Source organism: uncultured Brevundimonas sp., from assembly GCF_963974615.1.
GTDB lineage: Bacteria > Pseudomonadota > Alphaproteobacteria > Caulobacterales > Caulobacteraceae > Brevundimonas.
On the sequence record NZ_CAXBDH010000001.1, the window covers coordinates 170,411 to 225,519 of the forward strand.

The following is a 55,109-nucleotide window of genomic DNA, read 5'->3' on the forward strand; positions in this document are numbered from 1 at the left end:
GTGATCCTGAGGCCGTTGACGCCGCGATCGTGGCCATGATCCGCGCCCGGGTGCAGGCCGACCAGACGGGCTGCGGCGGGCGGGTGGTAACGACCATGGTGATGTGGCCCGCCGCCGGCACGGGCGTCGATGTGCGCTGCTACACGCCCGAGGAGCCTGAAATCGAGGACGCCGGATCGCTCGACAGTGATCCGGCGGACCGGGCGTCGGCTCCGCCGGTCTATGTCGCTCCGGAGGCGCCGGCGCCCGAGCCTGACACCGACGGCGTCAACCACGCCCTGCATGGCGTACGCACCGAGGTGGCCACGCGCGGACTGATCCGGGCCCTGGCCGACGATCCGGGCGCGGCGCTGACGGCCCTGATCGCGCGCCTGTTCACCGTCCTGGTTCTGCGCACCCATGTGGCGCGGTCGGAGTCAGCCCTGGCCATTCTCGCCACCGGGTTCGATCCGGTGGACGGACGGGTGATCGAGACCCTGGACGGCGAGGTGCGCCAGCGGCTCGACGACCGTCGGGCTGCCTGGCAGGCGTCGGGTGAGACGGTCATCGCCTGGGTCCATGCCCTGCCGCACGGGGAGAAGATGGGGCTGCTGGCGGAACTGACCGCGATCAGTCTCGATGTCCGTGAAACCCGCACCACCCTGATCCGGCGCAGCGCCCGAACGGAGGCGGCCGAGCTGGCCGCCCTGTGCGGGGCGGACATCACCCTCCACTGGACGCCGGACGCGCCCTTCCTGCAGGCCCATTCCAAGGGACTGCTGCTGGGAATGCTGGAGAGCATGGGCGCGGAAGACGAGCGGGCGCGATCCTTGAAGAAGACTGAACTGGTCGACTGGGTCGCCGAACAGGCGGCGTCCCGGAGCTGGGCGCCGGCCGGCCTCTCCTGGGCGGGTCCGCTGCCGGCCGAGGAACCGGTGACGACCGAAGAGGACGTTGGTGCTGACGTGTCCACCCACGACGACGACGGGATCGGGGCATTCACCGTCACCCCGGCGGGCGAGGCCGCCCTGGGGCCCGCCGCCGCCTGACGACGATCCGCCTCGAGCACGCCGCCCCGGTTCGTGCCGGGGCGGCGTTGTCGTGTCCGGATGCTGGTCCGGGGAAAGGCGAGGGAAGGGCGGGCGAGGACGAGCCTGCAGGACCGAGAGGGAGGCGCCCTCCGCTTCAGGCCACCGGAGCTGATCCCATGTCCTCGACCCTGTCGCTGTTCGCCGACCCCAGCGGAGATACGTCCGCCAACATCCTTGCCGCCGCCCGGGCGCTGGCGGCCCATCTGGCGCGATCCCGACCGCTCGACCGTCGGCTTGTGGCCGCCGTCATGACCACCGCATTCGGCGCGTCCGACGCCGAGGGGGCCTGGGCCTGGCGCGACGCCTATGACGCGATCGAGGCGGCGACGGTCCTGCAGATCCGGCGTCTGGCACCCCAGGTCAGTCGTCTGGAAGATGCACCGGCGGAGATCGCCGCCCTGCTGGCGGCTGTCTCGGCGTTGGGACTGACCCACACCCGGCGCAGTGAGGCGCAGGTCGTGCTGGATCAGTTCTCCACCCCGCCCCACCTGGCCGCGCTCGCGGTCCTGGCCGCCCGGGTGCGCCCCGGAGACCGCGTCCTGGAGCCATCGGCCGGCACGGGTCTGCTCGCCGCGGTCGCCGGGGCCTGCGGCGGAACGCTGAGCCTGAACGAAGTCGCGCCGGGGCGCGCCGCTCTGCTCGACGGTCTGTTCCCCGACGCCGATCGGACCCGTCATGACGGACGCCATATCCATGACCTGTGCGCGGACGCGGGCGGGTTCGACGTGGTGGTGTGCAATCCGCCGTTCTCGGAGCTCGGCGACCACCTCTCGGCGGCCTTCAAGGCGCTGGCTGACCATGGGCGGTTGGCCGCGATCGTCCCGCTGACCGCCTTGACGGACCCAAGCCTGCTTCGCCGTTTCTGTGAGGTGGCGCGTGTTGTGGCGCGCATGGCCTTTCCACCCCACGCCTTCGCCAAACATGGGACCTCGGTAGAGACGGGTCTGCTGGTGATCGACCGAGCCGAAGGCGCCGCGGAGGCCGCGCCTGTCCAGACCTCCGACGATCTGCCGGACGCGGCGTGGAGGATCGCGGCGCTTTCGCCACGGGTCGGCGCCAGGCCGCGGATGCGCCTGCCCGTGGCAACCAACGCCCTCTTGAGACCGCGCGAGCGGAGCCTGGCCCTCCCCTCGGGCCGACTGGCCTTCCTCGCGGGGGCGGTGCCCCAGACCTATGAAGTGCGTACCTGGGCCGGGGAGGGGCGCGATGTCGGGCTCTACCAGGCCTACGTCCTGGGGCGGATCGTCCTGCCCGATCCTCGTCCGCATCCGTCGCCCCTGGTCGAGTCCGGCCCTATGGCCTCGGTGGCTCCGCCGGTGCCGACCTATCGACCGGTCCTGCCGCCGGCCATTCGCGATGAGGGGCGGATCTCGGACGCCCAGACCGAGATGGTGATCTACGCCGGGGAGGCGCACGCCGCGCACCTGCCCGGATGGTGGCGGCCGGATCAGGCGCCGCACCAGATGGTGCTTGTCTCCGAGGACCAGGAAGGTGCCGTCCGGCTGCGACGCGGCTTTTTTCTCGGCGACGGCACAGGATGCGGCAAGGGTCGCCAGATCGCGGCGGTCATCGCCGACAATATGTGCCAGGGACGGATCCGGGCGCTGTGGCTGTCGCGAAACGACGCCTTGCTCGAGGACGCGCGGCGCGACTGGGCCGCGATCGGCGGAAGCGCCCATGACATCGTGCCGCTGTCGAGCTGGAAACAGGCGGACGCCATCCGGCTCGACCGGGGCATCCTGTTCGCGACCTATGCCACCTTGCGCCAGCCGGCCCGGGGCGACCGCCAATCCCGGCTCGACCAGATCATCGCCTGGCTTGGCGAGGAATTCGACGGCGTCATCGCCTTCGACGAGGCCCATGCGATGGCCAACGCCGCCGGCGGGGGCAAGGGCGCGCGGGGAGCGAAAAAGGCCTCGCTTCAGGGCATGGCCGGCCTGGCCCTGCAGAACCGGGCGCCGGACGCGCGGGTTCTCTATGTCTCGGCGACCGGAGCCACCACGGCCGAGAACCTGGCCTATGCCGCGCGCCTCGGCCTTTGGGGCGGTCCGGAGGCGCCCTTCATGTCGCGGGCGGGTTTTCTGGAGGCCATGGACCGGGGCGGGGTGGCGGCGATGGAGCTGGTGGCGCGCGAACTCAAGGCGCTGGGGCTCTATGTGGCGCGCAGTCTGTCGTTCGAAGGGGTCGAATATGAGCCGCTCGTCCATCCCCTGACTCCGGACGACATCGCCATCTGGGACGCCTGGGCCGACGCCTTCCAGCTGATCCACGCCAATCTCGCCGAGGCCCTGAAGGCCACGGGCCTGAACGACGAGGACGGCAAGCCGAAGAGCGGCCAGGCGGCGTCCGCCGTATATTCGGCCTTTGAGAGCGCCAAACTGCGCTTCTTCGCTCATCTTCTCGCCGGCCTGAAGGCACCGAGCCTGATCGGATCGATCCGGGAGGATCTGGTCCAGGATCGCTCGGCCGTGGTCCAGATCGTCTCGACCAATGAGGCGGTCATGGAGAGAAGACTCTCTTCCATCCCGCCGGAGGAGTGGAACAACCTCTCCATCGACCTCACCCCGCGCGAATACGTCCTCGACTATCTGCGGGAGGCCTTCCCCGTCCATCTGATGGAGGCGATCGAGGACAAGGACGGCAACGTCACAATGGTCCCCGTCATGGATGGCGGTCGGCCTGCGGTCAGTCAGGAGGCCCTCGGTCGTCGCCAGGTCCTGATCGAGCGGATGGCCTGTCTGCCCGCCGTGCCGGGTGTGCTCGACGCCGTGCTGGAAGCCTTCGGCACGGACGCCGTCGCCGAGATCACGGGTCGGTCGCGGCGGGTGGTCGTGCGCGACGGTCGCAGACTGGTGGAACGGCGGGGAGCGTCGGCGGCGCGGGCCGAAACGGACGCCTTCATGAGCGGCCGCAAGCGGGTGCTGATCTTCTCCGACGCCGGAGGCACCGGACGCAGCTATCACTCGGACCTGTCGGCGGCGAACCGGCAACGCCGGGTTCATTATCTGGTCGAGCCGGGCTGGCGCGCCGACGCCGCCATCCAGGGTCTGGGCCGCAGCCACCGCACCCACCAGGCCTCGGCCCCGCTGTTCCGGCCGGTCACGACCGACATCCAGGGCGAGAAGCGCTTCACCTCGACCATAGCGCGTCGGCTGGACACGCTCGGCGCCTTGACACGCGGCGAGCGGCGGACGGCCGGCGCGGGTCTGTTCCGGGCCGAGGACAATCTGGAGAGCCCGTGGGCGCGCAGGGCCCTTCTCGTCTTCTACGGTGCCCTGGCCTTCGGTGAGCTCGCCTCGATGACGCTCGAGACCTTTACGATCAAGACAGGTCTCAAATTGCTCGACGCCGACGGCGGCCTCAAACCCTCCGACGACCTGCCGCCGATCCACACCTTCCTGAACCGGTTGCTGGCGCTGAGGATCGCCGACCAGAACACTTTGTTCGAGGACTTCGACCGCATCCTCTCCGGCATCCTCGAGCGCGCGGCCGCGTCGGGTGAGCTGGACCGGGGTCTTGAGGATATCGAGGCCGGGGAACTGGAGGTTCTGGACCAGGAAACCATCCGGACCGACGTCTCGACGGGGGCTGAGACCGCCCTGGTGACCTTCTCGCTGAGAGTCCGTCGAGACATCCTCAACCCGGACGACGCGCTGGCCCGGGTCGCCGACATCGCCCATCAGCTGGTCGTCAACGCCAAATCCGGTCGAGCGGCGATCGCCGAACTCGGCCTGACCACCGCCACAGACGAGGACCGCCTCATCGCGGCCGTCCGTCTGATCCGGCCGGATGGACGCCAGACCCTGCCGGAGAAGACGTTCGGGGAATCCGCCTGGAAGCCGGCGGCGATCGACGACTGGCGTCGCGTCTGGGATGAGGAGGTCGCGGGAACCGACCCTTGGCTGAGGCGCGAGCTCACGTTGGCGACCGGCCTGCTGCTGCCGATCTGGGGCCGGTTGCCGGCGCGCGGGTGTTCGGTCCGTCGGGTCCGGGCACCCGACGGCCGACGCTGGCTGGGGCGGGTCCTGGACGAGACCCAGGCCCGGGCGCTCAAGGCGAGCCTCGGCCTGGGCGACATCGGCGATGCCTGGGCGGACGGCGCCAGGACCGCCGCCAGCCTCCTCGACCGCAGCGTCCAACTCTGCCTGGACGGCGGCCTGTGGCTGAAACGGGCGCGGGTGATGGATCGCTGGCGGATCGAGGTGGTCGGGGGCCGTATCGATCGCGACGCCCTGGTCGCGCTCGGCTGCTTCGTCGAGATCATCGCCTTCACGCCCAGGGTCTTCATCCCGGTCGACCGGCCCCGCGTCCTGGAAGCCGTGTTGCGTCGCCATCCGGTGCAGTCGGTCCTTGACGGCGCGGCGGCCTGAGATCGGCCGGACGAGGCGAAGGCCCCGCCCGGTCAGGAGGGAGACGGGAGGAAGGGAGGATGAGGGTGAAGCGGGATCGGGGAGATCGGCTCCCCGGCGCTTCGGATCAACAGGAGACTGACATGCAGACCATGGTGTTCACCGGCCGACTGGCGGCCGACCCCCAGATCAGCCCGGACTTCGCCAAGGCGGTGTTCCGGTTACTCGAGAAACGCGGCGTCGATGCCGCCGGCAAGGACCGGCTCGTCGGCGTCAATTGCGTCAGCTGGTCCAGGGGCCTCAACGAGAAGGTCATCGCCTGCGGCCTCGCCCAGGGCTGCGAAGCCGTCGTCGTCGGCGCCTTCATCGACACGGCCTATGCGGCCAAGGACGGGACCGAACGAACCGCCAAGGAACTGGTGGTGAACCGGCTGACCGTCCTCGACTGGGCCGAGGACCGCGACGCCGCGGGGCTCGGGGCGTCCGAAGACGGCCGCGCCGCCGCCTGACCCCGTAACCCTTCATTTCCCGCAACCTTTATTTCCAAGGAGACTGTTCATGCAGACCCTCACTCTCGAAGGCTATCTGGCCGCCGACCCGTCCATCCTGTCGGCCCAGGGCTCTGGCAAGAAGCGCGCGAGTTTTCGCGTGCTGGAGACCACCCGCTTCCGCAAGGCCGACGGCACGCCCGGCGAGCGCACCACCGGCTTCAACTGCATCTGCTTCAACGAGGCGACGACAGAGAAATACATCGAGGCCTACGCCCGCAAGGGCAGCCGCGTCGTCATCCAGGGTCATGTCGAGAATGACACCTGGACCGGCAAGAACGGGGTCGAACACTACGACCTGCGCCTGATCGTCGGCGACATCCGGCTGAAGAACCGGCGCACCCGACCCCCGGTGGACGACAGTCCCGCCGAAGGGCAGGTGCAGGAGCCGGCGAGCGGCTATGATCTGAATGACGACATCCCGTTCTGACTGGACGGCGAGAGAGACGGAACGGCCCGGCGCACGTGCGCCGGGCCGTTTTCCTGTGCGAAGCCGGAGGAGAAGGCGAAGGGCGAACGGGGGCGAGCCGATGGGGCTCGTTGGCACCGGAGTTCCGCCATGACCGCCTCCGCCTGGACTGAAGACCGTATCGACCGCCTCAGAACCCTTTGGATCGCAGGCCGGAGCGCGGCCCGGATCGCGCGCGAACTGGACCACGGCATCACCCGTAGCGCCGTCCTCGGCAAGATCTACAGGCTGGGCCTGTCTGCGGGCCGCCCGCCTCCGCCGAAAGCCGTCGTCCCGCGCGTCGCACGGCGCAGGGACCGTCGCCCGTTAGCCACGGCCGTTTTGCGGGCGGCATCGACGTCGCTCCCTGACCATGGATTGGCTACGATCCTCTCGGTGCGGCGCTGCGAATGCCGCTGGCCCTATGGCGATCCCGGGGCGGAGGGCTTCAGTCTGTGTGGACGCCCGATCGCGCGGGGTGCCTTCTGCGGGCCGCACGCGGCTGTCGCCTATCGCCCTTTGCGGCAGACGCTAGAGAGTCTGGAGGCGCTCGCGGGGCTGCATTGAGACGCGGGTCTCCGGCCGGTTTCGCGGGGCTGACTTCTGTGACTGTTTCGACGGCGGCCTCGATGAGGTCGCCGTTTTGTCTTCGGCCGGGGTCGAAGGCTCCAGGACGGGCGGTCGAGGGGGCGAGGGGTCGAGGTCCGATCGGTGTCGGCGTCGATGGACGCCCAGGCGTGCGGCGCCGGCGGCTCGCCGCCGACGAGGCCGGCGAAGATCGATGTCCTGTCGTCCGTATCGGCGCGACGGCGCCGAGTTGTGTCCTCGCCCGAAGACGGGCGAGGACCTGCCCCCACACAACGCCCTCCGATTTTGTCACACCACCCCGGAAGTCAACGGCTGCGCCGTTCCCCTTCTCGGCCCGCAAGGGCGGTCCGCTCCGGTGACTGCCGGGGACCCCGGTGTGGCCAAAACCGGGGTCGTTGCGCATGGGGCGCTTCGACATCTCTTACAGGATGTTCCCGATGCAAGCCTTTCCCTCACCTTTCTTCGCCAAATCAGACTCCGCCTTCGACGACCTGACCGCCTCGCTCGGCGATCCACGTCCGCATCCCACAGAGGAGGCCCTGATCCAGCTCGGGCGCGCGCTCATGACCGAGCTTGTGGACCTGATCTCCGACACAGCCCTGGAGGACTTCCAGACGATCCTGGGAGAAGCCCTGATCGGTGCCTTCCATTCGGCGGCCGGACGGATCGAGCGCAACGCGGACCGGGCGCGCGACGCGATGCGCAGCCTCGACCGCGACTTCGACGGATCGGAGGCGGTCGACACCGAGCTTCAGGAAGCGACGGCCAAAGCTCGGGCCGGGGATACGGCCACCCGGGCGACGGAGTTGATCCGGGACGCGGCCGCGGAAACCTGGACCATCGCGACCGGCGAGGTCTGGACGGCCTGGCGTGGCAGCCGACGGGGCACGCATCTGACGGCAGCCCAGCTGGAAGCCAAACAGGCCATCCGCGCGATCAGGAACCGCAGGGCAGGGGACGCCGATCCGGGCGGACCGGTGGTCGCCTTCCGGGGCGCGCCGACGGCTGACACCCCGGACGACGCCGGACGGATCTTCGACGCCCTGAACTGGGCTTTGAAGGAGTGGCCCGACATGGCGCTCGCGACGACCGGGGCGAAGGGATCGGAGAAGCTGGCGATCAAATGGTCCCGCCAGAAGGGGGTGAAGCTGATACTCGCCCGGGCCGACTTCGACACCCATGGCAAGGCCGCGCCTTTCCGGGCCAACGACGAGCTGATCGCGCTCGAGCCGACCTGCTGCCTGACCCTGGTCCATTCCCTGGATCGGGCCCGTTCGGAGGATAGCCGGCCGTTTGGACCCGCGCTCAACCTCGGACAGAAGGCGATGGAGTCCGGGCTGCGGCACGTCTCCATCAAGGCGCGCGCGGCGTGATCGCCTGGAACTGACCTCAACGACCCGCTCGGCTTCGGCCGGGCGGGTTTTTGTTTGTCGTCCGGGGCGTTTGCGCGATCGAAGACGGCGCCTCGGGGACGACCAGGCGATGGACCGGGGACGCGATGATGAGGTTTGGTCCGATGTGCGAACCTATGACGGCGGTGTTCGGAAATCTGCGAAAAGGGGCTTAGGGCAAGATAAAAGAGGGTGTTTGGTGGTCCGGGTTTTTCGTATCCTGTCCATAGGTTAGCGGCGCATCCGAGGGTGTTGGACGACTTGCGGTGAGTTGTCGTCTTCGGACGATGCCGGCGGCCTGATCGGAGGCGTCGAATGCTGATCCGTGAAGCCATCCAGTCCCGTCTTTCGGCGGGCAGCGGTCAGGAGCCGGAGGCGGTCCAGGTCCGTCTGCCGCTGTCCCTCAAACCCGACCGGGTCAACGTCCGAACCGGCCTGATGCGACGGCTGGCGAGCTCGCGCGCCTTCGCCCTGGGTGACCGGTCAGGCGTTCTCAGGGCGGCGCAGGGACGCTCGGGCAGGGCCTTCCGGCTGGACGTTCGCCAGCGGGTGATCGTCAAGGCGCTGGTGTCCCGCCACATCGGCAAGGGCGCCGAACGGGCGGCGGCCCTGGCGGCGCATGTGAGCTATCTCGGACGCTCGGGAGCCGGGGTCGAAGGCGCGCGGCCGGAGTTCTTCGACCGGGCGGCGGACGGCATCCAGCCGGCGGTCGAGACCGGGGGCTGGAGCGAGGACCGGCACCATTTCCGCTTCATCATCTCGCCGGAGCACGGCGACCGGATCGACGACTTGAAGGGCTATGTGCGGGAGGTCATGGGGCGGGTCTCGGCGGACCTGGGGGAGCCTGATCTGAACTGGGTGGCGACCTGCCATTACGATACTGATCAGCCGCACGCCCATGTGCTCGTGCGGGGGCGGCGAGGTGACGGGCGGGACCTTGTCATCCCGCGCGACTACATCGGCTACGGCTTCCGGGCGCGGGCGCAGGAGGCGGCGCAGGAGCGGCTCGGGGACCTGTCGCGGGTGGAGGCGGAACGGCGCATCTGGAAGGAGACCGGGGCGAACCGGTTCACCGGTTTCGACCGGCGGCTGCTGGCGGCGGCGGATGCGAACGGGACGGTCGAGGATGGCGTGGGCGTCAACGACGCCTGGGCGGCGCTGACCCGGGGGCGGCTGCGCCATCTGGAGGGGCTAGGTCTCGCCGTTCGGGCGGGACGGCGCTACAAGCTCGACGGGGAGATGGAGACGAAGCTGCGGACGCTGCAGGCGCGACGGGACATCATCCGGACGCTGAACCAGCGACGGCTGGAGGGGGCGAGGGAGGTGCGGCCGCTCGGGACGGATCGAGTGCGCGGGGTGGTGGTGAAGAGCGGGTTTCACGACGAGGCGGGTGCGGCGCCGTTCGTGGTGGTGAAGGATGCGGGCGGGGTCGAACACTATGCGCGGGTGAGGGCGGGAGACGCCGCGAGGATGGGGAGCAGGATCGCGCTGGAGCCGATGGCAAACGGGTTGGCGCAGGTCGTGGCGGGACGGGGAGCGGACCTGGGTCGTTAGGGCGCTTTTTGACTCAAGGCGGACCTTGGGAGAGTCCGCTTTTCGGCATGAAGGGGGCGGGCTCACCTGGTGGCCCGAAAGCAGACACTTCTGGAGTCCGCTATGGGGGGCAAGCGGACTCTGTTCTGCAGGCCTCTGGCGGCCCGCTAAGTGCCCGGAAGAGAACTTCAGCCCGAGCCGCAAAGGTGACATTCGGCGGGCCGCACCAGATGCTGGCGTAGTTTCGACAATGTGCCGCTGCCGCTCCCTCCGTCCAACCTGGCGAAGGGAGCGTGGAGGGCTAGCGGGACTGACGGAGGCGTTCGGCGGCGGCGCGATAGCGTTCGTAGTGGTCACCTTCGTCGGACGCGATCTGGCGGAACATCGCGGCTGCGCGGAGGTCGCCTACGGCTTCGGCTTGGTCCGCAAAGCCGATATACATTGTGACGTTCTCGTATTGCTCGCCTGCCATCGCATCCACAAGGTTGGCGTCATTGGTGCCGTCCAGCTTGAGGGCGTCGGCCTCGCGGGCGAAATGTTCGTTGGCCTCTACGTTGGCGGAGCTTTCGAACAACTGGGCCAGTTCGTCGTTGCCGCTCTCGCGCGCGACCTCGGCGAAGCGGAGATACTTCAGGTTGGCAAAGGCCTCGCCATGCATGGCGGCTTCCAGATTGGCCCGCGTCTGCGGATTCAAATCCTCGGCGGATGCTGCCCCGGCCGCTAGGGCCATCGCGGCTACGGCGGTGGTCAGAAGAATCTTGAGGGTCATGATAAGTCTCCGGTGGCTGTGGTGCGCCCGATGCGCCGTTGCTGTCTCGGCCTAAAGCCTGACCGGAGCCTGACGAGAGAAAATCGCCCGACACTCGAAGACTGATCCGGAATTCTGCCGGGCCGTCAGGTGGCGGTCAGCTTCGGAACCCAGTTTGGCGTCACCGGGCGATGTCGTCCGGCGACCCAACCATCCTCTCGAGGCTCCCCGTGAAAAAGTTCCTGATCCCTTCGGCCTTCGCCCTAACCCTCGCTGCAGCCGCAGGCGTGGCCATGACCGGCTTTGCGACCTCGGCTTCAGCCGGTCCGGTCTGCACCACCGCGCCCCGTGCCCAGTGGCTGACCGAGGCACAGATGCGAGCTCGTATCACCCAGCTGGGCTATACCAATATCCGCGTCTTTCAGGTCAGCGGCAGCTGCTATGAGATCTATGCCCGCGCCGCCAATGGCCATCGCGCCGAGGTCTATTTCAACCCGGTGACCGGCGCCGTGGTCCAGAACAACGAGGACTGAGCGCGGTGACCAAGGCAACCGTGGCTTTCGGGGGTGGAACAGTCGTCCCCCCTGCGGGGACACCCGGGCGCACCAAGGTTTGGGATCCGGTCGTTCGACTGTTTCACTGGACCCTTGTTCTGGGCATCGTCGCAAATCTGACCGTTTTCCGTGAGCTAAAGGCGGTTCACCGATACGTCGGCTATGTGATCGTCGCGGCGATCGCCATCCGGCTGGTATGGGGCTTCATTGGACCGCAGCATGCGCGCTTCTCGGACTTCGTCGCCGGACCCCGTCGTCTCTCCGGCTACCTTAAAGCGATGATCCAGCGAAGGGAGCCGCGCTACATCGGCCATAATCCGGCGGGCGGCCTGATGATGATCGCGCTGATCCTGCTGTCTCTCTTCTGCGGCGTGACCGGCTGGATGATGGGCCTTGATGCCTTCTGGGGTGCACCCTGGCTTGAGGCCACCCACGAGACCGGGGCCAACGCAATCATGGCTCTTGCGATCATCCATGTTCTCGCGGCGTTGGTGGAAAGCTGGCGTCACCGCGAAAATCTGGTCATGTCCATGGTGACCGGCTGGAAACGCGTCGCCAGCGGAACGGATGTCGATCATGCGTCTCCTCCTCGTTGAAGACACGGTCAGGCTGGGAGAACTCCTCAGCGAAGGGCTCGCCCGCGACGGCTTCGTCGTCGACTGGCGTCAGAACATCGAGGGTGCGGCGGAGGCGGTCGCCAGCGCGACCTACGATCTGATCCTCCTCGACCTCGGTCTTCCGGATGGCGACGGGCTCGACTGGGTTCGGACCCTGCGACGCGCGACCGACCTGACGCCCATTCTGGTGCTGACTGCGCGCGGCGGGCTGGACGATCGGGTTACCGGGCTGGACGCCGGCGCAGACGACTACCTGGTCAAGCCGTTCGAGGCTTCGGAGCTTTCGGCGCGGTGTCGCGCGATTCTGCGGCGGCCCGGAGAGCGGATGACGCCGGTGCTTCACATCGGTGCCCTCGCCTTCAACGTCGCGTCGCGCCAGGCCGCGCACGGTGACCTGCCGATCGAACTGTCCCGCCGTGAAGGCGACCTTCTGGAGACCCTGATGCGCCGCGCGGGTTCGGTGGTGACGCGAGGGTCACTGGAAGAGTCGCTCTATGCGTTCAATGAGCCGGTCACGCCCAACGCGGTCGAGGTGGCCGTTTCCAGACTGCGTCGCAAGCTCGACGATGCGGGCTGCACGGGGATGCTCCACACGGTTCGAGGCCTCGGCTATCTGATGCGGGACGCCGTCGTTTGACCCGCACGCCGTCCATCTTTCAGCGCCTGATGCTCGGGTTCGCCTTGATGAGCGTCGTCGGCGGCTTCGTCCTGCTTCTGTTCGTCGGGGTCGAATACGGTCTGTCGTCCCGCGCGAGACGCGACGAGATCCAGTTCGCGGGGATCGCCAACGAGGTCGCCGACCATGTCGTGGTGCCCCTGCTGGTGCTGATCGTGCCGATGACCCTGGCCGCGCTCTGGGTCATCCGCTCGTCCCTGCGGCCGTTGAGCGTTGCCGGTGCGCGGATCGAGGCCGCCCAGGCCGCCGACAAGGGGTTTCGCGTCGACGTCCATGACTTCCCGGCCGAGGCGACGGGCTTCGCGGATGCCGTCAACGGGATGCTCGCGCGTCTCGACGAGGCCGCAACACGGCAGGAGGCCTTCGCCGCCGACGTCGCCCATGAACTGCGAACGCCGCTGGCCGTCCTCGCGCTGGAGTTGGACCGGCTGGATTCGCCCGAAGGCCAGAGGCTGAAGCGGGATGTCTCGGCGATGTCGCGGCTGGTCGATCAGCTCCTGGTGCTCGCGCAGCTGGACGCGCAGGCGGCGGCTCCCGCGTCCGCGACGCCCGTGGATCTGGCGGACATCGCCACCGAAATCGTCTCGCAATATGCCCCCCTCGCTGTCGCGGAAGATAAGTCTGTGGCGCTGGAGCTTTATAATGGCGGCCCGGTGGACGGCCGCCGCGAAGCCATCGCTGCCGCGCTGAGAAATCTGGTCGAGAATGGCCTGCGGGTTACGCCATCAGGCGGAACGGTGACGGTGACGGCCGGACCCGGCACCCGTCTTTCGGTGGTCGACGGCGGTGGCGGACTGACATCGGAACGCCTTGCTGACCTCAGCCAACGGTATCGCCGAGGGAACCATGCCAGCGCGCGCGGAGCGGGTCTGGGATTGGCCATCGTCTCGCGGATTATGGCGGCGCATGGTGGGCGGATCGAGACCCGGCCGGACCGATCCGAACTGATCCTCACCTTCGCCCCTTCCACCGGGACCCTATTATGAGCCGGCTTGAACGACACCCCGAACGCCATCTGGTCGCCCGGATCGGCTGGCTGCGCGCCGCCGTGCTGGGAGCCAACGATGGGCTGGTGTCGACCGCCAGTCTGATCGTCGGTGTGGCCGCAGCCCAGACCAGCAAGACCGGGATTCTCGTCGCGGGCGTCGCGGGCCTGGTCGCCGGCGCCATGTCGATGGCGGCGGGCGAATACGTCTCGGTCAGCTCACAGGCCGATACCGAAGCCGCCGATTTGTCGCGCGAGCGTGCCGAGCTTGAGGCTGACCCCGAGGCCGAAACGCGCGAGCTGGCCGCCATCTACCGCAACCGGGGCGTCGATGCGGCGGTGTCGCTGGAAGTCGCGCGCCAGTTGATGGTCCACGATGCCTTGGGCGCGCATGCGCGGGATGAACTTGGACTGTCAGAGCATACTGCCGCGCGCCCGATCCAGGCGGCGCTGACCTCGGCCGCGACCTTCTCGGTAGGAGCCGTCCTGCCTCTAGCTGTGGTGGTCGTCGCGCCCGGATCGCTGCTCGTGCCGCTGGTGTCGGGGTCCGCCTTGGTGGGCCTGGCGCTGCTAGGCGGCATCGGCGCCAGGGTCGGCGGTGCCGGCATCGTCAAGGCCGTCCTGCGCGTCACCTTCTGGGGGGCATTCGCCATGGGGCTGACCGCCGGGATAGGCCACCTGTTCGGCACCGTGATCTAACCCTGGAGCGCTCAGGCGGCAGGGTTAGTCCTCGTCGGCTTCCCCGGCCTCGTCGACTTCGCCGGCCTCCCCGTGCGCGCCGGGGACGAAGGCCAGCGGATCGATGCGGGTCGCGGCATAGGCGGATCCCGCCACGACGAGGACAGCGAGGGGAACGGCAAGGCGCGCTGGCGGAGCGGCGTCCTGGGCATTGCGAAAGTGGGTTGTCTTCTTGCGGCCGGTGATCATGGCGCCGATCAGATTGTCCCGTGTCAGGAACGACATCGCCACGACCGCGACCACGTGCAGGGCGATCATCGTCAGAAGGATGTAGGCGATTACTTCATGCCCGCCCTCTCCGCCGGTTATCCCGGTGAAGGTCGTCGCGGCGACCAGAGCCAGAAGCATAATCACGGCGATCCCGCCCAGCGGGTTGTGGCCCAGCGAAGCATGGACCCGCCCCGCGAACAGTCCTTTCACATGGCCCACCATCCGCGACGGACGGATCAGGTTGACGAACCGGGCATGTTCGCCGCCCACAAAGCCCCAGACCAGCCGGAAAGCGATCAGGATCGCCGCCACCCACCCCGCCGGAACATGCCAGGGCGACAGGGCGCTGCCCTCTTCCGACGACAGGAAGGCTGCCGCGATCGAGGCCACCAGAAGCCAGTGGAAGAGGCGGACGCCCCAGTCCCAGGTCTTGACGGTTCTGATCGCCTGAGGAGCCGTGCTGGTCATGGAAACCTCCGTTTGATGGGAGAGTGATCCGGGAACCTGACAACAGCCTGACATCGAACGGCTCGCCCGGTGGTTCAGGTCAAGACCTGCTTGCTGGCAGTGGGGACCGGGAGTGAGATATTCTGGAAGCGCCCGAGTGCGTCTTCGACGACTCTATCGCGGACGAAATGCCGAAAGCGGGCGTTCAAAACAGCCGTTTTGACTCAGAAATCACCGTTCGGATGTAGCGACGCTACTGTCCGCTTCGGGTCAGGAGCGGTCAGAGGCATCGGACCGAAAAGCGGACGTTCCCAGGCTCAGACGGCATGGCTGAAGGTCGTGTCTCCGGCACTCAGTGAATGACCAGTTCTGGCGCATATGAGCCGCGAGCCGAGCCCGGCATGCCATAGGTGCCTAGGGAGCGAGGAGTTTCAGAGGATCCACACCTAACGCAATCGCGATGCGTTCCACCACTTTGAGGGTTGGGTTACGGCGACCGCGTTCCAGTTCCCCAACGTAGCTGTACGACAGCCCAACATCGTGAGCGAAAGCTTCCAGGGTGATCCCGGCGGCCTGCCGTCGCTCACGCACATTCCGTCCGAAATCTGCCGCTAGACCCATCCCGGCTAACACAGCCAGATCGGCAATTTGGGCCAGTTACTATAGTAACTTCGCTCGCGAACGTGGTGTGGGAAGGGAAGACACCGCACATGTGCGATGTGCCCGATAGCCTTATTGGGCCTCCAATGGCCGCAGAAGCAGATGCGGCTCCACCGCCAAGCTAACCGCGAGTCTTTCGATGACTGCCAAGGTTGGGTTTCTCAGCCCTCGCTCGATCTCGCCGAGGTAACTGTAAGACAGGCCAGCGTCCTCGGCCAATGCTTCGATCGTGATCTCTCGCCCGAGCCGAGCTCGCCGAACGTTCTGACCAAATTGAGCCCGCAACTCCATCGCCATAGGCGCACGGATTTGAGCGCATCGGGCCAGTCACTATAGTAACCATTCTGGCTGTCCGCTAGATTCTCGAACGGCCAGTTGAAGTGACTCGCCGATACGCTGTTAGGCGGAGACATCCGTGTCCCACGGCTCTGATCGACTAGGTGATCCCGGACGGGGGGGCATATCGGCCTTATACGATCGTTACGCCGCTTGGCTGAAGGCTCGGCTGGTAAGGCGATACGGCGTTCAGGATGCGGAGGATTTGTTTCAGGAAACTTGGTTGCGGGTCGGCCCGTATCAAGCCGCTCAGGCCGTTCGGCATCCCAAAGCGCTCTTGCTGCGCATCGCTTCAAATCTGGCGGCGGACCTTTATGCCGGACGAGATCGTCGGGCTCGTTGCGCCCGAGAAGTTGGTCAACTGGACGGGTGGGGCTTTGAAATGCCTGCTCAGACCGATGACGTGCTGGCGAAGCAGCTTGTTCTCAGCTTGCCTGTGCCCCTACGCGATGTCTTTGTGCTATCCCGGTTCGGCGGTCTGACGAACACTCAGATCGGAGAGCAGCTCGGGATTTCTCCCAAAACCGTTGAGTGGCGCATGACCAAGGCCCTGGCTCACTGCGCAGCCCAGCTTCGGCGCTAGAGATGGGGCGCATCATGACCAGCCCGACGGTCCGGGTTGAAACCACGGAGACGGAGGCGGCCGCCTGGCACGCCCGTCTGGGCGCGCGTAACGTAAGCACTGGCACGATCGAGGAATTCTTCGCCTGGCGCGCGGTGCCGGCGAACGCTGAGGCGTATCGACGTGTCGAGAAGGTCTGGGCCGATACGGGCAAACTGGCGGACGATCCTGCCATCATGGAAGCCCTCGAGGCTGCGATGTCGCGCAAGGCCGGCACGGGTCGGTCCCGCGCTGTCCCGCGCGGCCTTTTGGGACTGGCTGCGGTCGGCGCGGCGGCGGCGCTGGCGATCGGCGGATGGTCCTGGATGCAGAGCAGGACCGTTTTCGTCACGGCCGTGGGCGAACAGCGCGTGGTGCAGTTGGCGGACGGTTCGTCGATCCGGCTGGATACGGCCTCGCGGGTCAGGGTTCGGTTCGCGGGTGATCAACGCCTTGTGGATCTGGAGCATGGACAGGCGCTATTTACCGTGGCGCACGACCGGACGAGGCCGTTCGTCGTCCAGGCGGGCGGGACGCAAGTAACGGCGGTCGGTACGGTCTTCGATGTTCGCCGCGACGGTGCCGCCGTCAGCGTGACCCTGGTGTCCGGCGTGGTCGATGTGGCGCCGGCGGGGGAGGGCAGGGCAGTGCAGCGGTTGGCGGCCGGCCAGCATGCCCGCGTAAGCGCTGGAGAGGTCGCCCTCCGTTCTGTCGATGTGCGGGCCGAGACCAGCTGGACGGACGGGCGGATCGTCTTCCGCGATACGCCGCTGCGTCTGGCCGTGGCCGAAGTGAACCGGTATCTGACGGCAAAGATCGAACTGGACGCCACTTCGCTGGACGCGGTCCCGGTCAACGGGGTGTTCAAAGCGGGGGACCGGGACGCCTTCGTCTCCACGGCCTCGCAGGTGTTCGAACTTGAAGTCTCTCCGGGGCCGGATGGAGCCGTCCGCCTCTCGGAGCGAAAAAATAATTGAGAAACCTCTCCGGGGTTACCCGGGGTCTGAACCGTCTCTTCTCTGACGCCATGTGGCGGGGAGGGGAGCCAAGAATATGAGTCGCTCGAGTCTTTTGTCCTGCAGTGCGCTGGTCGCCTGCGTTCTCGCCGTCGGGACGACGGCCTGCGCCCAGGAGGCGCGCGAGTTCAACATCCCGGCCGGGTCGCTGGGAGACGCGTTGAACCTGTTCGCGACCCAGTCGGACCAGCAGATATTTTTCACCGGGGATCTGGTCGCCGGCCTGCGGACGCCGGGGTTGAGGGGGCGGTATGCGCCGCAGGAGGCGTTGAACACCCTGCTACGAGGATCGGGACTGTCGTGGTCCCAGACGCGTCCGGGGGTCATTTTTCTGCGGCGAGGGGAGGGCGGTGCCCAGGCCGCGGAAGGCGCGGTCTTGCTCGACGAGGTGGTAGTCACAGGGACGCTGTTGAAATCCTCGGGCGATCTTGCCTCGCCGGTCGTGATGCTGGACCGCGACGCGTTGGATCGGCGGGGTTTCGGAACCGTCGCTGAGGCTCTGACGGACCTGCCCCAAAACTACGCCGGGTCGGCGACGCCTGTGGTTCAGCTGGCCGGATCTGATCGGGGAGGCTCGAATTCCGTCTATGCGACGGGGGTTAATCTCCGGGGGCTCGGACCTGCGTCGACCCTGGTGCTCGTCAACGGCCGCCGGTTGGCCGGAACGGGGTTCCGAGGCGAATTCGGGGATGTGTCCGCCCTGCCGTCGGCGGCGGTCGAGCGGGTTGACGTGCTGCTGGATGGAGCCTCGGCGCTCTATGGAGCCGACGCCGTCGCCGGGGTGGTCAATGTGATCATGCGCCCGTCGTTCGAGGGACAGGAAAGCCGGGTGCGGGTCGCCGCGGCGGAAGGCGGTGCCGAGGACGTCATGGCCTCGCATGTGGCGGGCCGGGCCTGGTCGTCGGGCTCCGCCTATATCTCCTACGAGTACCAGACGACCAATGCCCTGAACTCGCGCGATCGACCCTACACCGCCGACGGCGACCTGCGCCCGTTCGGCGGAACCGATCGCCGGGGGCTGTCCAGTTCACCAGGCAATATTCTCTCTTTTGACGCTGCGGCCGGAGCCTTTGTGTCGCGCTTCGCCATCCGTCCGAATGCAAGCGGCACCGCGCAGACGCCTGCGGATTTCATCGCGGGAAGCGCCAACCTTCAGTCTTCCATGCTGGGCGCGGACCTCGTCCCGGCCCTGGAACGACACAGCGTCTACGGCCGCGTGCGGCAATCCTTCGGCGAACGGTTCGAGACCACGGCCGACCTGCGCTACAGCCGACGGGCGTATGAGGTTGCGGGCGTGGCAAACGCGGGCGTTTTCACCGTGACCCAAGCCAATCCGTTCTTCGTCTCGCCCACGGGCGCAGCGTCGCACACCATCGGCTATTCCTTCCTCGGCGACCTCGGTCCGACACGCCAAGAAGGGACCTCGGAAAGCGTCGGCGCGACCCTGGGCGCGCGCTATGCGTTCGACGCCGACTGGTCCCTCGACGGTTATCTGGCGTTTGCACAGGAACGCGGTTTGGCCGGGGTCTACAATCGGGTGAACAGCCGCCTGTTGAACGAAGCGCTGGGCACGATCGCCGATGACCCGACGACATCGTTTCGCGCAAGCGTCGATGGCTACGCCAATCTTTTCGGAAGCGGGTCCGCGAACTCGCGCGCCGTTCTTGATTTCATCAGCGCCGGGTTCTCCGAGGCTCGCGACCGAAGTCGCGCGTCATCGGCCAATTTTCTAATCCAGGGCCCTTTGCTGACCTTGCCCGGCGGCTCGTTGCGGTTTGCTCTCGGTGCCCAGTTCCGCAAGGAGACGTTCGACACCGAGGTGACGTCGTTCCTTTCGACCGCCGCGCCCAGGTTCAGCCCCAGCCCCCAACGTGAAAGGTCCATCAGCGCCGTCTTCGCCGAAGCGCGTATCCCTTTGATCGGGCCGGATAACGCCAGACCCGGGGTACGCAGTCTGGAAGTCTCCCTGGCCGGCCGCTACGAGGAGTACGATGACTTCGGTTCGACGACCAATCCGAAGGTCGGGGTGGTCTGGTCACCGATCCAGAATCTGGGCCTTCGCGCCTCGTGGGGAACCTCCTTTCGAGCGGCGTCCCTGCCGCAGATCTATGATGCCGCCGGCGCATTCGGAACCTTCCTGACCCGCGCCGATGGCAGCTCCGCGCTGGCCCTCTTCCTGGTCGGCGGCAATGCTGACCTGGAGCCGGAGACCGCCGAGACGCTCACGCTTGGTTTCGACTATCGACCCCGAGGACGGCTCAATCTGAGCGCCAACTATTTCGACACAAGGTTTACAGACCGGATCGCCCAGCCCGTCGCCGAGAATCTCTTCGGCGTGCTCAGCGACGCGGCCTTGGCGCCGTTCGTGACCCTCGTGAACCCGGGGACGAACGCCGCCGACCTGGCGCTGGTCCAGAGCTATTCAAGCCTGCCGGGCTTTTCTCCTCTCTTTCCGGTCGCGTCTTATGCCGCCATCGTTGACGCGCGCTGGGTCAACACCGGCGACGTCAGGGTGAAAGGCTTTGACCTGTCCGGGGCTTACCCACTCCAGGTCGGCGACAGTCTGGTCACGTTCGATGCCTCCGCCTCCTATATTCTCGACTATGAGACCCGGCCCACGCCTGCAGCGGCGGTCCGACAGGTCGCGGGCCTGATTGGCTATCCGGTTCGCCTTCGAGCCCGCGTCGGTGCCGTGTGGTCGCGCGGTGACTTCAGCCTCGGCCTCCACGCAAACCACGTTGACGACTACGAGGATCGCGTCGGCACCACGATCGAACGCTGGAACACAGTCGACGCCCAGGCGAACTGGATTCCGTCGTCGAGCCGGCTTGAGGGTCTGCGTCTGACCCTCAGCGTTCAGAATCTGTTTGACGAGGATCCGCCCTTCCACGACGCGCCGTCCGGATACGGATTCGATCCGGGACAGGGCGGACTTCTCGGACGTGTCGTCTCGCTTCAACTCACCCGGCGCTGGTGAGGGCGAGCCATGTTCAGTTCCCTTCACCGCCTTGTCTGGGCGGTCATGGCGCTCGCGTGTCTGGCGTCGTCATCCTTCGCCCAGTCACGGCCCCTTGGGGTCGATGATGTTGTGACGCTCGAAGGATTCGGCCGAGCCTCCATCGCGCCGGACGGCGCATGGGCTGTCTACGAGAAGCGCGGTGCCTATGACACCACCCCGCGGTTCGACTTTGGAGGCCGCTCCACCTGGGCGATCACAGACCTCTGGCTTGCTGACCTGACGAGGCCCGCGGCTCCATCGGAGCGTCTGCTGCCGAACGAACCTGCAGGGCTGTTGCGCGGGGCCTGGTCGCCGTCCGGGACCCGAATGCTGGTCTACAGTTTTCGGGACGCCCGTCTGCAGATCGGGATCGTCACGCTCGCAGACAGGTCGGTTGAATGGACAGGTCTAACGCCGGAAATCCCGCTGGCCGGCGCGGCGGCGGAATGGATATCCGACGATGAGATCGCGCTGACTGTCCGGCCCGATGGGAGCCTTCCTGCCATCCTGCGGTACTACGGCGGGAGCCAGGCTCGGGCGACCCAAGCCTGGGAGCGCACCGCGCTCGGCCGAGAGGCATCCCGCACGGTCGTCGAGACCCAAGGCGGCGTGGCGACGGCGGAAACCCCGGACGCCGTCCAGGCTCTGATTGTTCTCGATCTTCGGACTGGCGGGCGCCGGACGCTGGCTGAGGGCCGAATTGCTGATTTCGCGGTGTCACCGGATGCGCGGCGGGTCGCCGTGATCCTGGGCGAAGAGCGCATGGCCATCCGGCCCGAGTCCATCGTTCAGGCGGAGGGTTCGACCCGCCAGCGGCTTGCGATCATCAATCTGGTTGACGACGCAGTCGCCAGGCCGATGGACGCGTTCGATGTCGCGCCCCACCTCCTGCGATGGTCTTCGGATTCCAGCAGCCTTCTCGTATGGGCGCGTCAGGACGGAACGGACTGGACTGACGGCAGGCTGATGCACGTCGATCAGGCCGGCGCAGCCATGGTCCCGCTCGACGGGCTGACGCCCGGCGGAAGCGCCGACATTCTGAGGGGCGTCCGGGCGGAGTGGCTGGGTGGGACCCCGGTTGTATATGCGCGCCCGAAGGACGGAGAGCGTTTTGACTGGTACGCGCTTGCGGCGGGTGGACGACCGGCCCCGATGACCGGCGAATTGACATCCGTTCCCTCCCAGATTGCCGCCGTCGCCGGGGATGCGATTTTTCTGATCGCCGATGGCGGTTTGTGGACTGTGGGGTCGAAGGGCCTTCAACGCGTGGGACCGCCGGATCTGCTGGTGCGGAAGGTTGAGATCAGCGATATCGAGAAGCCGTTTCGGCTCAAGGTGAATGACGCGCCGCGTCAGAATTGGGTCGCCATGCTCGGACCAGAAGGCGAAAGCCTCGTCCTGACAGGCGCGGGCGCGGTGCGACGGATCGGTCCCGGTGTTGGTGAGGGAGGCCGGGTGGTTGCTGTGTCCTCGGAAATGGCGCTGGTTCTGGACCGCGTCGAACTCGTCGAAACCCTGCGCCTCAGGACGCCCACGGGCGTTTCCGACCTGGATCGGGTGAACGCGGGGCTGGCCGACGTCACCCTCGTGAAGCCGGTGGCGGTGGATCATCTGGACGCGCGGGGCCGCCACACGCGGAGCTGGCTATTCCTGCCCCCGTTGAGCGGGTCCGAAACGATCAAGGGCCTCGTGGTCCAAGTCTATCCCGGGTCTGTGGATGCCGGCGACTGGTCCGGACCGCAGACACTCACCTATGGCCTTCGGGCGGTGGTGATGGCGGGCGCAGGGTATGCGGTGCTGACGCCGTCGATTCCGATAGGCGAGGAGGGGACGACCGCAGTCGACTTCCTTGTCCGAAGTGTCGATGCGGCGGTTGATGCGACCCTGGCCGCCCATCCCGAACTGCCGCGCAACCGCATCGCCATTCAAGGCCACAGCTTTGGGGGCTACACCGCCTTGGCCGTCGCCACGCGATCGGCGCGCTACCAGTCCTATATCGCCTCATCCGGAATGTCGGACTGGTTCGGCGAATGGGGGGAGTTCATCCCCGCGACCCGAGTGATGCCTGAGGACGGCTTCATGATGATGAACCAGCAAGGCTATGTGGAGGTTGGGCAGGGCGAGCTTGCCGAGCCGCCCTGGGCCAACCCGGGAGCCTATATCGAACACAGTCCCTATCTTGCGGCGGACCGGATCACCGCACCGGTCATGCTGATCACGGCGGACAGGGACTTCATCCCGATGTCGCAGTCCGAACGGATGTTCAGCGCCCTTTACCGACAAGGGGGAACGGCGCGGCTCGTCACATACTGGGGAGAGCACCACCACGTTCTCAGCCCGGCCAACCTGCGCGACCTCTACGGTCAGGTGTTCGACTGGCTGGATCGGACCCTGCCGGGGTCGCCGATCATCAGTCCGGAGGCTTCAGACGTCGTTCCCATGCCCGGACCCAGCCCTCAAACGCCGCAGCCACAATGATGGTGGAATAGGCACCGCGCCATATCAGGCTCTCGCGAGTCAGAAGCTGATCGGCGGCGCTGCGGTCGAGGACACCGAGCGCCGCCAGCCGCCCGTCCAGAAGCCAGGGCCGCAATACGGCGAGATTGTCCAGGATCATCATGGCGTAGATCCGCGTCATGTCGCCTTTCGACCGGCGCTCGATGATCGCCCTCGGCAGTCGATCCCTGAAGGCGTACCTCGCCAGCCCTCGGTCGCGACCACCGAAAGTCAGGAGCGGGGTCGGAATCGCGAGGCACGCCTCGATCACGGGCTGGGCGCACATCGGGTGCCGCACATCGACGGTTTCGGTAAGCATCGAGGGCCCGTGTCGCGATACGCTGTCCAGGACGCCCGCGATCTGAAGTGTCTTGGCGGGACCGAACCCGTCGCAGTCGGCGAGCCAGGGATGCGCTACGGGTTGTTGGTGCGGGACAAGAATGCCCTCGTCTCGCACCGGAAGGCGCTGGCCCTCTCGGCCGTGGCGACGGGCCTCGCGGATCATCGACCAGACAGAAATTTCGTTTTCCGCAGCCAGGCGCGGGACATCGGGCGCAAAGAGGGCGCGCCAGCCCCGCGCCAGCCAGAGATCGGTGAAGACGTCGCTGGTGGAGCTTTGCAGAAGGATCGAATCCCCACCCTTGCCGGACATCAACGCCGTCGCGCCGACGTCGTGCAGCCGGGCGGCCCAGTCCATGTCGTGAGGACGGTCGAGGGCATTGAGTCCGGGGCGAAGCCCTTGGGACGTGCGCTCTAGCCACGCTTCCGTCATGGCACCCGTGCGATGCGGCACGCATGTTGGGACGATCCCCAAGCCCTCGCCAAGCGCGGCAACATAGGCGCGTTCATCTGCTTCCGGTGTCGCGCCATAGGCGTTGAGCCAGAGGCTGACGTCGATAGAGGGGCTGCGTGTCAGGCTGGAAGCCACGAGGCTGGAGTCCAGTCCACCTGACACTTCCGCGGCAACGGGCCCTGAAACACTCGCCAGCCCCGCAACCGCTTCGTCTATGGCGGCGCGGATCGAAGCGGCAGCGTCCTCAAGCGAGGGCGGCGGGCCCAGGCTGCGATGCGCGACGTCGGCCGGGTGCCAGAGGGATCGGGCAGGAATGGACAAGGGGAGGGGCTGCACCGTTCCGGGGGCAACCGCGATGGGACCGTCCAGAAGCAGGGGGCCCGATGAGAGGAAGGGGTCCAGCAGAGCCTGCGATAGCCTGTCGACATTGATGCGCCAGGGCGGCTGGAGCTTCTCCACCAGCCAGTCCGGTGCATCCGAGGCGACGATCGTCAGGCCTTCGTGCGCCCAGGCGACGCATTCGAGCGCGCCGGAGGGATCCCGTAGGACCGACGCCAGTTGGGATTGGGCACCGAAGCGCACCCCGACGTACCGGCCCCAGAAGCGGGCGAACAGCTTGCGTTCATAGTCGTCTGGATCGTCTGCCCGGGTGGGGAGGACGGGTTGCCGCCGGTTGAACACGTCGCCGACCAGGGTCCATGGGCCGACCGCCAGGGTTCTCGGCGCATTTGGCCCTTTGACCCCAAGCCACGCGCGACCGTTGAGATCGGACACCACGAGGCCCTTGGACCGTGCGAGCTGTGCGAGTTCAGCGGAAAGGATTTTCGCCTCGGGATCGTCCGGACGTCGGACCACGATGAGATAGTCGCCCACCGTCAGGCGACCATTATTGGCGTGTACCGATCCACGCGTTCGAGGGTGTCAGCGATGACGAGGTCGCCGATCTGCAGCCAGCAGTGTGCAGCGAACGGCCAGGTCCGCACCCCGAAGATCCAGTCGGTGTGGATGCCTTTGCCGGCCAGGACGCGTCTGAGCTGGAAGGCTCTCTGCAGGCATTCCCCTTCGAAAGGGACCCAAGGGAGCGCACCTCGAAAGGCAGCGACGGACCTGTCCAGACGAGCGTCGCCAACGGGTCCGCGCCGGGCAGAGGACGGAGCCGAAGTTTCGATGATCTGACGAAGCGTTCTATCCCGGAAGGCCATCGTCGCAGTGGCGAGCGCAAATCCGGTGTGGAAAAGGGTCCATTTGGGAGGGGACGACGCTGGCACCAACTCCCGTTGAGCCGCCTCTGGTGTGCGTCGTGGCGGCCCAGGGCGTTCACCAACGGCGATGCCGGCGGACAGCAGTTCAGTTGCAGCGGCCCTGTCGGGCACCACGACGGAACCGCTCTTGTCGACCACAATCCATTCCGCCGCATCCAGAAGGCAGTGGTACTGGTCGGCGTTCACATCCAGCATCACGATGTCTTCACGAACCTGCGCCAGGAACACGCCGTCAGCGCACCAGAGTTGAACCGTCATTTGTCTGTCCACCGCGCGTTGCGGACGATCGCCGTCGGCGACCGTCCGCTTTCGCTCAGGCCGGCTTGCGGCTGTCGAAGACGTTGATCTCCATATACTGGCCGCCCGTCAGGTCACGGGTCAGGGCCCTGGCGCTGCCGAGGGTGACGAGGCGCAGTTTGGGGGTGGGGGTTGTCATCACAGTCTCCTTGGGTTGGTCGCCACGGATGTGGCCTAAGGAGTGAGCGCGCGGCTCGACCGTCTGAAAAGCTATATCTGGAGTATATTGAGGGGTCAGCGTCCCGGTTTGGGGCGTTTGGAGAGCAACTCGGCCGCGCCCGTCTGTAACCAGGCCTGGGCCTGCTCGCTCGTCTCGTCGCCGTCCAGCAGGGTGTCGAACATGCCGGTGATCGCGGTGATCAGGGTGCGGGCGTCCAGGTCCATGAGACGATCCTGGATGGCCTGGTCGAACCGCTGGATCGCCACGGTGAGGATGGTCGCCATCTTGTTGTCGGCGCAGCGCCGGGCCAGCTCGGACGACCCGATCACGACCGAGAGAATGAGGGCATAGGGATCGCTGTTGGTCGCCGCGGCGAACCGGTGGATATGGTCGAGGTTCAGGCGGGTGGTGCCCGACTCGAAGCGTTCATAGGTTCTGAGCGCCATGTTCATGGCGCTGGCGACCTCGGCCGTGGTCATGCCGCGATGTTTGCGGACCGCCTTGACCGCCGCGGAAAGCAACTCGCCGTCGCGGGGCAGTTCAGGCGGCACTCCACTCATCGGCGAAACCTCTCAAACACGGGATGGTGCGACGGGACGCTTCAGTGGGCAACGCTCATCCTTTCGTTTCCGTACACAACCGGTGCTCCTCCGCCACAAAGCGGCGGATGAACCGACGGCGCACGGCGGATATCTCGACGTTTTATGGCGTTTTTGGCCATTCGGGGTTGCAACTCATTGGCGAGCCGGTCGATCCGCGCCAGAAACCCTGGCTCCCTCCCTGGAGACGACCGTGACCCGAAAGCGTGATCCCTTCCTCCTTGCCCTGGAGAGCATTCGCCATCTGTCCGAGCAGGGGGCCTATGCGCCCGGGACGCCGATCGTGATCATCGAGGAGGCCCGGCGCCTGCGGCTGTCGACCACGCCGGTGCGCGAAGCTCTCGCCTGGCTGTGCGGCGAGGGCTTGATCGAACGGGCGCCCTTCGGCGGCTATCTGGCCTCGCGGATCGACGCGGCCCTGGTTCGGGACAGGTTCGCCTTCCGGCTCCATTGCCTGACGACAAGTCTGAACCTGGCCGAGGCCGTGCAGGACCGTGATGAACCCGTTCCGTCGTCCGCCGCACCGGAAAAGCGGCTGGCCGAACGTCTCGACCGCATCGTCCGGGGCGCGGGCAACCAGGTCCTCGCCGAAGCCTTTGAGCGGGTGGGCCGCCAGCTCCTGCCGCTGGCCCAGGCGGAACAGCGGATCCTGCATGATCGTGAAGCCGAGGCCGTCTCGATCCTTCAACTGGCCGACTCCGGCACGATCCCGGCGCTCCGGCAGGCCCTGGTCGCCTATCACCAGCGCCGGATGGACGCCGCGCCGCTGCTGGTCCTCGACGTCTCCGGAGAGCGGCGGGATCCTCCCGGTGAGGCGGTCTAGGTGCCGGTGCGGCTGGCATGCCTCGGTCTGGGCCTGCTGCTGGGATTGCAGGCGGCGACGCAATTGTTCGCCTGGACCTATCACTGGGCCCCGGCGCTTGGCCCGGCGATGCGGGTTCATCCTGACCTGGCGCTCTATCCGCCCTGGGCGATCCTGGCCTGGCGCGGGGAGTTCGGCGACGAGGCCCGGACAGCGGTCTCACGCAGCGCGCCGCTGATCCTGTTGGGTGCGGCGAGCGGCCTGGGCTTGGGATCGATTGTCAGCGGAGATCGAACGGCGCGTCGGATCCGGGGATGGGGCGGCTGGGCCGAGGCTCGCCGCGCGGGCCTGCTCAGTCCGGCCGGCGCGGTCCTGGGCGTATTCAGGGGGCGGCTGCTGGCGACGGCCGATCTTCGGCCGACGCTGGTGACCGGCGGGACCCGCAGCGGCAAGGGGCGGGGCCATGTGACCCCGACCCTGTTGTCGTGGACCCCGAGCGTCCTGGTGCATGATCCAAAGCGCGAACTGTGGCGGATCACAGCCGGCTGGCGTTCGCGGTTCTCGCATACCTTCTATTTCGCGCCGCGGGATCCGGCGTCCGCGCGCTGGAATCCGCTGGCGGAGATCCAGCCGGGACCGGGCGAACTGGCGCAGGTCCAGCGTCTGGTGGCCATACTGTCCGATCCCGGGGGCGCACGGGACGACGAGGCGATCTGGGACAAGGCCGCTTCAGAAATCCTCGAAGCCGTGATCCTGCATGTCCTCTACACAGCCCAGGACGCTGACAAGACCCTGCTCAAGGTGCGGGAGCTTCTGGCCGATCTCGACGATGCGGCCGACGGGATGATGAAGACCCTGCACCGGCCGGGCGCGGACGGGAAATCCGAAACCCATCCGTTCATCCGGACGGCGGTGAAGGGCTATGCCGCCATGCACGACCGGTTCCGGACCTCGGTGCAGGGGACGGCGCGGTCCTATCTGAAATGGCTGGCCGGCGAGGACGTCGAACGGGCGCTGTCGGCGTCCGACTTCGCCATGGGCGATCTGATGTGTGCCGAAGCACCGGTGTCGCTCTATGTCCAGGTGGCCCCGGCGGACGCCGCCGCGCTGCGGCCGCTCGTGCGGCTGATGTTCTATTCCGCGGCCCAGGCCCTGACGGCGGAGGAGACGAGGGACGCGACGGGTCGGGCGAAGCGTCACAAGCTTCTGATGGTCATGGACGAGTTTCCGCTCCTGGGGCGGCTGGCCTTCTTCGAGAAGTCGCTGCGCCTGATGAGCGGCTACGGGGTCAAGGCGATGTTCGTGGCCCAGTCGCTCAACGACATCGTCGAGACCTATGGTCAGCACAACACCATCCTCGACAACTGCGCGGTCTATACGGCCTTCTCGGCGCTCGATCCGCTGACCCAGGACAAGGTCTCGAAGCTGACGGGGTCGGTGACCGAAACCCGTATCAGCCGGAGCGGGCCCGCAGGTCTGGGGACGGGCCGCAGTTCCGTATCGCGCGCGGAGATCGAACGCCCCCTGCTGGAGCCGGGCGAGATCCGCGCGCTGCCGGACGACCAGCAGCTGGTGTTCGTTGCGGGGCATCGTCCGCTTCGAACCGAAAAGCTCCTCTATGACCGACGCGAACCGTTCCGGAGCCGTGCGGGGGAAACCCCGCCCGATCAGGGCCGGAAACTCGACGTCCCGCCCCGCGCCCCTCATCCGTGGGCGGGGCGTCGCAGCCTCGGCGAGGACGCTGAGGCCAGCCTGCCTCTGTTCAAGGAGGTGGTGGCGGCCATGGACGACAAGAAGGTCGCGGCCAGGGCGGCCGATATCTACGGGCGGGTGGCGCAGGAGATGGCCGCACAACAGGCGGTCCTCGATCAATTGCAAGGACACGGCGATGACAAGGACTAATCCCCAGACCGCCCGCGTGCAGGTCTATCTCACTGATCCCAAGCTTGCGACGGCGCTTAATCGCGAGGCGCGGGCCGGCCGGATGCCGCTCAGCCAGGCCGCCGGGCGGGCGATCTCGCGGGGCCTGCAGAAATCGCCCCAAGCTGATCCCGAGGATCGGCTGCTGCAGCTCGAACGCTCGCTGAGGGACCACATGCGGTCGACGGCGCGGGACATGCAGATCGTCCAGGAGCTTTTGATCGAGGTGGCGCGGGCCTTCTTCCTGCGGCTGCCGGACGCCGTGGTCGATCAGGACCCGACGGTCCAGGCGGCCGTGGACCGGCGGATCGAACGGCTGCTTGACGCCACGGCCGCACGGATCGTCGCGGGGCGAACCGCGACCGATACGGTCGCCGGCGAACCCCGCTCCTTTGACCCTCAGCCCTGATGGCGGTCCATCCGATCGTCGCGGAACGCAAGCTGGAGGCGCTACGGCACGCGCTCGGACCGACGGTTCTCGCTGCCCTGGAAGAGCCCGCCGTGGTGGAGATACTCGCCAACCCGGACGGACGGCTGGTCCTCGACCGGAGCGGGGAGGGCCGTCGCGACACCGGCCAGACCCTGTCGCCGGAGGCGCGCGAGCGCGCCATCAAGCTGATCGCCGACTATGTCGGCGAGAGCGTAACCCGGGATGATCCCCGGCTGGCGGGCGTCCTGCCGGGGACGGGAGAACGGTTCCAGGGGCTGCTGCCGCCGATCGTCGCCGCGCCGGCGTTTTCTATCCGCAAGCGGCCGGCCGTGATCTGGAGCCTGTCGGACTATGTCGCCGAAGGCGTGATGACGCAGGCCCAGGCGGACGCGCTGCGACAGGCGGCGGCCGAACGCCGCAACATCCTCATCTCCGGCGGGACCGGGTCCGGCAAGACCACCCTGGCCAATGCGGTTCTGGCCGAACCCGCCTTCGCCGGGGACCGGGTCTTCCTGATCGAGGATACGCCGGAACTGCAGTGCTCGGCCTGGGACGTGCTGGCGGTGCTGACCCGGCGCGCGCCGGTCGTCATCGGCGTGGTCGATCTGGTGAGGGATGCGCTGCGGATGCGTCCGGACCGGATCGTCGTTGGCGAAATGCGCGACGGGGCTGCCGCGCTTGAGACCTTGAAGAGCTGGAACACCGGACATCCCGGTGGTCTGTCGACGATCCACGCCAACTCCGCCGAAGACGTGCTGCGTCGCGTCGAGGATCTGATCATCGAAGTGGTCGCCCGGCCGCCCCGGCGCGCGATCGCCCAGGCGGTCGACCGGATCGTCCATATCCGGCGCACGGTCGAGGGCCGACGGGTGGAGGCCGTGCTCGCCGTCGAAGGGCTTGAGGCGGATCGTTACCTGCTGACGCCGCTCGCGTGAGGACAGAGCGCGCCGGCGCTATGCGGCTTCCTGGTGGATCGCTGACATCGCGATGCCTGGAGAAGCGCTTCGCCGCCGCGGCCTGTTGATGTGGGCTCGGCCGGCGGCGCGGCCATGCGCAGGTCCGGTCAGTCCGGTCAGGAAGGCGATGTCCGGGCGCGGTCGTTCCGGTTACGGCGCCGCTTTACGACGGCCAGACGGCGCGCAGCCCTTCCACCAGCAGGTCCCGCCGGCCGGGCGCGAGCTGGTCCAGATTCCGTTGCTTCCAGCGGACCGCCGGCAGATCGGCGATGCCCGGCAGGCCTATGAGGGACCAATCCGGTTCGCCGCTTTTGAAGCCGATCAGGAACTCGCGATGCGCGGTCGGCATATCATCGACGATGATGGTGATGAGGGCTTCGCGCGCGGCGATCAGTTCGTCGAGGCTGACCGGCTCCAGCGTCATGCCGACGAAGCCTCGCTGAAACTCCCCGGCGATATCCTTGCGGCGCGGGCGCAGCACTTCGGCCATCGGGCGAGGGTGGCTGATCAGATAGGCGATGAAGGCCTGCCGCAGTTGATCGTCCACGCCTTCATTGGCCAGGAGGTCGCGCACGTCGAACAGATCGCGCGGGTGCTGGCGGTCCAGGGCGGCGGTGATCTTTCCGGCATAGAGGTCGGGGAGCGAGACCATCCGGGCTTCGGCGAAGCCGAACCGGTCCTCCACAGCCGGCGCGACGTCCCGCAGTTCTGCGGCGAACACCGTGCCGCGCAATACGGGCGTGACCTCGATCTTGATCTGGACTCCGTCCGCGGCGACGAGAAGTTTGTCGATCGTGCCTTCGGGCCGCGCCTGGCCAGGCGTCACCGCCACACCGGGCAGTCTGGCGACCATGACGGCCGCGATCCGCCTCAGGCCGGCGTCGATCGCGGCCAGGGACTCGGCCCGTTCGTGGACGGGCAGATAGGTCAGATCGATATCGACCGAAAGGCGCGGGAGATTGCGGACGAACAGATTGATGGCCGTGCCGCCCTTCAGGGCGAATTCGGTCTCGGCCAGAACGAACGGCAGAGTGCGGATCAACAGCCGGACCTGGCGCTCGTAGAGATCACCGAACGGCATTGAAATCCTCCGGCACGGTGATGCGGTAGGTCGGGTCAAGCCGGCCCCCCTTGGCCAGCATGCGGTTGCCGCTGCCGAGGTTGATCGAGGTTCGGTCCAGCCGCTTCAGCCACCCGTGGCCGTGTCGATCGGCGAAGAAGAAGAACAGGCGTTTGACCTTGATGCTCCGGCAGTCGTCGAGGAGCAGTTGCAGGCGACGCGGGCTGAGATTGGCCAGGCCCTCTACCAGGGCGTCGACCTGATCGAACGTCTCGCGGTCGGGGAGTTCGTCGAGCAGTTCAAGCAGGGCGCGTTCGGGCGTCGAGACGAGCATCGGCCATTTCCAGTGCCCTATGGGCATTTCGGCCACGCCTGCCTCGCCCCAGGCAAAGGGATCCGCCGGCCCGGAAGGCTCCTGACCCCGGAGTCCGAACCAGGCGGCGTGGCCAAACAGCCTGGCCGGATTGTGATAAAGGAAGGCGACGCCGAGCTTGAGGTCGTTCAGCCAGGTCGGCGGCCGGGTCAGGCCGTACAGATGAACCTCCTGGACCTCACGGCTCAAATAGTGGCCGAACCCCTGGAGTTCGAGCGCGGTGCGGCCGCCGACGACAAGTTGGTGGTCGAGCAGCGTTTGCAGCGACAGGACGACAAGTTGCCAGTCAAGCGTGCCGCGCGGGCGGCGATAGACGCGGCGGGCGGGTTGCTCGAGCCAGCCGGCGGCGACGTATTTGGCGCGGAGCGAATTGTAGTAGCCGTGCTCGTTGAGCCAGGCGGAGTCCACCACCAGACCCTCCGGCAACAGCCTCTCCAGCTTGTTTAGCTTACCTGACATTTGAGCACTTATGGTGCTCAAAGTGAAGAAATGTCAAATGTTGGATCATCCGGACGCTCTGTTTGAGCACCCGCAGTGATCAAACTCTCGTACTATCAAACGGCTAATCATGGACTCCTGGCCGGGTCCGGGGAGAAGGGCGAAGGCGAAAGCCCGGTCGTTCTGGTGCAAGGCGGGCATCGCCACCAGCAGCCTGCGGCTGCCCACCCCGCGAGTGACCGAGAGCGCTGCGTCACGAGGAGACCGACCGCCAGTCGTCGCAACTCATCCGGCGAGTTGGGAATGGGTCGTCGGGACCGACGTCGTCCAAGTTGTTTTCAGAGTTGATGCAAGTCGTCAACAAGTCGTCGGCAAGTCACTGAATTTACTTACATAAAATGATTGACAGTGCACGGGATTCTTTGCTTGCAATGAGTCGCCGCGCGGTGACCTGCGCTGAAATAAAGGAAGTAAATCATGCAACGGAGACTGGGGCGCCGCCTGTTCGGCGCAGCGATGACGTGTGGCCTGATGCTGGCCGGACCGGCCCTCGCCGGAGGCTCGGGCATGCCCTGGGAAGGGCCGCTGCAGCAGGTGGTGCAGTCGATCACGGGACCGGTCGTTCAGGCCGCCGCGGTCGTGGCCGTGGTCGTCTTTGGAGCCGGCATCGCCATGAGCGAGAACGGCTCGTCGATGCGCCGGGGTCTGGGCATCATGTTCGGACTGTCCATCGCCTTCGCCGCCTCGACCTTCTTCCTGGACTTCTTCGGCTTCGCCGGCGGCGTTGAGATCGGGTGATGGACCCGCGGCCGGACGGATGGGAGCTGCCGGTGGCCCAGGCCCTGGCCGAGCCGGTGCTGATGGCCGGCATGCCGCGCGGCTACGCCATCGCCATGGGCACGATCGCCCTGGTGCTGGGCCTGGCCCTGCGGATCTGGTGGCTGGGCCTGCTCTGGTGGGCGGTCGCCCATGCGATCGGCCTGTGGGCCGCCCGGTCCGACCGGCGCTTCTTCGATGTGCTGCGCCGTCATCTGGCGCTGCCCGGCCATCTGGACGGGTGAGGGCGCGATGCGGTTCCTCGACGAGCATCGCAGACGTCCGGCCGCCCTCGCTGACCATCTGCCCTGGGCCGCCCTCGTCGCGCCCGGCGTGGTCCTCAACAAGGACGGCTCGTTCATGGCCGGGTTCCGGTTTCGGGGACCCGACCTGGAATCCTCGACCGAGGACGAACTGATGGCGGTGCGGGCCCGGCTCAATAACGCGCTGAAACGGCTCGGGTCCGGCTGGTGCCTGCATATGGAGGCGCGCCGTCGTCCGGCCACGGCCTATCCGGAGAACGCCTTCGACCTCGATGTGGCCTGGCTGCTCGATTCCGAGCGCCGTATCCGTTTCGAGGACGCTGACCCCGCCTTCGAGACGGATTTTCGCCTGGCCCTGACCTGGCTGCCGCCGGCCGACGAGACCCGCCGCATGGAGCGGTGGCTGTTCGACGGGCTGGCCAAGGGTGGGCATGACTGGCGGCTCTCGCTGGCGACCTTCGGCCGCGAGGCCGATACGACGCTCGACCTGTTGTCCGATGCCCTGCCGGAGATCACGCGGCTCGACGACGCGGACCTCCTGACCTGGCTTCACGACAGCGTCTCGCCCAAACCCTTCGCGGTGCGGCCGCCCGAGACGCCGATGTTCCTCGACGCCTGGCTGGCCGACGCCGGCCTGACCGGCGGGGTGGCGCCCCGGCTGGGCGACCGCTGGCTCAAGGTGGTCTCGGTGCGGGGCCTGCCGTCGGTGACCCGGCCCGGGCTGCTCGACGCCCTGGGGGCCTTGCCGTTCGAATACCGCTGGACCGCGCGCTGGATCGGTCTGGACAAGCCCGAGGCCGAGCGGGAGATCGTCAAGCTGAGGAAGCGCTGGTTCGCCAAGCGCAAGGGCGTCGGCGTCCTGCTGCGCGAGGCCATCACCAAGGAGGAGGTGCCGCTTCTCGACACGGACGCGGCGTCCAAGACCGAGGAATGCGACGGCGCCCTGGCCGCCCTGGGGGCCGAAAGCTGCGCCTTCGGCTACCTGACCGTGACCGTCACCGTGCTGGACGCCAGCGAGGTGGGGGCCGCGGCCAAGGCCAGAGCGATCGAGGCGGCGCTCAACGCCCAGGGGCTGGTGGCCCGGATCGAGGATCTCAATGCGGTCGAAGCCTGGCTAGGCTCGTTGCCCGGCGAACCCTATGCCGATGTGCGCCGGCCTCTGGTCTCGACCCTGAACCTGGCCGATCTGCTGCCGGTCTCGGCCGTCTGGGCGGGGCCGGCGGAGGACGCCAACCTGCAGGGGCCGCCGCTGGCGACCGCGCGCACGACCGGCGCGACGCCGTTCCGGCTGGTGCTACATGTGGGCGACGTCGGCCACGCCATGGTCGTGGGCCCGACCGGATCGGGCAAGAGCGCCCTGCTGTCCTTCCTGGCTCTGCAGTGGTTCCGTTATCCGCAGGCCAGGGTCGTGTTCTTCGACAAGGGCCGGTCGGCGCGGGCCGCGACGCTCGCGGCCGGAGGGCGATGGCAGGCGCTGGAGCCGGGAGCCAGGGTCTCGCTCCAGCCGCTGGCCGGGATCGACCGGGAGGATGAGCGGGCCTGGGCGTCGGAATGGATCGCCGAGACCGTGCGCCTGGCCGGGCTGGAGCCGGCTCCGAGGGTGCGGGAGGAGATCTGGCTGGCCTTGTCCGCCCTGTCCGAGGCGCCGGTGTCGCAGCGGACGCTGACGGTGTTCTGTGCCTTGGTCCAGGACAAGGCAGTCGCCGCCGCCCTGGAGCCGCTGACCCTGAAGGGGCCACACGGCGCGCTGCTCGACGGGGAGGGGGAAGCCCTGACGCCGACCCGGTTCGACACCTTTGAACTGGAGAGTTTGATGGGGACGCCGTCGGCGGTGGCCCCGGTGCTCTCGGCCCTGTTTCATCATCTCGAACAGAGTTTCGACGGCCGGCCCACCCTGCTGGTGCTGGACGAGGCCTGGCTGTTCCTGGGCGAGACCGCCTTCGCCGCCCGGATCCGGGAATGGCTCAAGACCCTGCGCAAGAAGCGGGTCTGCGTGGTCTTCGCCACCCAGAGTCTCGACGATGTGGCGGCTTCCCCGATCGCCGCCAGCCTGATCGAGAGCTGCCCGACCCAGGTCTTTCTACCCAATCCCCGCGCCCTCGAGCCGGCCTCCGCCGAGCTCTACCGCGGCTTTGGCCTGAACCGGCGCCAGCTGGAGCTGATCGCCTTCGCCACCCCCAAGCGGGCCTACTATTGGCGCCAGCCACGTGGGCGACGGCTGTTCGACCTGAGACTGACCGGCGTGGCGCTCGCCCTGTGCGGCTCGAGCGCGCCGGAAGACCAGACCTTGATCGACGACATTCTGGAGCGATCCGGATCTGACGACCGCCGACCGGGCGGCTTCGTCCGTGAATTCCTCAAAGCCAAGGGAGTGCAAAATGTGGATTCCGTTCTCGACGCCTTCGCCGGCCCGCTCGCGGCCGAATAGGCTCGCCTCGATCCTGGGGACCGGCCTTGCGGCGGTCAGTCTGCTGGCCTCGTCGCCGGCCCCGGCCCAACAGGTCGTGTTCGACCCCCGTAATCACATCGAGAACGCGCTGCAGGCGGCGCGTCAGCTGGAGAGCCTGGCCAATGAGGCGCGCAGCCTGGCCGCCTCGCCCTACAGCCACCTGACCCAGTCGAGTCAGTCGCTGCGAGACATGGCCGAACTGGCGCGGACCGCGCGCGGGATCGCCGGCTCGGTCAGCGGCCTGGAGCAGCAGTTCCGGAACCTGTATCCGGAAGATCTGTCGGGTTCCGACATGCTGAGCCTGCTGGAGCAGGGCCAGGCCAGGACCGCCAATGCCCGCCGCACCGCCGAGGATGTGGCCCGCACGGCCGCGGAACTGGAGCGAATGGGGCAGGGGCGGTCGCAACGCCTGGCCGGTGCCCTGTCGGCCAGTCAGGCGGCGACCGGCCAGACGGCGGCGGTGCAATCGTCCAACCAGCTTCTGGCGGTCCTGGCCGAGGACCTGGCGGCGCTGCGCACCATCATGCTGGCCCAGTCCCGCCTGCTGGCCGAGGCCACGGCGCGTGATGCGGCGGACCGGGCCTCCGGCGACGCCGCCCGTCGCCAGCGCTGGGGCCGTCAGGCCGCGGCGCCGACGGCGCCGCGCTTCAATCCCCTGTCCCATGCCCAGGACTGAGGGAGTCTGGCGATGACGGTCGGAGTTGAAACGCCCAATGAGCTGATGGTGGTGTTCTCCAACACCATCTCGGCCGGGTTCGACGCCCTCCAGGGGTCGGTCAACGGGGTGTTCGGCCTGCTGATCGTCCTCGTCGTCGCCCTGACCGGCATTCAGTGGGCGCTGTCCCCGAACCGGGAGGTCCTGGCATCCGGCTTCGGCAAGGTGTTGCTGATCGGCGCCTTCGCCTGGCTGATCAACGACTGGCAGCAGCTGTCCGAGACCGTCTACGCCGGTTTTCTGGAGCTGGGGCTGACGGCCGGTGGCGGCTCGCTGAGCCGCGAGGAATTCCTCAACCCCGGGGCCATCCTGGCCCAGGGCTGGGAGATCGTGAAGGCGCTCGGCGAGACGCCGGCGCCCGTCGACAATCCCCTCGATATCGTCGGCAACATGGCCGACGCCCTGATCCTGGGCCTGGCCATGATCGGCATCATGCTGGCCTTCGCCGTGCTGGCCCTGCAGATCATCGTCTCCCTGCTGGAGTTCAAGATCGTCACCCTGGGCGGCTTCGTGCTCCTGCCCTTCGGGATCTGGAACAAGTCCGCCTTCCTGGCCGAGCGACCGCTCGGCTATGTCGTCTCGTCCGGGCTGAAGGTGCTGGCCCTGGCCATCGTGGTCTCGGGCGCGCGGACGATCTTCGACCAGCTCCAGCCCTCGGCCAATCCCGACATCTACGAGGCCCTGACCATCCTGGTCGCGGCCATCCTGCTGGCCATGCTGGCCCTGTTCATCCCCAACCTGGCTTCGGCCCTGGTGACGGGCGGCCCGGCGCTGGGCGCGGGTGCGGCCTTGACCGGCGCCCTGGCCGTCGGCGGCGCGGGAGCCCTGGCCGGCGGCGCGGCCCGACTGGCCGGGCCGGCGCGCGCGGCGGCGGGCGCGAGTTCGGGACGACCGCCCCTGCCGCCGAACCCGCCGGGCCCCTCATCGACCGGGACGCCTTCGAACGACAATCCACCGCCGTCCGGGCCACGCCGTCCTTCGGGCGGAGCCATGACCCCGCCTCCGCCGTCAGGCGCGAGCGGCGTCAATGAGCCTGCCGCGGCCTGGCGGCAGCAGGCCGAGCCCACAGGCGGCGGGGCGGGTGAACCCGCGGCGGAGGCGACCCCGTGGTCCGGCGCGGAGGGACCATCCGGCGGCGGCGGGCGCTCGCCCGGAGCGATCGCGGCCGAGGCCCGGACCGCCCGGGCGGACTTTCATCGCGCCGCGTCACGACCGGCCACTGCCGCTGGATCAAATCCGCGGGGACGGTCCGCGGCCCTGCAGGCCTTCTTTGTCGCCAACGCCGGCCGCGGGTTGCTCCCGTCCGGCGAAACCAGCGGCGTCCTGTCGCCCAATCTGAAGACCGAGGAGTCCTGAGATGCACCCCTTCTTCCGGCCCAGACGGGCCCTGGCCTCCGCGCCTGAGCAAACCCCTTACCAGAGGGCCGGCCAGGTCTGGGACGACCGCATGGGCCTGTCCCTGGCCCATGCCCGCAACTGGCGCCGCATCGCCCTGGCCAATCTGGTGCTGGCCGGATTTCTCGGCGCCGGGTGGTGGGTCCAGGCGGACCGGGCCGTGGTCAAGCCCTTCGTGGTCGAGGTCTCCGACTGGGGCGAGACCCAGCGGATCACAGCCATCGGCGGCCGCTACGAACCCAATGAGGCCCAGATCGGTCATGCCCTCGCGGGATGGGTCCGCGACGTCCGTTCCAAGTCGATCGATCCCATCGTCATCCGCCAGAACTGGCTGAGGGCCTATGACCTGATGACCCCGAAGGCGGCGGCCTTCCTGAACGCCTGGGCCCAGGCCCATGATCCGTTCGCCGAGGTTGGGCGCGAGGCGGTCAATGTCGAGATTCTGAACGTGGTCCGCCGCACGGACCGGACGTTCGACCTGCAATGGCGCGAGACCCGCTTCGTCAACGGCCAGTCGGCGGGGACCGAGCGCTGGCGAGCCCTGATCACCACGACCGTCCAGCCGCCCCGCACGGAGGCCGAGCTGATGAAGAACCCCCTTGGACTGAAAATCGAGGATGTATCATGGACCCCCGACGCCTCCTGATCCTGACCGCCCTGGGCCTGTCGCTGTCAGGCTGTGCGGTTTTCCGCCACGACCCGGCGCCCGCGGCACCCTGGGCGGGCCAAACGGCCGCCACTGTTCCCGTGGAGGTGTCGACGTCGACGTCGACATCGACCGACGGCGCCGAACCGGCCGCCGCAGGCGTCGAGGGTCCTCATGCGCTCTCGCCGACGGAACAACCCTACGAGGCGGCGCCGGCTCGCGCGACGACCGTCACGTCGTCGGTGCCGCCGCGGGCCGGAGACACACCGACCGCAGACGCGCCGGCCGGCGCAACCGGGCGGCGGGCCATCGCCGCGGCCAATGCGACGGCGCGGGCCCCGTCGCGGGAGGACGCCTTCGTCGGCGGGGTCCAGGTCTTCACCTGGTCGCCGGGCCGGGTGTTCGAGGTCTGGACCGCCCCGCTTCGGGTCACCACCCTGACCCTGGCCCCGGGCGAGACCCTGGTGGCCAAGGCGGCGGGCGACACCGTGCGCTGGCAGATCGGCGAGGCGGTGTCCGGCGAAGGCGCGGGTCAGCGGACCCATGTGCTCCTCAAACCCCTCGAGCGAGGTCTGGAAACCAATCTCGTCCTGACAACGAACAGGCGAGTGTATCTCATTGATCTGAAAAGCGGCGGAGTCGACGCCTTCAACGCCGCTGTGGCCTGGGACGCGGACTCAATCCTGGCCGTTGGCGCGCCGGTGGACGCCGGTGCGGCTGCGCCTGTGCGCGAGCCCGTCGTGATGCCCCAGGGCGAGCTCGACGCCCGTTACCGGATCGAGCCCCGGGGCCGGCGACCACGCTGGACCCCGACCTCGGTGTTCAACGACGGCCGGCGGACCTTCATCACCTTCGACGCGGACCTCCAGGTCGACGAGGCGCCGGTCCTGTTCGTCATCGCCCCGGACGGGGAGGCCCAGATGGTCAACTACCGGCAGGTCGGCGGCCTGTACGTCGTCGACCGGGTGTTCGACCGGGCCGAACTGCGTCTGGGCGGCCGGCGGCCCCAGGTCGTCCGTATCCGTCGCCTTGCAGGAGCCCGTTCATGACCGACGTCGATCCCCTTCAGTCCGCCCCGGGGTCTCTCCCGCCCAAGGAGCCCGCGCCGGGCCTGACCGCCCGGGCGGCGCCGCCTCATGCCGTGCGCCTGCGTAAATCCGTGGTCCAGGTTCTGGTCATCGGCGGCGCCGTCCTGGTCTCGGGCTCCCTGGCCTGGGCCTTCGTGGTCCAGCCGGAGCTGCGCGACAGCGCCCGGGCGCGGCAGGCCGAAGCGCGCGAGGAGCAGACGCGCGGCGTCGTCCGGCCCACCGAGGCGGTCACCGACCAGCCGGCCAGTTATGATCGTCTGCCTGATCCGCGCATCGCGGACAGACAGACTGAACCGGCCGGGGCGAACGAGCCGACTGTGCGGACCGCAGGGTCCTATCAGCCCGCCTATCGGCCGGCGGCGGCCGCGCGCGATCAGGGACCGAGCCCGCGTGAACAGGCGGCCCGCTCCGGCCTGTTTTTCGCAGACACGGGAGCTTCGCCCGCGGGCTCAAGGGCGGGCCCGCAAGTGTCCGGCGCGGGTCGATCGCCCGTCGTCAGTCCGGATCATGACGCGATGTACAATGGCCATGTGCTGGTGGCGCCGCTGTCGCCGTTCGAGCTGAAGGCCGGCGCGATCGTTCCCGCAGCGCTTCTGACGGCCGTGGACACCTCGCGCGCGGGCCCCGTGATCGCGACGGTGACCCAGAATGTCTATGACTCCGTGAGCGGTCGCCATCTGCTGTTGCCGCAGGGCACGCGGCTGATCGGGTCGTCGGAGGGGCGCAGCGCCTATGGCGACCGCCGGGCTTTCCTGACCTGGGAACGGCTGATCCTGCCCAATGGCAAGAGTCTGGTCCTGACCAGTGAGCCGGGCGTGGACGCGCAGGGCGCGGTCGGTGTCCGTGGCCAGGTCGATCGCCGGCTCTGGCCACTGCTGGTGGGGACGCTGTTCGCCGGCGCCATCACCACCCTGGGACAGATCGCCCGCGACGACGACGGCGGCGGATCCGGTGGCCTGTTGGGCGACGCCGGGGACGCGGCGGCGATCGAGGGGGCCCAGGTCGGCGGGCGACTGGTGGACCGCGAACTGGAGGTGCGGCCTTCGATCCGGCTCCGGGCCGGGGCGCCCGTCCGGGTCATGATCACCCGGGACCTGATCCTGGAGCCCTATCGGCCATGACCGCCTCCCGGACCAACAGCAAGCACTGGATCGCGCCGGGGTTGGCGTTGGTCGCCCTGACCGGTTTGGCTCTGGTTGCGGATCACAGACCGGCGCCGGTGCTGATCAATGAAAGCGCCAGCCTGCCGCGGGGGGTCTACGTTCGCCTGCCGGGAGCCGCTCCCGGGCGCGGCGCGGTCGTCGCCGTCCCGCAACCGTCAGCCGTCCGCGCCTATCTGGAGCGGCTCGGCATGCCCGACGACCTGCTGCTGATCAAACGGGTCGCCGCGGTCGGCGGCGACACCGTCTGCCGGCGGGACGACCGGCTGGTCACGCCTGGGCGCACACTGGTCGTCCAGGACCAGGACCGGCGCGGGGTCGCCCTGCCGACCTGGCGCGGGTGCCGCCGGCTCAACGAGGAAGAACTGTTCCTGCTCGGCGATACGCCGTCGAGCTTCGACAGCCGCTATTTTGGTCCGGTCGCTCGCTCCCGGGTGACCGGCGTCTATCGGGAGATACTGACATGGTGAGAATGATCTGGATTGCGACGGCCGCCCTGGCGATCACTGCGCCGGCTTCGGCTACGGCCCAGCAGGTGGACTGGGCCGGGGCCGGAGGAAGTCTGTTCGGGACGCCGGCGGTCGAGCCGGCCGTCACGGACGCCCTGGACAGTCTGGAGGTTCCCCGGCTGGCGGTTCTGGACCAACCCTTTCGGGACGCCATCGAGGCCGCCGCCCTGGCGCACGGTCTGGATCCCAAGCTGCTTCACGCCCTGGTCATCACGGAAAGTGGCTACAGGGTGGATGCGCGCTCCCCCGTCGGGGCGGGCGGCCTGACCCAGCTGATGCCGGACACAGCCCGGGAGCTGGGCGTGGTCGACCGGTTCGATCCCGTCGAGAACCTCCGGGGAGGGGCCGATTACCTGGCGCGGCAGATCCTGCGCTTCGGCGATCTGAGGCTGGCGCTGGCGGCGTACAACGCCGGCCCTGCGCGCGTGGCTCGGTTCGGCCGTGTTCCGGATATAGCCGAGACCCGGTCGTATGTGGCGACTGTCGTTGACTGTTACCTGGCGCTGACCGCAGGCCAGGGCGTCGTCAGCGCCCGGCAATGCCGCCCTCGCGGAGCCGGTCAATGATCGGGGAGGGGGAGGATGGGGTGGAGATCGCTCCGGCGATCAACGAGCCGCTGCTGACGCGGGCGGAGGCCTCGATCTTCCTGGGCTCGTTCGGGATTCGACTGAAACCGGCCACCCTGGCGCGGCTGTGGTCCACGGGCGGCAATGGTCCCCCGTGCCGCCACATCCGGTCCAGGCCCTTCTATCCGCAAGACCTGTTGCGGGATTGGGCCCGGTCGCAGATTTCGGACATCCGCACCGCCGCACCGCCTGCGGCGAGGGGACGACGTCGTGGCTGACCGGTTGAGCCGGGATGCCGCGGCGGCCCCGACGATCGAGGCTCTGTTGGCGGACCCCGCCGCCAGTTTCGCGGTCAAGGCGGTGGCCCGGCGATGGGCGAGGCGCGATTGCGTCGATGCCGCGGTCGACGCCCGAACGCTTTGCACCGTCTTCGAAGCGGTTGCTGACCAGATGTTTGGAGGCGTGTCATGACGTTTGAACCCGAAGGCGAACCGATCGAGACGGGCGGGCCGGAGGACCGGCTGTTGCCGTGGGATCGGGTCCGGGACGTCACCGGCCTCAGCCGGTCGACCGCATGGCGCCTGCAGCAGGTCGGGGATTTTCCCGAACCCGTGCGCATCTCCCCCAACCGGGTGGGCTGGTGGGAAAGCGAGCTGACGGCGTGGAAGGCGACCCGGACGGTCCGGGGCCTGCCGCATCCCAAGCCGTTGGCCCGACCCCGGGAGCCGAAGTTGATCCAGACCACGCGGTCGCCGCGCCGCAAGTCCGACAAGGAGGCGGTCGTCGCGACAGGCGCGGTCTCGCCGGCGCCTTCAGGCTCGGCCACCCCGGCGGTGCCGCCCCGACGGCGGAAGCGACCGGCATCCGCCGATCAGATTGATTTCGGTTTCTAGCGTCGCATGGCCAGGTGCGACGGCGCGGAGCCAGGCCGGGTAGGTCGACAATCCCCGTCTAGAAGGTCTGAGGAAGGCGTAGTCTTATGCCGCGTTCGTCGGCCTCGGCCGGGTCCATGAAGGCGTTGCAGCTGTCCAGGACGTCCTGCGTGGCGCTGATTTCGGTCCAGGGAACTGCCGCCACCCATTTCTGCGCGAAATCCAGGCTGCGGATCAGGGTGTTTGGATTGTCGCTGTTTGAAAGCACCTTCAGTCCCGTCAGATAGTTGCTGCGGAAGATGGTCGGAATGATGATGCGCTCTTCGTCGGCGGCGACGAGTTCGGCGTTCATCATGATCCGGCCGATCCGGCCGTTGCCGTCCGTGAAGGGGTGAACCTCCGACACCAGGAACATCATGTAGACGGCCCGGGCGAAGGGTGTTTCCAGACTGTGATAGAGTTCAAGCCCGCGGGTCAGTGTGCCTTCGACGTGAGCGGGGTCCACGAATGTGGTCTGTCCCGCCCGATTGGCCTCCTCCTTGAAAGCCCCCGGGTTCTTGTCTGGACGGCCCGCCATGAGCGCGGCATGCCGGCGTTTGAGAATATCGAAGAACTCGGGAGCGTCGCGCGGTGTCCTGGCCATTTCGACAGGATCCGAAACCAGCCGCCAGGTACCGAGGATGTCGTGAGCGTCGGAAGGACGGTCACGGGGGATGACGTTGCGAAACACGATGTCGGCGGCTTCGCTGACCTCGAACTCCGTGCCTTCGATGAAGTTGGAAAAATAGGCCTCGAAAAAGGACAGGCTTGACCGTCCTTCCGCGGGACGTTCGGCGGCGGGGCGGATGACGGGCGCCGTTGCTCTCAGTTCCCGATGCAGAAGTTCGAAACGCGCGAGCCGTTCAGGATCGAAGGGAAGGCCGGAACGGCGCGCCTGGGCTCCGTCCGTGACCAGGGGCTCATCGCGCGTGCCGAGAAGGGCTCCAATCAGTCTTTCCAGGGTTTCGCACTCCACTTCGCGCCCGATCATGGGCGCGATCCGGCGCGCCTCGTCCCTGAGCCTGTTGGCCGCTTCATCGCCCCCGCGACGAATGAGGGTGTCGAGATGGGTTTCGATCTCACTGCGCGTCAGGGTGCGCGGTACGTCTCCACCGCGCCGACGGGAGGGGGCCATGTTGTCGAGATAGGCCCTCGCCGTCGAGGAGAGGAAGAGATTACCGACGAACGGAAGGTCCGTGGGCTGAGGGGGCGCCCCCCGGCGGGTTCGGATCGTCACGCCCGGCAGTTCGATGTCGCGTTTGCGATCGGAAACGACGAAGACCGAGCCATCGGCCGCCGGCTTGTTCTCGATCGCGGTTCGGTCGGCGATCAGCGCGCCCGGGATATAGGCACCGACAAGCGTCCATAGATGCCGCCCGACAATTTGCTCGGGCGGGTCCACGAGATTGCGGGTATACAGCTTGGAACCGATCTGCCGGAGCTCGCCCTGGCTGACCGCGCGCGACACTGCGGTCGCCGTCTCACTGGTGGAGACGAAGATTTCCGGAAAGTCTTGCACGGGGGATTTGGGCATTAATCGGCTCCTCCGTCCCTGTTTAGCAAGAAAATGGGGCTTAGGCGCGCAATTTTGAAAGCTTTCGGGGTTTAAGCTCTGTGTCTTGGCGAGAGCGAGCAGGTCTGCGGGCTCTCGGCGGTCCCTGCCATTGACTCAGCCGGTGGCCACGGCTGGCTTCACCCCGCACAGCAGGAGAGCTTCGAGACATCCATGTCGAAGGTCTGGGCCGCCAGTTTCAGGCCTTCGACCGTGGTCAGATAGGGGAAGATCGTCGCCCCCAGCTCGGTGGCCGTCATGCCGTGTTTGATCGCCAGCACCATCGTCTGGATCGCGTCCGCGCCTTCGGGGGCCATGATCTGCCCGCCGAGAAGGCGGTCCGTCGCCTTGTCCGCGACCAGTTTGATCAGCCCGCGCGTGTCGCGCGCCGCCAGTGCCCGCGGCACCTGATCGAGCGGGAGAAGGGACGTCTTGATGTCCATCCCCTGCGCCCTTGCCGCCGCTTCCGTCAGACCGACGCTCGCGACCTGCGGATCGGTGAACACCACAGCCGGCATGGTGCTGTTGTCGTAGCGATGGTCATTGCCGCCGACAGCATTGCGCGCCGCCAGCTTCGCGCCATAGGCCGCCATATAGACGAACTGGTCACGCCCGGTGACGTCCCCGGCCGCGTAGACGCCAGCCACGGTGGTCTCGAGATAGTCGTCGATGACAATGCCGCCGTTGCGCGAAAGCTCGATGCCCTGTGCCTCCAGTCCCATGCCGTCACTGTTCGGCTGGCGGCCCGTCGCGATCAGCACCTGCTCCGCGGCGATGACCTCGACCGCCGCATCGCCGTCGCGCGCCGCGCCCTTGCCGGCCGGACGGTCGCAGGTGAGTTCGATCCCGTGGTCGGTTTGCACAATCCGCTGGTAGCCGACCCCGGTGCACACCCTGATGCCCTCCGCCTTCAGATAGGTCTGCAAGGCGGCGCTGAACTCCGGGTCCATGTCGGGCAACAGGCGGCTGCGGCAACAGATCGTGACCGCCACGCCAAGCCGGGCGAACATCTGTCCCAGTTCAACACCGATCACCCCACCGCCGATCACCAGCAGCGACCGGGGCAACCGTTCAAGCGCCAGCGCCGACGTGCTGGATAGCCAGGGCACGTCTTCCAACCCCGGAATGGGCGGAACGGCGGCGCGCGCGCCCATCGCCAGAATGATCTTGCCCACCGGCATCGGCGCATCGTCGACGAGCAGCTTGCCGTCGACAAAGCGCGCCCGGCCTTCGACATAGGTCACGCCGGGATAGGCCGGCAGCAGGTCGACATATTTCTTCTGCCGCAGCCCCGCGACCAGCTCATCCTTCGAGGCCGCAAGCGCAGCCCAGTCTTCCAGCTTGAGGCTGCCCCCCAGACCGGGAAACCGACGGGAAGCCTGGCCGGCATGAACCGCTTCAGCGGCGCGGATCAGCGTCTTGGACGGGACGCAGCCGACGTTGACGCAGGTGCCGCCGATCGTCCCATGGCCGACCAGCGCCACCCTGGCACCCAGATCGGCTGCGGTGATCGCAGCGGAGAAACCCGCCGACCCCGCGCCGATGACGGCGACATCGAAACCCCTATGGCCGGAGTCTTCCGCGGCACCCGAACAGCAGTCGAGGTCCTTTACGGGCTTGTTCATCGTACAGTCCGTTCTGTTGGGTGGGTCGGTGGTGTCATGGGTTCAGCCGACGCGCGCGTGAGCGGCGTCAGACCATCGATCCGATGTCCGAGGCGAAGCTGGGGTAGGCAAAAATCATGGCCTTGATCTGGTTGGCGGTGAGCCCCGCGCCCATGGCCATGGCGAACAGATTGATCTGTTCCTCGGCCCCCGGCCCGATCAGATGCGCGCCGAGGATCAAGCCGGTTTTCTGTTCCACCAGTACCTTGAATCCGCTCGTGGTCGCCCCGACCCGCATCGACGAATACCAGCCGGAGGTCTTCTCGAAATGCGTATCGAACTTCAGACCCTTTTCCGTCGCCGCCGTCTCGGACAGCCCCACGGTCGCGACCGGCGGCAGGGTGAAGACCACGCTGGGTATCGGCGGGTAGGACACGAGCCGTGCGTCCTTCCCGGCCAGAAGATTCTTGCCCGCGATCCGCCCTTCATAGGCCGAGACCGGGGTCAGGTTCAGCCCGCTGTCGGCACAATCCCCGGCGGCGAAGATGGTGGGGTTGGTGGTGCGCATGGCGGCGTCGACCTTGATCCCGCGCTTGCCGGCTTCGACCCCGGCAGCCGGCAGGTTCAGATGGTCGATATTGGGCACGCGACCGGTCGCATGCACCACCAGATCGCAGGTCAGCACCTGGATGCCGGACGGTGTTTCATAGGAGACGGCGAACTCGTCGCCCTGCTTTTCGACCTTGAGGACTTTCGCCTCGGTCTGCACGTCGATGCCCAGTTCGACCGAGGCCTCCACCAGCATCGCCACCAGATCGGCGTCAAACGGCCCGAGCGGCCGCCCGGCCATTTCCAGAACCGTGACGGCGCTGGCTCCGGAGCGTTGGGCGATATGGGCGAACTCCATGGCGATGAAGCCGCCACCGACAAACGCAATCCTGTCCGGCCTCCCGGACAATTCCAGAAAATCCGTACTGGTCGTCAGCAGGTCCTCGCCGGGAATGTCCAGCGTCATCGGCCGTGCGCCGGTGGCGATGTGGAAATGCTTCGCGCGCAGGATTTCGCCGTTCAGCGTGATCGTATCGCGCCCGGTAAACCGCGCTTCGCCATGCAGCGCCGTGATCCCGGCCTTGCGGAAGCCCGCTTCGATGCGCGACGGCATGGTGTCGGTGAAGGTGCGCCTGAACGCCATCATCTCGGGCCAGTTGACCGAGGGTCGCGCCTCCAGGCCCTTGCCGGCCATGTTGTGGGCCCAGTCCACGCCTTCGGTGACGGCGATCAACATCTTCTTGGGGTCGCAGCCTCGCAGCGCACAGGTGCCGCCATAGGGCAGGCTGTCGACGCTGGCGACCTTCCACCCCGCCGCCGCCGTCATCCGGGCCACGCCGTTGCCGCCGGTCCCGGCCCCGATCACGATCAGGTCGTAGTCATATGTGTCGGTCATGTGAGTCTTCTCCGTTACGAGGGGGGCTGCAGCCTCTGACGATCGGCGCGGCCCGGTGGGCCGTCGATCAGGTGGTCTTCATCCGCCGCCGACGCCGCCAGACGGCATAGACCGTCAGCGCGACGAACACGGCCAGCGCGGGCAGCAGCACAACATCGAGCCAGCCCGTCAGGGCGGAAAGCCCGACGACGCCCAGCAGCACCACCAGCACCGGGGTAAAGCAGCACAGCGCCACAATGACGGTGCCGATCACACCCATCCGCAGCAACAGGCTGTCGGACCCGTCCGTCTTCTCAACCTTGTCAGCCATGATGCCGTTTTCTTCCGTTTTGATCCTGACGACGCGCAGCCTTCCCCGGCTGCAGCTCGAGGTCGCGATGCACGCGATGGAGCGCGCTGGCGGCCTGCCCCCCCCTCTGGGGGGGCGGGAGATGCGACGCGGGTGAAGGCCGTCTAGCTGCCTGCGGTGCCTAGTTTTGTACGACTCGGGCGGGATAGCCGGCATTGGTCGAGGCGGCCGCGATCTGCGCGGCCGTGGCGCGCGCCGGATCATAGGTGGCGCGGGCCGTCTTTGCGGCGAAGTCCACCTGCACCGCGCTGACGCCCGGCACGCCTTCCATCGCCCTGCGCACCGTGATCGGACAGGTGGCGCAGGTCATGTGCTCAATAGCAAAAGTGGTCTGCTGCTGGGCAGCGGCGGTCGCCGCCGGACGGTTCTGTGCCGGTCCATCAAACGCGACGGCGGCACCGACGCCGGCCACGGCCACAACGGCCAGGCCGATCAAAAATGTCTTCTTCATGGGTCTTTCCTCTCAGTAAAAATGCGGAGCCCACCAGTTGAGCGTGAGCGCGATGATGACGACGGCCAGGCCGAGCCAGAGGGCAATTTTCGTGGTTCGCGCCGATTGCGGGCGGGCGCAGTAGGACCCGTCCTCGCAGGGCGGCTTCGGCTTGAAATAGACGTGCCAGAACCCGTAGCCGAGCAGGGCCAGGGTGACGGCGGCGACATAGGGTTTGTACGGCTCAAGCGCCGTCAGGTTGGCGATCCACGCCCCTGAAATGCCAAGCATGACCAGCACCAGCGGAACGATGCAGCAGGCCGACGCCAGCACCGCGCCGATCAGCGCGCCGCCCGCGATCCATCGGCCCTGCTTCGCGCCCTCGTCCGGCGTTGATGCCGGTGGCTCCGGCTCCGGCGTTGAAAACATCGGGCAGTTCGCTCCATTTTATTCTGACTGATTTCAGCGTAATCCCTGTAGTTGCTACAGACACAAGGGCTTTTTTTTTATGGTGCTTCAGACGGGCTTGTTGCGGGCCCAATTGGCCAAGCTGACCGGGTGCAACCTCGAAACCATCCGCTATTACGAGACGGTCGGATTGCTGCCGCCGCCGCCGCGGGCAGCCAACGGCTACCGGGTCTATTCGCCGGATCTGACGCAGCGGCTGCGGTTCATCCTGCGGGCGCGGGATATCGGCTTCTCGATGGAGGAGACCCGCTCGCTGTTGGCTCTGACGGACTCCGGGACCCAGACCTGCGCCGAGGTCAAACACAAGACCGAGGTGCATCTGGAGGATGTGCGCGCCAAGATTGCCGATCTGCGGCGGATGGAACGGATCCTCGCCAACGCCGCCGCCCAGTGCTCGGGCGGGGAAGTGCCGGAATGTCCGGTCCTGGAGGCGCTTGCGGCGGGTTGAGCGTGTGCGACTGAAAGGGCTCTCGGCCCAACCAGTGGGACGGAACCATCATACACGGTCGTAGATGCCCACGCGGAAGCGCAGGATCCCCACGGCCGGACCGCTCGGCCGCGCCGACCACCCGGGTTGGCTTGTCCGCATGGCATGTCCAGATCCGGCTCACTAAGGGAGCCCGACGGACATAGGGGCTGGTTAGGAGAGCGCTACGGACATTTCCTTCCCAGCTGGCTCCCTGGCGAGATCGCCTTCCGACGGTTTCAGGCAAGGTCACCGGTCTGCGCTCCCATGGAGGAACCGGTCGTCCATTTTCGTAATGTCACCCGAATTCCGCCAACGGGTGAGCGCCGCCTGTTCGGAGGAGACACCGGACATTGCCGTCATGACCTGGACGCGCGTCCAGCCCTTCTGTGAGAGCCAGCGCCACTTCCGGCTGAAGATGCCGAAATGGGCCCTGAACATCGAGACGCTCAACGAAACGCCGGCTCCCAACTGACTGGCCGACGCTCCGGCACGATCACAGCGCTCTGACGCCGATCTGATCGGGGCTGCCTTGACCGGAGCTCTGACGCGCCGCTGTCCCTCGATTAGATCGCGTCCGGAGAAGGTGAGGTGACGGCCGGGCCGGACGCTCGCGACGCGGTCTAGATTGACCCGACGGCGCTGCAGGTCGCCAGCCCGGTCAGGACCACGACGATCAGCAGCGCTCCGATCAACACCGTTTCCTTGAGGTCGGGTCCACGAGCCCATTCCTCGCGGGGCTTTCCATCATTGCGCGACCACGCCGTTCGCAACCGGGACCACCCTCGCTGCAAGGGACCCGGATCGGGCATCAGCGAAGGCTCAGGGTGGCCGAAATCGCGCAATGATCGCTCAGAGCCTGGCCACCGAACGTCCGTTCCTCAAAGCTTCTCAGGTTGGCGGTTGCCCGCCGATCAAGGACGATGAAGTCGATAAAGTCCCGGTAGCGAGGATTGCATCCTGCGGACTCGTCGCCCGACGCAAGGGCGAGGTCCGAGTTCGGCGGAGACGAATCGTCCCACTCGGCCCAGACGGCGTCATTGGCCATGCCCATGCGCCGGTTGAAATCCCCCAGCACTGCGAAACGCACCCCCTCCACGGCTCTGTCATCGATCCAGCGTTCCATGGCCGGAACCTGCTCGAACAGGACCGGACAGGCGTCGTTCCGGTCTCCGGACGAACACCCCGACTTCAGATGTACCGAAAGCACCCGGATAGGCGCACCGCCCCGGGGCCGAACCATAAGGTCGACGCCTGAGCGAAGGTCGGGATTGCTCACCTGAATGTTGGTGACGTCGGGATGTCGTTCGAATGCCAGACCGTTGCGAACCGCGAACCCGGTGCGCTGGGCATTGATCGTCAGCCCGTCGCGTCCTCGACACGCTCCGCCGCGATCCGTGCCGATCCGGTCCTCGATCACCACAGTATAGATCGCAGGGTTGAACACCCGTTCAGCGGCGGCTTTTGTCTCGACCTCCTGAATGGCAATGACGTCGGCGCCGAGGTCGTCCACATAGGCCCGCATCGCCGCATAATCGGCGTCGGTACGAGGGCGGCATCCGGAGTTATTCCGCTCCGCGAGATGCTCCATATTCCAACTGGCCAGCTTGATGACCGGACCGGAATGGGGGCTGTTGCTCGAGCCGGTCGCCGTGCAGGCGGCGGCGAACAGCCCCAGGGCGACGAAGATGGTTGCGGGCTTCATGCGGCGAATAGAGCAGAAGGCGTCGGCGATGCCTATCGCCCGCCAAAGACATGACCTCGACACCGGTTCGGGTGATGCTGAAGGCCCCGCCCGGGGGGCGGCGCGCAAGTGCGTGGCGTTCCCTTACGAGATGACGCCGTCCGCGTCGGAGACGCCGGCGAGGTCGTTGAAGCGAGCGCGCGCCGTGGCTTCGTCATAGAGAATTTCGCTCTGACGAGGCGGTGCGACGACATAGTACATCGTCACGGGAGCCAGTTCCTGGCGCTCGCGGCGCCACAGGGCGAACCCCTCGCGGCCTTCCAGGCGCGTCCAGGCTCCAGCATCGTTGGGGTGGTCCGGAATGGATGCCATCGGGTTTCCTTAAAATGAGCGATCGCGACGGATCCGGAGAGGTCGGGCCTGCCCCGATGAAACGCCCTGCAAAAAGCTGGCGCGGCGGTGAGGTCGAATCAGGCCGCAAACAGGCCCGCATCAACGCATTTCAGGGGATGTTGTCACGTCCCGCGCAAGGATCTTACGCATCGACTGCCCCACTACTGCCCCACAAACGCGAATATTCACGAAAAACCCTCCGTGGACGGAGAGAGTGGGTCTGGTAAGATGCTGCTTTTAAATGGTAAAAGTGGTGGATGCGACAGGGATTGAACCTGTGACCCCCTCGGTGTGAACGAGGTGCTCTCCCGCTGAGCTACGCATCCGCTCTTTTCAGGAGGCGGGGACATAGCCCGGTCGCCGGGGGGTGGCAAGCCGCCCGGGGCAAATTGGCCTCAGGCGCGGGCCGGGACGGCGGTCAGGGCCGTGACGGCGGCATCCAGCTGGTCGAAGCGGTCGATCAGGGCCTGGCCGCCCAGCTCGGACGGCGGAATATCCGTATAGCCGAAGCTGACGACGATACAGGGCACGCCTGTGTTGCGGGCCGCGGCCGTGTCGGTGGCACTGTCGCCGACCATCAGGGCCCGGGCCGGATCGCCGCCGGCGCGCAGCACCGCCTCGCGGATATGGGCTCCGTCCGGTTTGCGGGCGCTGACCGAGTCGGGGCCGAGCACGGCGGCGAAATGGCGGGACAGATCCAGCGCCGCCAGCAGGGCCTCGGACAGGTGGGTCGGCTTGTTGGTGGCCACGCACAATATGGCCCCGCGCGCGCTCAACGCCTCCAGCGCCGGCACCAGGCCCGGATAGACGTGGCTGTCGTCGGCGACATGGGCCAGGTAGTCGATCATGAAGGTGCTGAGCAGATCGGGCGCGGCGGCCTCGTCCCAGCCGGCCCCGGCCGCCTCGAAGCCGTGGCGCAGCATGGCCATGGCCCCGTGCCCGACCAGATACCGTGCCGCCGCCAGCGGCACCTGCGGATAGCCGCGCGCCGCCAGCATCCGGTTCAGCGTGCCGATCAGGTCGGGCGCGGTCTCGACCAGGGTGCCGTCCAGGTCGAAGGCGATGGTCCAGCCCTCGAGGTCACGCACCCGATCGTTCATGCCGCCGTCTCCCGTTTGTCCGCCCGATGGGCTAGACCCGGCTGACGACTAACGACCGGACCGATTCATGACCAGAGCACACCGGCCCCGGGCCGCCATCATTCTCGCCGCCGGCCAGGGCACGCGCATGAAGTCGCCCCTGCCCAAGGTGCTGCACCCGGTCGGGGGGCGCGCCATGCTGGATCACGCCATCGACGCCGCCGAGGCCCTGGGCTGCGAGCGGATCGTGGTGGTGGTCGGTGCTCATCCGCCAGAGGTCCGGGCCCATGTGGTCAAACGTCTGGGCGAGGCGGCCATCGCCGTGCAGGACCGGCCGATCGGCACCGGCCATGCGGTGCGCGCGGCCGAGGCGGCGCTGAAGGGGTTCACCGGCGACGTCGTCGTCACCTATGGCGATGTGCCCCTGCTGACCGCCGCCGACATTGAACCGGTGTTCAGCGGCGACGACTGTGTCACCGTCATCGGTTTCGAGGCCCGCGATCCCGGGGCCTACGGACGTCTTGTCATGGACGGCGACACCCTGGCCGCGATCACCGAGGCGAAAGAAGCCTCGGCCGAGGTGCTGGCCCTGACCCTGTGCAACTCCGGCGTCATGGCCGCGCCCGCCGCCCTGCTGTTCGCCCTGCTGGCCGAGGTCCGCAACGATAATGCCAAGGGCGAATACTATCTGACCGACGTGGTCGAACTGGCCCGCAAGCGCGGGGCCGCGACGCGGGTGGTGCATGCGCCCGAGGATGCGGTGATGGGCGTCAATGCCCAGGCCGAACTGGCTGTGGCCGAGGCCCTGTTCCAGAAGGTCCAGCGCGACACCTTCCTCGCCGCCGGGGTGACGATGAGCGCGCCCGACACCGTGCATTTCTCGTACGACACCGAAATCGGTGGCGGCACCACGATCGAGCCCTACGTCGTGTTCGGCCCCGGCGCGAAGATCGCCGGCGGAGCCCGTATCCGCGCCTTCAGCCATATCGAGGGGGCCAGCGTCGCCGCCGGGGCCGAGGTCGGTCCCTATGCCCGGCTGCGCCCCGGCGCGGACCTCGGTGAGAACGCAAAGGTTGGCAATTTCGTCGAGGTCAAGAATGTGACGATGGGGGCAGGGGCCAAGGCCAACCACCTGGCCTATCTGGGCGACGGCGACATCGGGGCCGGGGCCAATATCGGGGCCGGGACCATCTTCTGTAACTACGACGGCTTCTTCAAACACCGCACCACGGTGGGTGAGGGGGCCTTCATCGGCTCCAACAGCGCCCTGGTCGCTCCGGTGACCATCGGGGCCGGGGCCATGGTCGGCTCGGGCTCGGTGATCACCAGGAACGTCGACGCCGGTGATCTGGCGCTGGGCCGGGGCGAGCAGACGGCCAAGCCGGGCTGGGCCCGGCGGTTCCGGGAGTCGATGCAGGCGAAGAAGGCGGTGAAGAAATGAGCGCTGACGACCAGAAACGCGCCGCCGGTGAAGCCGCGGCCGCCCATGTCGAGCCCGGCATGGTCGTCGGTCTCGGCACCGGCTCGACCGCGGCCTGGTTCGTCAAGGCGCTGGCGGCGCGCAAGCTGGACGGCCTGCGCTGCGTGCCGACGTCGGAGGCCACCGCTGATCTGGCGCGCGAGCTGGGCCTGACCCTGTCGACGCTGGAGGACACGCCGCGCCTCGACCTGACCGTCGACGGCACCGACGAGGTCGGACCCGGTCTGGCCCTGATCAAGGGCGGCGGCGCGGCCCTGCTGCGCGAGAAGCTGGTGTGGGAGGCCTCGAACCGCTGCCTCGTCATCGCCGACGCGGCCAAGGTGGTGAAGACCCTCGGCAAGTTCGCCCTGCCGATCGAGGTGGTCGCCTTCGGTCACAAGACCACGGCCAACCGCATCGCCGACGTCCTCGCCGACCACGACATCGCCATGCCCGCCCGGCTGCGCACAGCCCCGCCTCAAGCGGCGAGCCTCCGCGAGGCGAGCGTAGGCGACAAACTCGCGGGTGTCGTGCGCACCGACGGCGGTAACGTCATCTATGACGCGGCCTGCGGGGCCATCCACGACCCGGCCCGCCTGGCCTCGGACCTGAAGCTGATCACCGGCGTGGTCGAGCACGGCCTGTTCCTCGACCTCGCCGATCTGGCGATCATCGGTGGCGACGGCGGGGTGGAGATCCTGACGCCCTGACGGGCGCGCAGGATCAGTCCGGTTCCGCGGTCGTCAGGCGTCCGTGAGCGCGGCGGATCGAGCTCGAGATTTCACTGCGTCCGGCCCCCAGGTTTTTGCGGGTCCGTTCGGCCTGGTACAGGCCCAGAAGATAGGCCTCGTCCCAGTCGGTCAGGCCCTGTGCCGAGTCCGGGTCCTCGAACACATTGAGGATCGAGGCGTAGCGGCTGGTGTCGGCCGTGGGATCGATCTGCGCCAGGGTGATCATGGCCAGATAGTCGGCCAGCTGCTGGGTGGAGACGCTGCTGAGCTGATCCACATCCACGATCACCACGGTACGGAACAGATTGTCGACGATCTGGGTGCTCAGGCGCGAGGCGGCAAAGGTCGATATGACCGGCGCATAGTCCTCGGGGTGAGGGTCAAGGGCCGGGCTGGAGTCGCAGGAGCCCTTGCATTCCCCTGGAAGGCGCACGGCGCGGCTGCCCGTCTGGCTGTCGATCGGCATACTGACCTGCCACCACCGCACCGGCTGATCGGAGCCGATAAAGGCATTCAACGCGGTGCCGCCCCGGTCCATGCCCGCCCCGCCCATCCGGAAGGCCCGCCGGCGTTCCCGGACCAGTTCTTCGGCCAGACGGTCCGGTTCATCGGTGGCGATGATGATGACATTGGCCATGCAACCCGGTTGTCCCGGGGTCAGGCCGACATCCTCGGCCACCGTGGAAACGCGGTCCACGATGTACTGGGCGGGTTCCGTCCGCAGGTTGGCCACGCCCACGCAGATTTGTCCCTCCCAGCGGGCGATGCCGCGATCCCGGTTGGGGGCCGCGACCTCATTGACGAAGTCCCGGATCAGGGTGTCCAGCGGCGCA

General features: G+C 67.5%; 56 protein-coding genes and 1 tRNA gene (2 of these 57 running past the window's edge). 36 read left to right on the top strand and 21 right to left on the bottom strand.

The window, feature by feature from the left end; genetic code table 11:
- The 7 genes from AAC050_RS00800 to AAC050_RS00830 form a co-directional block, all read left to right on the top strand.
- Nucleotides 1-1,028, top strand: the 3' portion of a protein-coding gene (locus AAC050_RS00800) for a chromosome partitioning protein ParB (protein ID WP_339913145.1). The gene continues 1,015 nt to the left of window position 1, outside the view; the window shows 1,028 of its 2,043 coding nt (coding positions 1,016-2,043); its start codon lies beyond the left edge, outside the window; the stop codon is at nucleotides 1,026-1,028.
- 158 nt (nucleotides 1,029-1,186) lie between these two features.
- Complete coding sequence (locus tag AAC050_RS00805; RefSeq protein WP_339913146.1) at nucleotides 1,187-5,440, top strand: bifunctional class I SAM-dependent methyltransferase/DEAD/DEAH box helicase; 4,254 nt, start codon at nucleotides 1,187-1,189, stop codon at nucleotides 5,438-5,440.
- 122 nt (nucleotides 5,441-5,562) lie between these two features.
- Nucleotides 5,563-5,928 carry a hypothetical protein gene (locus AAC050_RS00810; protein WP_339913147.1) on the top strand — a complete coding sequence of 122 codons (366 nt, stop codon included), beginning with the start codon at nucleotides 5,563-5,565 and terminating at the stop codon, nucleotides 5,926-5,928.
- 49 nt (nucleotides 5,929-5,977) lie between these two features.
- Entirely contained in the window at nucleotides 5,978-6,397 is a 420-nt protein-coding gene (locus AAC050_RS00815) for a single-stranded DNA-binding protein (RefSeq protein ID WP_300443934.1), read from the top strand.
- Nucleotides 6,398-6,526: 129 nt separating this feature from the next.
- Complete coding sequence (locus tag AAC050_RS00820; protein WP_339913148.1) at nucleotides 6,527-6,982, top strand: GcrA family cell cycle regulator; 456 nt, start codon at nucleotides 6,527-6,529, stop codon at nucleotides 6,980-6,982.
- A gap of 458 nt (nucleotides 6,983-7,440) precedes the next feature.
- Nucleotides 7,441-8,376: a DUF2493 domain-containing protein gene (locus AAC050_RS00825; RefSeq protein WP_339913149.1), complete on the top strand. Its 936-nt coding sequence runs from the start codon at nucleotides 7,441-7,443 to the stop codon at nucleotides 8,374-8,376.
- Between the two features lie 333 nt (nucleotides 8,377-8,709).
- Nucleotides 8,710-9,948: a DUF3363 domain-containing protein gene (locus tag AAC050_RS00830; RefSeq protein WP_339913150.1), complete on the top strand. Its 1,239-nt coding sequence runs from the start codon at nucleotides 8,710-8,712 to the stop codon at nucleotides 9,946-9,948.
- Nucleotides 9,949-10,228: 280 nt separating this feature from the next.
- On the opposite strand, the gene AAC050_RS00835 is transcribed toward AAC050_RS00830, so the two are convergent.
- The gene (locus tag AAC050_RS00835) at nucleotides 10,229-10,696 is read right to left on the bottom strand and encodes a rubrerythrin family protein (protein WP_339913151.1); all 468 of its coding nucleotides are present in this window, start codon (nucleotides 10,694-10,696) and stop codon (nucleotides 10,229-10,231) included.
- Between the two features lie 209 nt (nucleotides 10,697-10,905).
- Between AAC050_RS00835 and AAC050_RS00840 the strand changes: the two genes are divergently transcribed.
- The 5 genes from AAC050_RS00840 to AAC050_RS00860 are packed head-to-tail and all read left to right on the top strand — an operon-like array spanning nucleotide 10,906 to nucleotide 14,206.
- Nucleotides 10,906-11,208: a PepSY domain-containing protein gene (locus AAC050_RS00840; RefSeq protein ID WP_339913152.1), complete on the top strand. Its 303-nt coding sequence runs from the start codon at nucleotides 10,906-10,908 to the stop codon at nucleotides 11,206-11,208.
- 20 nt (nucleotides 11,209-11,228) lie between these two features.
- Nucleotides 11,229-11,825: a cytochrome b/b6 domain-containing protein gene (locus AAC050_RS00845; RefSeq protein WP_339913238.1), complete on the top strand. Its 597-nt coding sequence runs from the start codon at nucleotides 11,229-11,231 to the stop codon at nucleotides 11,823-11,825.
- Entirely contained in the window at nucleotides 11,806-12,483 is a 678-nt protein-coding gene (locus AAC050_RS00850; RefSeq protein WP_339913153.1) for a response regulator transcription factor, read from the top strand. The genes AAC050_RS00845 and AAC050_RS00850 overlap by 20 nt, the downstream gene beginning before the upstream one ends.
- Nucleotides 12,480-13,508, top strand: a complete 1,029-nt coding sequence (locus AAC050_RS00855; RefSeq protein WP_339913154.1) for a HAMP domain-containing sensor histidine kinase — start codon at nucleotides 12,480-12,482, stop codon at nucleotides 13,506-13,508. The genes AAC050_RS00850 and AAC050_RS00855 overlap by 4 nt, the downstream gene beginning before the upstream one ends.
- Nucleotides 13,505-14,206 carry a VIT family protein gene (locus AAC050_RS00860; protein ID WP_339913155.1) on the top strand — a complete coding sequence of 234 codons (702 nt, stop codon included), beginning with the start codon at nucleotides 13,505-13,507 and terminating at the stop codon, nucleotides 14,204-14,206. Before AAC050_RS00855 ends, AAC050_RS00860 begins: the two co-directional genes overlap by 4 nt.
- Nucleotides 14,207-14,230: 24 nt before the next feature.
- Here AAC050_RS00860 and AAC050_RS00865 read toward each other — a convergent pair whose 3' ends face one another.
- The 3 genes from AAC050_RS00865 to AAC050_RS00875 form a co-directional block, all read right to left on the bottom strand.
- A complete protein-coding gene (locus tag AAC050_RS00865; protein ID WP_339913156.1) occupies nucleotides 14,231-14,923 on the bottom strand; it encodes a cytochrome b/b6 domain-containing protein in 693 nt (230 codons plus the stop codon).
- A gap of 393 nt (nucleotides 14,924-15,316) precedes the next feature.
- Nucleotides 15,317-15,523, bottom strand: coding sequence for a helix-turn-helix transcriptional regulator (locus tag AAC050_RS00870; protein WP_292062164.1), 207 nt, complete (start codon nucleotides 15,521-15,523; stop codon nucleotides 15,317-15,319).
- Between the two features lie 111 nt (nucleotides 15,524-15,634).
- Complete coding sequence (locus AAC050_RS00875; RefSeq protein WP_339913157.1) at nucleotides 15,635-15,859, bottom strand: helix-turn-helix transcriptional regulator; 225 nt, start codon at nucleotides 15,857-15,859, stop codon at nucleotides 15,635-15,637.
- A 118-nt stretch (nucleotides 15,860-15,977) separates the two neighbouring features.
- Between AAC050_RS00875 and AAC050_RS00880 the strand changes: the two genes are divergently transcribed.
- From AAC050_RS00880 to AAC050_RS00895, 4 genes are all read left to right on the top strand, one after another.
- Nucleotides 15,978-16,481 carry an RNA polymerase sigma factor gene (locus AAC050_RS00880; protein ID WP_339913158.1) on the top strand — a complete coding sequence of 168 codons (504 nt, stop codon included), beginning with the start codon at nucleotides 15,978-15,980 and terminating at the stop codon, nucleotides 16,479-16,481.
- Between the two features lie 14 nt (nucleotides 16,482-16,495).
- Complete coding sequence (locus AAC050_RS00885; protein WP_339913159.1) at nucleotides 16,496-17,476, top strand: FecR domain-containing protein; 981 nt, start codon at nucleotides 16,496-16,498, stop codon at nucleotides 17,474-17,476.
- Nucleotides 17,477-17,552: 76 nt separating this feature from the next.
- The gene (locus AAC050_RS00890; RefSeq protein ID WP_292062158.1) at nucleotides 17,553-20,492 is read left to right on the top strand and encodes a TonB-dependent receptor; all 2,940 of its coding nucleotides are present in this window, start codon (nucleotides 17,553-17,555) and stop codon (nucleotides 20,490-20,492) included.
- A gap of 9 nt (nucleotides 20,493-20,501) precedes the next feature.
- A complete protein-coding gene (locus AAC050_RS00895; protein WP_339913160.1) occupies nucleotides 20,502-22,991 on the top strand; it encodes a prolyl oligopeptidase family serine peptidase in 2,490 nt (829 codons plus the stop codon).
- On the opposite strand, the gene AAC050_RS00900 is transcribed toward AAC050_RS00895, so the two are convergent.
- The 4 genes from AAC050_RS00900 to AAC050_RS00915 all read right to left on the bottom strand — a co-directional run bounded on the left by AAC050_RS00900 (nucleotide 22,924) and on the right by AAC050_RS00915 (nucleotide 26,081).
- Nucleotides 22,924-24,675 carry an asparagine synthase C-terminal domain-containing protein gene (locus tag AAC050_RS00900; protein ID WP_339913161.1) on the bottom strand — a complete coding sequence of 584 codons (1,752 nt, stop codon included), beginning with the start codon at nucleotides 24,673-24,675 and terminating at the stop codon, nucleotides 22,924-22,926. The genes AAC050_RS00895 and AAC050_RS00900 overlap by 68 nt on opposite strands.
- Nucleotides 24,676-24,677: 2 nt before the next feature.
- Nucleotides 24,678-25,322: a lasso peptide biosynthesis B2 protein gene (locus AAC050_RS00905; RefSeq protein ID WP_292062150.1), complete on the bottom strand. Its 645-nt coding sequence runs from the start codon at nucleotides 25,320-25,322 to the stop codon at nucleotides 24,678-24,680.
- 55 nt (nucleotides 25,323-25,377) lie between these two features.
- The gene (locus AAC050_RS00910) at nucleotides 25,378-25,500 is read right to left on the bottom strand and encodes a hypothetical protein (protein ID WP_292062148.1); all 123 of its coding nucleotides are present in this window, start codon (nucleotides 25,498-25,500) and stop codon (nucleotides 25,378-25,380) included.
- Between the two features lie 95 nt (nucleotides 25,501-25,595).
- Entirely contained in the window at nucleotides 25,596-26,081 is a 486-nt protein-coding gene (locus AAC050_RS00915; protein WP_339913162.1) for a helix-turn-helix transcriptional regulator, read from the bottom strand.
- 232 nt (nucleotides 26,082-26,313) lie between these two features.
- Between AAC050_RS00915 and AAC050_RS00920 the strand changes: the two genes are divergently transcribed.
- From AAC050_RS00920 to trbB, 4 genes are read left to right on the top strand one after another with little or no spacing between them, the layout of a single operon-like run.
- Nucleotides 26,314-26,943, top strand: a complete 630-nt coding sequence (locus AAC050_RS00920; protein ID WP_339913163.1) for a hypothetical protein — start codon at nucleotides 26,314-26,316, stop codon at nucleotides 26,941-26,943.
- A complete protein-coding gene (locus AAC050_RS00925; RefSeq protein ID WP_339913164.1) occupies nucleotides 26,944-28,824 on the top strand; it encodes a type IV secretory system conjugative DNA transfer family protein in 1,881 nt (626 codons plus the stop codon). It begins immediately after the preceding gene.
- Nucleotides 28,811-29,251 carry a hypothetical protein gene (locus AAC050_RS00930; RefSeq protein ID WP_339913165.1) on the top strand — a complete coding sequence of 147 codons (441 nt, stop codon included), beginning with the start codon at nucleotides 28,811-28,813 and terminating at the stop codon, nucleotides 29,249-29,251. Before AAC050_RS00925 ends, AAC050_RS00930 begins: the two co-directional genes overlap by 14 nt.
- The gene (gene trbB / locus AAC050_RS00935) at nucleotides 29,251-30,207 is read left to right on the top strand and encodes a P-type conjugative transfer ATPase TrbB (RefSeq protein WP_339913166.1); all 957 of its coding nucleotides are present in this window, start codon (nucleotides 29,251-29,253) and stop codon (nucleotides 30,205-30,207) included. Before AAC050_RS00930 ends, trbB begins: the two co-directional genes overlap by 1 nt.
- A gap of 184 nt (nucleotides 30,208-30,391) precedes the next feature.
- On the opposite strand, the gene AAC050_RS00940 is transcribed toward trbB, so the two are convergent.
- Entirely contained in the window at nucleotides 30,392-31,309 is a 918-nt protein-coding gene (locus AAC050_RS00940) for a nucleotidyl transferase AbiEii/AbiGii toxin family protein (RefSeq protein ID WP_339913167.1), read from the bottom strand.
- A complete protein-coding gene (locus AAC050_RS00945; RefSeq protein ID WP_339913168.1) occupies nucleotides 31,296-32,120 on the bottom strand; it encodes a type IV toxin-antitoxin system AbiEi family antitoxin domain-containing protein in 825 nt (274 codons plus the stop codon). Before AAC050_RS00945 ends, AAC050_RS00940 begins: the two co-directional genes overlap by 14 nt.
- 456 nt (nucleotides 32,121-32,576) lie before the next feature.
- Between AAC050_RS00945 and AAC050_RS00950 the strand changes: the two genes are divergently transcribed.
- From AAC050_RS00950 to AAC050_RS01010, 13 genes are read left to right on the top strand one after another with little or no spacing between them, the layout of a single operon-like run.
- Complete coding sequence (locus AAC050_RS00950; protein ID WP_292098464.1) at nucleotides 32,577-32,897, top strand: TrbC/VirB2 family protein; 321 nt, start codon at nucleotides 32,577-32,579, stop codon at nucleotides 32,895-32,897.
- A complete protein-coding gene (locus AAC050_RS00955; protein ID WP_292098465.1) occupies nucleotides 32,897-33,160 on the top strand; it encodes a VirB3 family type IV secretion system protein in 264 nt (87 codons plus the stop codon). Before AAC050_RS00950 ends, AAC050_RS00955 begins: the two co-directional genes overlap by 1 nt.
- A complete protein-coding gene (gene trbE / locus AAC050_RS00960) occupies nucleotides 33,114-35,606 on the top strand; it encodes a conjugal transfer protein TrbE (protein WP_339913169.1) in 2,493 nt (830 codons plus the stop codon). The genes AAC050_RS00955 and trbE overlap by 47 nt, the downstream gene beginning before the upstream one ends.
- Nucleotides 35,557-36,303 carry a conjugal transfer protein TrbJ gene (locus AAC050_RS00965; RefSeq protein WP_339913170.1) on the top strand — a complete coding sequence of 249 codons (747 nt, stop codon included), beginning with the start codon at nucleotides 35,557-35,559 and terminating at the stop codon, nucleotides 36,301-36,303. Before trbE ends, AAC050_RS00965 begins: the two co-directional genes overlap by 50 nt.
- A gap of 12 nt (nucleotides 36,304-36,315) precedes the next feature.
- On the top strand, nucleotides 36,316-37,698 hold the full coding sequence (gene trbL, locus AAC050_RS00970; protein ID WP_339913171.1) for a P-type conjugative transfer protein TrbL: 1,383 nt from the start codon (nucleotides 36,316-36,318) through the stop codon (nucleotides 37,696-37,698).
- A gap of 1 nt (nucleotide 37,699) precedes the next feature.
- Nucleotides 37,700-38,383: a conjugal transfer protein TrbF gene (trbF, locus tag AAC050_RS00975; RefSeq protein ID WP_298748064.1), complete on the top strand. Its 684-nt coding sequence runs from the start codon at nucleotides 37,700-37,702 to the stop codon at nucleotides 38,381-38,383.
- A complete protein-coding gene (locus AAC050_RS00980; protein ID WP_339913172.1) occupies nucleotides 38,362-39,432 on the top strand; it encodes a TrbG/VirB9 family P-type conjugative transfer protein in 1,071 nt (356 codons plus the stop codon). Before trbF ends, AAC050_RS00980 begins: the two co-directional genes overlap by 22 nt.
- Nucleotides 39,429-40,592 (top strand): TrbI/VirB10 family protein, encoded by a 1,164-nt coding sequence (locus AAC050_RS00985; protein ID WP_339913173.1) that lies wholly within the window; start codon nucleotides 39,429-39,431, stop codon nucleotides 40,590-40,592. The genes AAC050_RS00980 and AAC050_RS00985 overlap by 4 nt, the downstream gene beginning before the upstream one ends.
- Nucleotides 40,589-41,101: a S26 family signal peptidase gene (locus AAC050_RS00990; protein ID WP_339913174.1), complete on the top strand. Its 513-nt coding sequence runs from the start codon at nucleotides 40,589-40,591 to the stop codon at nucleotides 41,099-41,101. The genes AAC050_RS00985 and AAC050_RS00990 overlap by 4 nt, the downstream gene beginning before the upstream one ends.
- The gene (locus tag AAC050_RS00995; RefSeq protein WP_339913175.1) at nucleotides 41,095-41,706 is read left to right on the top strand and encodes a lytic transglycosylase domain-containing protein; all 612 of its coding nucleotides are present in this window, start codon (nucleotides 41,095-41,097) and stop codon (nucleotides 41,704-41,706) included. Before AAC050_RS00990 ends, AAC050_RS00995 begins: the two co-directional genes overlap by 7 nt.
- Nucleotides 41,703-41,984 carry a hypothetical protein gene (locus AAC050_RS01000; protein WP_339913176.1) on the top strand — a complete coding sequence of 94 codons (282 nt, stop codon included), beginning with the start codon at nucleotides 41,703-41,705 and terminating at the stop codon, nucleotides 41,982-41,984. The genes AAC050_RS00995 and AAC050_RS01000 overlap by 4 nt, the downstream gene beginning before the upstream one ends.
- Nucleotides 41,977-42,177: a hypothetical protein gene (locus AAC050_RS01005; protein ID WP_339913177.1), complete on the top strand. Its 201-nt coding sequence runs from the start codon at nucleotides 41,977-41,979 to the stop codon at nucleotides 42,175-42,177. Before AAC050_RS01000 ends, AAC050_RS01005 begins: the two co-directional genes overlap by 8 nt.
- Entirely contained in the window at nucleotides 42,174-42,599 is a 426-nt protein-coding gene (locus AAC050_RS01010; protein ID WP_339913178.1) for an AlpA family phage regulatory protein, read from the top strand. The genes AAC050_RS01005 and AAC050_RS01010 overlap by 4 nt, the downstream gene beginning before the upstream one ends.
- Before the next feature lie 58 nt (nucleotides 42,600-42,657).
- On the opposite strand, the gene AAC050_RS01015 is transcribed toward AAC050_RS01010, so the two are convergent.
- The 6 genes from AAC050_RS01015 to AAC050_RS01040 all read right to left on the bottom strand — a co-directional run bounded on the left by AAC050_RS01015 (nucleotide 42,658) and on the right by AAC050_RS01040 (nucleotide 48,425).
- Nucleotides 42,658-44,085, bottom strand: a complete 1,428-nt coding sequence (locus AAC050_RS01015) for a Fic family protein (protein WP_339913179.1) — start codon at nucleotides 44,083-44,085, stop codon at nucleotides 42,658-42,660.
- Between the two features lie 224 nt (nucleotides 44,086-44,309).
- A complete protein-coding gene (gene merA, locus AAC050_RS01020) occupies nucleotides 44,310-45,794 on the bottom strand; it encodes a mercury(II) reductase (protein ID WP_339913180.1) in 1,485 nt (494 codons plus the stop codon).
- 67 nt (nucleotides 45,795-45,861) lie between these two features.
- On the bottom strand, nucleotides 45,862-47,217 hold the full coding sequence (locus tag AAC050_RS01025; RefSeq protein WP_339913181.1) for an NAD(P)/FAD-dependent oxidoreductase: 1,356 nt from the start codon (nucleotides 47,215-47,217) through the stop codon (nucleotides 45,862-45,864).
- 67 nt (nucleotides 47,218-47,284) lie between these two features.
- On the bottom strand, nucleotides 47,285-47,527 hold the full coding sequence (gene merF, locus AAC050_RS01030; RefSeq protein ID WP_339913182.1) for a mercury resistance system transport protein MerF: 243 nt from the start codon (nucleotides 47,525-47,527) through the stop codon (nucleotides 47,285-47,287).
- 160 nt (nucleotides 47,528-47,687) lie between these two features.
- On the bottom strand, nucleotides 47,688-48,017 hold the full coding sequence (locus AAC050_RS01035) for a cation transporter (protein WP_339913183.1): 330 nt from the start codon (nucleotides 48,015-48,017) through the stop codon (nucleotides 47,688-47,690).
- 12 nt (nucleotides 48,018-48,029) lie between these two features.
- Nucleotides 48,030-48,425: a mercuric transporter MerT family protein gene (locus AAC050_RS01040; protein WP_339913184.1), complete on the bottom strand. Its 396-nt coding sequence runs from the start codon at nucleotides 48,423-48,425 to the stop codon at nucleotides 48,030-48,032.
- 79 nt (nucleotides 48,426-48,504) lie between these two features.
- On the opposite strand from AAC050_RS01040, the gene AAC050_RS01045 reads away from it, so the two are divergent.
- Nucleotides 48,505-48,912 carry a helix-turn-helix domain-containing protein gene (locus AAC050_RS01045; RefSeq protein ID WP_339913185.1) on the top strand — a complete coding sequence of 136 codons (408 nt, stop codon included), beginning with the start codon at nucleotides 48,505-48,507 and terminating at the stop codon, nucleotides 48,910-48,912.
- Nucleotides 48,913-49,741: 829 nt separating this feature from the next.
- Here AAC050_RS01045 and AAC050_RS01050 read toward each other — a convergent pair.
- The 4 genes from AAC050_RS01050 to AAC050_RS01065 form a co-directional block, all read right to left on the bottom strand.
- Nucleotides 49,742-50,635, bottom strand: coding sequence for an endonuclease/exonuclease/phosphatase family protein (locus tag AAC050_RS01050; protein WP_339913186.1), 894 nt, complete (start codon nucleotides 50,633-50,635; stop codon nucleotides 49,742-49,744).
- Nucleotides 50,636-50,758: 123 nt separating this feature from the next.
- Nucleotides 50,759-50,986, bottom strand: coding sequence for a hypothetical protein (locus AAC050_RS01055; RefSeq protein WP_298748091.1), 228 nt, complete (start codon nucleotides 50,984-50,986; stop codon nucleotides 50,759-50,761).
- Nucleotides 50,987-51,258: 272 nt separating this feature from the next.
- Nucleotides 51,259-51,333 (bottom strand) — tRNA-Val (locus AAC050_RS01060).
- A gap of 69 nt (nucleotides 51,334-51,402) precedes the next feature.
- Entirely contained in the window at nucleotides 51,403-52,107 is a 705-nt protein-coding gene (locus AAC050_RS01065; protein ID WP_339913187.1) for an HAD-IA family hydrolase, read from the bottom strand.
- A gap of 67 nt (nucleotides 52,108-52,174) precedes the next feature.
- Here AAC050_RS01065 and glmU point away from each other — a divergent pair, with 67 nt between their 5' ends.
- Nucleotides 52,175-53,527 (top strand): bifunctional UDP-N-acetylglucosamine diphosphorylase/glucosamine-1-phosphate N-acetyltransferase GlmU, encoded by a 1,353-nt coding sequence (glmU, locus tag AAC050_RS01070; RefSeq protein ID WP_339913188.1) that lies wholly within the window; start codon nucleotides 52,175-52,177, stop codon nucleotides 53,525-53,527.
- Entirely contained in the window at nucleotides 53,524-54,255 is a 732-nt protein-coding gene (gene rpiA, locus AAC050_RS01075; RefSeq protein ID WP_339913189.1) for a ribose-5-phosphate isomerase RpiA, read from the top strand. Before glmU ends, rpiA begins: the two co-directional genes overlap by 4 nt.
- A 13-nt stretch (nucleotides 54,256-54,268) precedes the next feature.
- Here rpiA and AAC050_RS01080 read toward each other — a convergent pair whose 3' ends face one another.
- Nucleotides 54,269-55,109: the 3' portion of a hypothetical protein gene (locus AAC050_RS01080; protein ID WP_339913190.1), read on the bottom strand. The gene runs 131 nt beyond the window's last position; the window shows 841 of its 972 coding nt (coding positions 132-972); its start codon lies beyond the right edge, outside the window — the gene reads right to left on this strand; the stop codon is at nucleotides 54,269-54,271.

Bases quoted from the DNA above. Each gene is read 5' to 3' on its own strand.
- AAC050_RS00805 (WP_339913146.1), top strand. From the start codon at position 1,187: ATGTCCTCGACCCTGTCGCTGTTCGCCGACCCCAGCGGAGATACGTCC.
- AAC050_RS00810 (WP_339913147.1), top strand. From the start codon at position 5,563: ATGCAGACCATGGTGTTCACCGGCCGACTGGCGGCCGACCCCCAGATC.
- AAC050_RS00815 (WP_300443934.1), top strand. From the start codon at position 5,978: ATGCAGACCCTCACTCTCGAAGGCTATCTGGCCGCCGACCCGTCCATC.
- AAC050_RS00820 (WP_339913148.1), top strand. From the start codon at position 6,527: ATGACCGCCTCCGCCTGGACTGAAGACCGTATCGACCGCCTCAGAACC.
- AAC050_RS00825 (WP_339913149.1), top strand. From the start codon at position 7,441: ATGCAAGCCTTTCCCTCACCTTTCTTCGCCAAATCAGACTCCGCCTTC.
- AAC050_RS00830 (WP_339913150.1), top strand. From the start codon at position 8,710: ATGCTGATCCGTGAAGCCATCCAGTCCCGTCTTTCGGCGGGCAGCGGT.
- AAC050_RS00835 (WP_339913151.1), bottom strand. From the start codon at position 10,696: ATGACCCTCAAGATTCTTCTGACCACCGCCGTAGCCGCGATGGCCCTA.
- AAC050_RS00850 (WP_339913153.1), top strand. From the start codon at position 11,806: ATGCGTCTCCTCCTCGTTGAAGACACGGTCAGGCTGGGAGAACTCCTC.
- AAC050_RS00860 (WP_339913155.1), top strand. From the start codon at position 13,505: ATGAGCCGGCTTGAACGACACCCCGAACGCCATCTGGTCGCCCGGATC.
- AAC050_RS00865 (WP_339913156.1), bottom strand. From the start codon at position 14,923: ATGACCAGCACGGCTCCTCAGGCGATCAGAACCGTCAAGACCTGGGAC.
- AAC050_RS00870 (WP_292062164.1), bottom strand. From the start codon at position 15,523: ATGGGTCTAGCGGCAGATTTCGGACGGAATGTGCGTGAGCGACGGCAG.
- AAC050_RS00875 (WP_339913157.1), bottom strand. From the start codon at position 15,859: ATGGCGATGGAGTTGCGGGCTCAATTTGGTCAGAACGTTCGGCGAGCT.
- AAC050_RS00885 (WP_339913159.1), top strand. From the start codon at position 16,496: ATGACCAGCCCGACGGTCCGGGTTGAAACCACGGAGACGGAGGCGGCC.
- AAC050_RS00890 (WP_292062158.1), top strand. From the start codon at position 17,553: ATGAGTCGCTCGAGTCTTTTGTCCTGCAGTGCGCTGGTCGCCTGCGTT.
- AAC050_RS00895 (WP_339913160.1), top strand. From the start codon at position 20,502: ATGTTCAGTTCCCTTCACCGCCTTGTCTGGGCGGTCATGGCGCTCGCG.
- AAC050_RS00905 (WP_292062150.1), bottom strand. From the start codon at position 25,322: ATGACGGTTCAACTCTGGTGCGCTGACGGCGTGTTCCTGGCGCAGGTT.
- AAC050_RS00910 (WP_292062148.1), bottom strand. From the start codon at position 25,500: ATGACAACCCCCACCCCCAAACTGCGCCTCGTCACCCTCGGCAGCGCC.
- AAC050_RS00915 (WP_339913162.1), bottom strand. From the start codon at position 26,081: ATGAGTGGAGTGCCGCCTGAACTGCCCCGCGACGGCGAGTTGCTTTCC.
- AAC050_RS00930 (WP_339913165.1), top strand. From the start codon at position 28,811: ATGACAAGGACTAATCCCCAGACCGCCCGCGTGCAGGTCTATCTCACT.
- trbB (WP_339913166.1), top strand. From the start codon at position 29,251: ATGGCGGTCCATCCGATCGTCGCGGAACGCAAGCTGGAGGCGCTACGG.
- AAC050_RS00940 (WP_339913167.1), bottom strand. From the start codon at position 31,309: ATGCCGTTCGGTGATCTCTACGAGCGCCAGGTCCGGCTGTTGATCCGC.
- AAC050_RS00945 (WP_339913168.1), bottom strand. From the start codon at position 32,120: ATGTCAGGTAAGCTAAACAAGCTGGAGAGGCTGTTGCCGGAGGGTCTG.
- AAC050_RS00950 (WP_292098464.1), top strand. From the start codon at position 32,577: ATGCAACGGAGACTGGGGCGCCGCCTGTTCGGCGCAGCGATGACGTGT.
- AAC050_RS00955 (WP_292098465.1), top strand. From the start codon at position 32,897: ATGGACCCGCGGCCGGACGGATGGGAGCTGCCGGTGGCCCAGGCCCTG.
- trbE (WP_339913169.1), top strand. From the start codon at position 33,114: ATGTGCTGCGCCGTCATCTGGCGCTGCCCGGCCATCTGGACGGGTGAG.
- AAC050_RS00965 (WP_339913170.1), top strand. From the start codon at position 35,557: ATGTGGATTCCGTTCTCGACGCCTTCGCCGGCCCGCTCGCGGCCGAAT.
- trbL (WP_339913171.1), top strand. From the start codon at position 36,316: ATGACGGTCGGAGTTGAAACGCCCAATGAGCTGATGGTGGTGTTCTCC.
- trbF (WP_298748064.1), top strand. From the start codon at position 37,700: ATGCACCCCTTCTTCCGGCCCAGACGGGCCCTGGCCTCCGCGCCTGAG.
- AAC050_RS00980 (WP_339913172.1), top strand. From the start codon at position 38,362: ATGGACCCCCGACGCCTCCTGATCCTGACCGCCCTGGGCCTGTCGCTG.
- AAC050_RS00985 (WP_339913173.1), top strand. From the start codon at position 39,429: ATGACCGACGTCGATCCCCTTCAGTCCGCCCCGGGGTCTCTCCCGCCC.
- AAC050_RS00990 (WP_339913174.1), top strand. From the start codon at position 40,589: ATGACCGCCTCCCGGACCAACAGCAAGCACTGGATCGCGCCGGGGTTG.
- AAC050_RS00995 (WP_339913175.1), top strand. From the start codon at position 41,095: ATGGTGAGAATGATCTGGATTGCGACGGCCGCCCTGGCGATCACTGCG.
- AAC050_RS01000 (WP_339913176.1), top strand. From the start codon at position 41,703: ATGATCGGGGAGGGGGAGGATGGGGTGGAGATCGCTCCGGCGATCAAC.
- AAC050_RS01010 (WP_339913178.1), top strand. From the start codon at position 42,174: ATGACGTTTGAACCCGAAGGCGAACCGATCGAGACGGGCGGGCCGGAG.
- merA (WP_339913180.1), bottom strand. From the start codon at position 45,794: ATGAACAAGCCCGTAAAGGACCTCGACTGCTGTTCGGGTGCCGCGGAA.
- AAC050_RS01025 (WP_339913181.1), bottom strand. From the start codon at position 47,217: ATGACCGACACATATGACTACGACCTGATCGTGATCGGGGCCGGGACC.
- merF (WP_339913182.1), bottom strand. From the start codon at position 47,527: ATGGCTGACAAGGTTGAGAAGACGGACGGGTCCGACAGCCTGTTGCTG.
- AAC050_RS01035 (WP_339913183.1), bottom strand. From the start codon at position 48,017: ATGAAGAAGACATTTTTGATCGGCCTGGCCGTTGTGGCCGTGGCCGGC.
- AAC050_RS01040 (WP_339913184.1), bottom strand. From the start codon at position 48,425: ATGTTTTCAACGCCGGAGCCGGAGCCACCGGCATCAACGCCGGACGAG.
- AAC050_RS01045 (WP_339913185.1), top strand. From the start codon at position 48,505: ATGGTGCTTCAGACGGGCTTGTTGCGGGCCCAATTGGCCAAGCTGACC.
- AAC050_RS01050 (WP_339913186.1), bottom strand. From the start codon at position 50,635: ATGAAGCCCGCAACCATCTTCGTCGCCCTGGGGCTGTTCGCCGCCGCC.
- AAC050_RS01055 (WP_298748091.1), bottom strand. From the start codon at position 50,986: ATGGCATCCATTCCGGACCACCCCAACGATGCTGGAGCCTGGACGCGC.
- AAC050_RS01065 (WP_339913187.1), bottom strand. From the start codon at position 52,107: ATGAACGATCGGGTGCGTGACCTCGAGGGCTGGACCATCGCCTTCGAC.
- glmU (WP_339913188.1), top strand. From the start codon at position 52,175: ATGACCAGAGCACACCGGCCCCGGGCCGCCATCATTCTCGCCGCCGGC.
- rpiA (WP_339913189.1), top strand. From the start codon at position 53,524: ATGAGCGCTGACGACCAGAAACGCGCCGCCGGTGAAGCCGCGGCCGCC.